51 protein-coding genes are annotated in these 56233 nt (G+C 72.1%); 23 read left to right on the top strand and 28 right to left on the bottom strand.

The window, feature by feature from the left end; genetic code table 11:
• The first annotated feature begins 235 nt into the window (after positions 1–235).
• The gene (locus ACZ4Z2_RS26940) at positions 236–1708 is read left to right on the top strand and encodes an FG-GAP repeat domain-containing protein (RefSeq protein ID WP_468079352.1); all 1473 of its coding nucleotides are present in this window, start codon (positions 236–238) and stop codon (positions 1706–1708) included.
• A 36-nt stretch (positions 1709–1744) separates the two neighbouring features.
• Positions 1745–1927: a hypothetical protein gene (locus ACZ4Z2_RS26935; protein WP_468079350.1), complete on the top strand. Its 183-nt coding sequence runs from the start codon at positions 1745–1747 to the stop codon at positions 1925–1927.
• A 153-nt stretch (positions 1928–2080) separates the two neighbouring features.
• Here the strand turns inward: ACZ4Z2_RS26935 and sodN are convergent, their stop codons facing one another.
• Positions 2081–2476 (bottom strand): superoxide dismutase, Ni, encoded by a 396-nt coding sequence (sodN, locus tag ACZ4Z2_RS26930; RefSeq protein ID WP_020136639.1) that lies wholly within the window; start codon positions 2474–2476, stop codon positions 2081–2083.
• A 146-nt stretch (positions 2477–2622) separates the two neighbouring features.
• Here sodN and sodX point away from each other — a divergent pair, with 146 nt between their 5' ends.
• Entirely contained in the window at positions 2623–3057 is a 435-nt protein-coding gene (gene sodX, locus ACZ4Z2_RS26925; RefSeq protein ID WP_468079349.1) for a nickel-type superoxide dismutase maturation protease, read from the top strand.
• Here sodX and ACZ4Z2_RS26920 read toward each other — a convergent pair.
• Positions 2961–3590: a CGNR zinc finger domain-containing protein gene (locus ACZ4Z2_RS26920; protein WP_468079347.1), complete on the bottom strand. Its 630-nt coding sequence runs from the start codon at positions 3588–3590 to the stop codon at positions 2961–2963. The genes sodX and ACZ4Z2_RS26920 overlap by 97 nt on opposite strands.
• Before the next feature lie 99 nt (positions 3591–3689).
• On the opposite strand from ACZ4Z2_RS26920, the gene ACZ4Z2_RS26915 reads away from it, so the two are divergent.
• Complete coding sequence (locus ACZ4Z2_RS26915) at positions 3690–4472, top strand: class I SAM-dependent methyltransferase (protein WP_468079345.1); 783 nt, start codon at positions 3690–3692, stop codon at positions 4470–4472.
• 88 nt (positions 4473–4560) lie between these two features.
• Here ACZ4Z2_RS26915 and ACZ4Z2_RS26910 read toward each other — a convergent pair whose 3' ends face one another.
• Genes ACZ4Z2_RS26910 through ACZ4Z2_RS26900 form a run of 3 tightly spaced genes read right to left on the bottom strand, consistent with a single transcriptional unit; the run spans position 4561 to position 7259 of the window.
• Positions 4561–5322, bottom strand: a complete 762-nt coding sequence (locus tag ACZ4Z2_RS26910) for an amino acid ABC transporter ATP-binding protein (protein WP_468079343.1) — start codon at positions 5320–5322, stop codon at positions 4561–4563.
• Positions 5319–6260 carry an amino acid ABC transporter permease gene (locus ACZ4Z2_RS26905; RefSeq protein WP_468079341.1) on the bottom strand — a complete coding sequence of 314 codons (942 nt, stop codon included), beginning with the start codon at positions 6258–6260 and terminating at the stop codon, positions 5319–5321. Before ACZ4Z2_RS26905 ends, ACZ4Z2_RS26910 begins: the two co-directional genes overlap by 4 nt.
• A 30-nt stretch (positions 6261–6290) precedes the next feature.
• A complete protein-coding gene (locus tag ACZ4Z2_RS26900) occupies positions 6291–7259 on the bottom strand; it encodes an ABC transporter substrate-binding protein (RefSeq protein WP_468079340.1) in 969 nt (322 codons plus the stop codon).
• A 608-nt stretch (positions 7260–7867) separates the two neighbouring features.
• Between ACZ4Z2_RS26900 and ACZ4Z2_RS26895 the strand changes: the two genes are divergently transcribed.
• The 4 genes from ACZ4Z2_RS26895 to ACZ4Z2_RS26880 all read left to right on the top strand — a co-directional run bounded on the left by ACZ4Z2_RS26895 (position 7868) and on the right by ACZ4Z2_RS26880 (position 11375).
• Entirely contained in the window at positions 7868–9118 is a 1251-nt protein-coding gene (locus tag ACZ4Z2_RS26895) for an NAD(P)-dependent malic enzyme (protein ID WP_468079338.1), read from the top strand.
• A gap of 372 nt (positions 9119–9490) precedes the next feature.
• Entirely contained in the window at positions 9491–10456 is a 966-nt protein-coding gene (locus ACZ4Z2_RS26890; protein ID WP_468079336.1) for a zinc-binding dehydrogenase, read from the top strand.
• A gap of 110 nt (positions 10457–10566) precedes the next feature.
• Positions 10567–10776 carry an RNA polymerase sigma factor sigma-70 region 4 domain-containing protein gene (locus ACZ4Z2_RS26885; protein WP_055513588.1) on the top strand — a complete coding sequence of 70 codons (210 nt, stop codon included), beginning with the start codon at positions 10567–10569 and terminating at the stop codon, positions 10774–10776.
• Positions 10776–11375: a Clp protease N-terminal domain-containing protein gene (locus ACZ4Z2_RS26880; RefSeq protein ID WP_468079334.1), complete on the top strand. Its 600-nt coding sequence runs from the start codon at positions 10776–10778 to the stop codon at positions 11373–11375. The genes ACZ4Z2_RS26885 and ACZ4Z2_RS26880 overlap by 1 nt, the downstream gene beginning before the upstream one ends.
• A 55-nt stretch (positions 11376–11430) precedes the next feature.
• On the opposite strand, the gene ACZ4Z2_RS26875 is transcribed toward ACZ4Z2_RS26880, so the two are convergent.
• Both ACZ4Z2_RS26875 and ACZ4Z2_RS26870 read right to left on the bottom strand, forming a co-directional pair.
• Positions 11431–12555, bottom strand: a complete 1125-nt coding sequence (locus ACZ4Z2_RS26875; protein ID WP_468079332.1) for a PadR family transcriptional regulator — start codon at positions 12553–12555, stop codon at positions 11431–11433.
• A gap of 1 nt (position 12556) precedes the next feature.
• Positions 12557–13654, bottom strand: coding sequence for a DUF4097 family beta strand repeat-containing protein (locus ACZ4Z2_RS26870; protein ID WP_468079331.1), 1098 nt, complete (start codon positions 13652–13654; stop codon positions 12557–12559).
• Positions 13655–13844: 190 nt separating this feature from the next.
• Here ACZ4Z2_RS26870 and ACZ4Z2_RS26865 point away from each other — a divergent pair, with 190 nt between their 5' ends.
• Positions 13845–14696, top strand: a complete 852-nt coding sequence (locus tag ACZ4Z2_RS26865; protein ID WP_468079329.1) for a hypothetical protein — start codon at positions 13845–13847, stop codon at positions 14694–14696.
• Positions 14697–14794: 98 nt separating this feature from the next.
• On the opposite strand, the gene ACZ4Z2_RS26860 is transcribed toward ACZ4Z2_RS26865, so the two are convergent.
• From ACZ4Z2_RS26860 to ACZ4Z2_RS26835, 6 genes are all read right to left on the bottom strand, one after another.
• Complete coding sequence (locus ACZ4Z2_RS26860; protein WP_003992906.1) at positions 14795–14974, bottom strand: DUF6104 family protein; 180 nt, start codon at positions 14972–14974, stop codon at positions 14795–14797.
• An 87-nt stretch (positions 14975–15061) separates the two neighbouring features.
• Positions 15062–18865, bottom strand: coding sequence for a multifunctional oxoglutarate decarboxylase/oxoglutarate dehydrogenase thiamine pyrophosphate-binding subunit/dihydrolipoyllysine-residue succinyltransferase subunit (locus ACZ4Z2_RS26855; protein ID WP_468079327.1), 3804 nt, complete (start codon positions 18863–18865; stop codon positions 15062–15064).
• A 661-nt stretch (positions 18866–19526) separates the two neighbouring features.
• Positions 19527–20669: a HAMP domain-containing sensor histidine kinase gene (locus ACZ4Z2_RS26850; RefSeq protein ID WP_468079326.1), complete on the bottom strand. Its 1143-nt coding sequence runs from the start codon at positions 20667–20669 to the stop codon at positions 19527–19529.
• 56 nt (positions 20670–20725) lie between these two features.
• Positions 20726–21463 carry a response regulator transcription factor gene (locus ACZ4Z2_RS26845; protein WP_468079324.1) on the bottom strand — a complete coding sequence of 246 codons (738 nt, stop codon included), beginning with the start codon at positions 21461–21463 and terminating at the stop codon, positions 20726–20728.
• A gap of 131 nt (positions 21464–21594) precedes the next feature.
• Positions 21595–22269, bottom strand: coding sequence for a spermine/spermidine synthase domain-containing protein (locus tag ACZ4Z2_RS26840; protein WP_468079323.1), 675 nt, complete (start codon positions 22267–22269; stop codon positions 21595–21597).
• Between the two features lie 102 nt (positions 22270–22371).
• Entirely contained in the window at positions 22372–24111 is a 1740-nt protein-coding gene (locus tag ACZ4Z2_RS26835) for a glycoside hydrolase family 3 protein (RefSeq protein WP_468079322.1), read from the bottom strand.
• 219 nt (positions 24112–24330) lie between these two features.
• On the opposite strand from ACZ4Z2_RS26835, the gene ACZ4Z2_RS26830 reads away from it, so the two are divergent.
• On the top strand, positions 24331–25056 hold the full coding sequence (locus tag ACZ4Z2_RS26830) for a TetR/AcrR family transcriptional regulator (protein ID WP_468079320.1): 726 nt from the start codon (positions 24331–24333) through the stop codon (positions 25054–25056).
• Positions 25057–25486: 430 nt separating this feature from the next.
• The gene (locus tag ACZ4Z2_RS26825) at positions 25487–26242 is read left to right on the top strand and encodes a rhomboid-like protein (RefSeq protein WP_468079319.1); all 756 of its coding nucleotides are present in this window, start codon (positions 25487–25489) and stop codon (positions 26240–26242) included.
• Here the strand turns inward: ACZ4Z2_RS26825 and ACZ4Z2_RS26820 are convergent.
• A complete protein-coding gene (locus ACZ4Z2_RS26820) occupies positions 26239–26898 on the bottom strand; it encodes a GNAT family N-acetyltransferase (RefSeq protein ID WP_468079318.1) in 660 nt (219 codons plus the stop codon). The two genes, ACZ4Z2_RS26825 and ACZ4Z2_RS26820, sit on opposite strands and share 4 nt — an antisense overlap.
• A gap of 222 nt (positions 26899–27120) precedes the next feature.
• Between ACZ4Z2_RS26820 and lon the strand changes: the two genes are divergently transcribed.
• Both lon and ACZ4Z2_RS26810 read left to right on the top strand, forming a co-directional pair.
• Positions 27121–29523, top strand: a complete 2403-nt coding sequence (gene lon / locus ACZ4Z2_RS26815; protein WP_468079317.1) for an endopeptidase La — start codon at positions 27121–27123, stop codon at positions 29521–29523.
• Positions 29524–29853: 330 nt separating this feature from the next.
• Entirely contained in the window at positions 29854–30348 is a 495-nt protein-coding gene (locus ACZ4Z2_RS26810; protein WP_468079316.1) for a MarR family winged helix-turn-helix transcriptional regulator, read from the top strand.
• Between the two features lie 6 nt (positions 30349–30354).
• On the opposite strand, the gene ACZ4Z2_RS26805 is transcribed toward ACZ4Z2_RS26810, so the two are convergent.
• Positions 30355–31140 (bottom strand): protein phosphatase 2C domain-containing protein, encoded by a 786-nt coding sequence (locus ACZ4Z2_RS26805; RefSeq protein WP_468079314.1) that lies wholly within the window; start codon positions 31138–31140, stop codon positions 30355–30357.
• Between the two features lie 370 nt (positions 31141–31510).
• On the opposite strand from ACZ4Z2_RS26805, the gene ACZ4Z2_RS26800 reads away from it, so the two are divergent.
• The 6 genes from ACZ4Z2_RS26800 (at position 31511) to ACZ4Z2_RS26775 (ending at position 38728) form a co-directional block, all read left to right on the top strand.
• Positions 31511–34495, top strand: coding sequence for a sensor histidine kinase (locus ACZ4Z2_RS26800; protein ID WP_468079313.1), 2985 nt, complete (start codon positions 31511–31513; stop codon positions 34493–34495).
• Complete coding sequence (locus tag ACZ4Z2_RS26795) at positions 34492–35004, top strand: roadblock/LC7 domain-containing protein (protein ID WP_468079312.1); 513 nt, start codon at positions 34492–34494, stop codon at positions 35002–35004. Before ACZ4Z2_RS26800 ends, ACZ4Z2_RS26795 begins: the two co-directional genes overlap by 4 nt.
• Positions 35001–35501 (top strand): DUF742 domain-containing protein, encoded by a 501-nt coding sequence (locus ACZ4Z2_RS26790; RefSeq protein ID WP_468079310.1) that lies wholly within the window; start codon positions 35001–35003, stop codon positions 35499–35501. The genes ACZ4Z2_RS26795 and ACZ4Z2_RS26790 overlap by 4 nt, the downstream gene beginning before the upstream one ends.
• Positions 35482–36240, top strand: coding sequence for a GTP-binding protein (locus ACZ4Z2_RS26785; RefSeq protein ID WP_468079308.1), 759 nt, complete (start codon positions 35482–35484; stop codon positions 36238–36240). The genes ACZ4Z2_RS26790 and ACZ4Z2_RS26785 overlap by 20 nt, the downstream gene beginning before the upstream one ends.
• 48 nt (positions 36241–36288) lie before the next feature.
• A complete protein-coding gene (locus ACZ4Z2_RS26780; protein ID WP_468079306.1) occupies positions 36289–37527 on the top strand; it encodes a styrene monooxygenase/indole monooxygenase family protein in 1239 nt (412 codons plus the stop codon).
• Positions 37528–37651: 124 nt separating this feature from the next.
• Positions 37652–38728 carry a hypothetical protein gene (locus ACZ4Z2_RS26775; protein WP_468079304.1) on the top strand — a complete coding sequence of 359 codons (1077 nt, stop codon included), beginning with the start codon at positions 37652–37654 and terminating at the stop codon, positions 38726–38728.
• A 34-nt stretch (positions 38729–38762) separates the two neighbouring features.
• On the opposite strand, the gene ACZ4Z2_RS26770 is transcribed toward ACZ4Z2_RS26775, so the two are convergent.
• The 4 genes from ACZ4Z2_RS26770 to ACZ4Z2_RS26755 form a co-directional block, all read right to left on the bottom strand.
• Complete coding sequence (locus tag ACZ4Z2_RS26770; RefSeq protein ID WP_468079302.1) at positions 38763–40040, bottom strand: C40 family peptidase; 1278 nt, start codon at positions 40038–40040, stop codon at positions 38763–38765.
• 102 nt (positions 40041–40142) lie between these two features.
• A complete protein-coding gene (locus ACZ4Z2_RS26765; protein ID WP_468079301.1) occupies positions 40143–40448 on the bottom strand; it encodes a hypothetical protein in 306 nt (101 codons plus the stop codon).
• A gap of 24 nt (positions 40449–40472) precedes the next feature.
• Entirely contained in the window at positions 40473–41198 is a 726-nt protein-coding gene (locus ACZ4Z2_RS26760) for a TetR/AcrR family transcriptional regulator (protein ID WP_468079300.1), read from the bottom strand.
• A 261-nt stretch (positions 41199–41459) separates the two neighbouring features.
• Complete coding sequence (locus ACZ4Z2_RS26755) at positions 41460–42398, bottom strand: AurF N-oxygenase family protein (RefSeq protein WP_468079299.1); 939 nt, start codon at positions 42396–42398, stop codon at positions 41460–41462.
• Between the two features lie 265 nt (positions 42399–42663).
• Here ACZ4Z2_RS26755 and ACZ4Z2_RS26750 point away from each other — a divergent pair, with 265 nt between their 5' ends.
• On the top strand, positions 42664–43428 hold the full coding sequence (locus ACZ4Z2_RS26750; protein WP_468079298.1) for a hypothetical protein: 765 nt from the start codon (positions 42664–42666) through the stop codon (positions 43426–43428).
• Positions 43429–43506: 78 nt separating this feature from the next.
• Here the strand turns inward: ACZ4Z2_RS26750 and ACZ4Z2_RS26745 are convergent, their stop codons facing one another.
• The 7 genes from ACZ4Z2_RS26745 to ACZ4Z2_RS26715 form a co-directional block, all read right to left on the bottom strand.
• Positions 43507–44046, bottom strand: a complete 540-nt coding sequence (locus tag ACZ4Z2_RS26745) for a DUF3291 domain-containing protein (protein ID WP_468079297.1) — start codon at positions 44044–44046, stop codon at positions 43507–43509.
• Positions 44047–44118: 72 nt separating this feature from the next.
• A complete protein-coding gene (locus ACZ4Z2_RS26740) occupies positions 44119–45585 on the bottom strand; it encodes a penicillin-binding transpeptidase domain-containing protein (RefSeq protein WP_468079296.1) in 1467 nt (488 codons plus the stop codon).
• Complete coding sequence (locus ACZ4Z2_RS26735; protein ID WP_468079294.1) at positions 45582–46967, bottom strand: FtsW/RodA/SpoVE family cell cycle protein; 1386 nt, start codon at positions 46965–46967, stop codon at positions 45582–45584. Before ACZ4Z2_RS26735 ends, ACZ4Z2_RS26740 begins: the two co-directional genes overlap by 4 nt.
• A gap of 48 nt (positions 46968–47015) precedes the next feature.
• Entirely contained in the window at positions 47016–47372 is a 357-nt protein-coding gene (locus ACZ4Z2_RS26730) for an SH3 domain-containing protein (protein ID WP_468079293.1), read from the bottom strand.
• 312 nt (positions 47373–47684) lie between these two features.
• Positions 47685–48917: an ATP-binding protein gene (locus ACZ4Z2_RS26725; RefSeq protein ID WP_468079369.1), complete on the bottom strand. Its 1233-nt coding sequence runs from the start codon at positions 48915–48917 to the stop codon at positions 47685–47687.
• Between the two features lie 434 nt (positions 48918–49351).
• The gene (locus ACZ4Z2_RS26720) at positions 49352–50125 is read right to left on the bottom strand and encodes a hypothetical protein (protein WP_468079291.1); all 774 of its coding nucleotides are present in this window, start codon (positions 50123–50125) and stop codon (positions 49352–49354) included.
• A gap of 203 nt (positions 50126–50328) precedes the next feature.
• Positions 50329–50850 carry a protein-tyrosine phosphatase family protein gene (locus ACZ4Z2_RS26715; protein WP_468079289.1) on the bottom strand — a complete coding sequence of 174 codons (522 nt, stop codon included), beginning with the start codon at positions 50848–50850 and terminating at the stop codon, positions 50329–50331.
• A gap of 104 nt (positions 50851–50954) precedes the next feature.
• On the opposite strand from ACZ4Z2_RS26715, the gene ACZ4Z2_RS26710 reads away from it, so the two are divergent.
• A complete protein-coding gene (locus ACZ4Z2_RS26710; protein ID WP_468079287.1) occupies positions 50955–51758 on the top strand; it encodes a nuclease-related domain-containing protein in 804 nt (267 codons plus the stop codon).
• A 128-nt stretch (positions 51759–51886) separates the two neighbouring features.
• On the opposite strand, the gene ligD is transcribed toward ACZ4Z2_RS26710, so the two are convergent.
• The gene (ligD, locus tag ACZ4Z2_RS26705; RefSeq protein ID WP_468079286.1) at positions 51887–52768 is read right to left on the bottom strand and encodes a non-homologous end-joining DNA ligase; all 882 of its coding nucleotides are present in this window, start codon (positions 52766–52768) and stop codon (positions 51887–51889) included.
• Positions 52769–52901: 133 nt separating this feature from the next.
• On the opposite strand from ligD, the gene ku reads away from it, so the two are divergent.
• On the top strand, positions 52902–53951 hold the full coding sequence (ku, locus tag ACZ4Z2_RS26700; protein WP_468079285.1) for a non-homologous end joining protein Ku: 1050 nt from the start codon (positions 52902–52904) through the stop codon (positions 53949–53951).
• 161 nt (positions 53952–54112) lie between these two features.
• On the opposite strand, the gene ACZ4Z2_RS26695 is transcribed toward ku, so the two are convergent.
• Entirely contained in the window at positions 54113–55237 is a 1125-nt protein-coding gene (locus ACZ4Z2_RS26695) for a lysylphosphatidylglycerol synthase transmembrane domain-containing protein (protein ID WP_468079284.1), read from the bottom strand.
• A gap of 537 nt (positions 55238–55774) precedes the next feature.
• Between ACZ4Z2_RS26695 and ACZ4Z2_RS26690 the strand changes: the two genes are divergently transcribed.
• Positions 55775–56137: a (2Fe-2S) ferredoxin domain-containing protein gene (locus tag ACZ4Z2_RS26690; RefSeq protein WP_468079282.1), complete on the top strand. Its 363-nt coding sequence runs from the start codon at positions 55775–55777 to the stop codon at positions 56135–56137.
• Positions 56138–56233 lie beyond the last annotated feature (96 nt).

The raw sequence follows: 56233 nt of genomic DNA, 5'->3' as shown, positions 1-56233 counted from the left end.
GCTGGGCCAGGGGCGGTCGGGGGCGGTAGTCGGTCGACCCGGGCTGGGCCGCTGGTTGAGCGGGCTCGGGCGCGAGGTGGGTTGGACGACCGGTTGCAGGACAGGGCCCGCTCCGCCCCCGCGGCAACCTTCTCGCCCCCTCGGCAGTCCAGTCTGTGTCCGGGTGGGTGGTGTCGAGGTGAACGTGTGAGGTCCCGTGGAGCGGCTGACGCATATACCGCGGAGGGCGGGGCCCGTGGCGGACGCGACCGGCGGTGATCGATCCGCCCGGTCGGCCCGGTCGGCCCGGCGCACCCGGGGACTGGCCGCTGCCGCGCTGGCCGCCGTGCTGCTGGCAACCGGCTGCGACTCCGCCCAGCGCCCGGCCGGGGGCACCGGCGGCAGGGAGCGGAGCCCGGAGGCCGACGCGAGCCGTACGGACGGGCGGTCCTCGTCCGGTGTCAGGGCCGAACGGCCGCCCGCCGGGAAACCCTCACGGAACCCCAGGCCCGAGGACCTCAACGGCGACGGCTACGACGACTTCGCCGCGGTCGTCACCGGCGGCAGCCTAATCGTGGTCTACGGCTCGGCGAAGGGGCTGGATCCGCGCCGGCGCACCGTGGCCCCGGGGCCGCCCTCCTCGGGGACCGCGCCCGATGAGACGCGGCTGCTGCGCACCGACCTGGACCACGACGGCTACACCGATCTCGTGCGCGCCCCACACACCGGCCAACCCACCGTGCTGTGGGGCGGTCCGCGCGGCGTGACCGACCCACGGCCGCTCACCGGGGCACCGACCAGCCCGGCCGCCACCGGTGACTTCGACGGGGACGGCCACGCCGACCTGTTCATGCCCGGCGGCGCCAACGGTCCCGAGGGCACCGTGTGGTTCGGCCCCGTCCGGCGCGGAGGCGCCCCCGCCCGCGTCCAGAAGTTCCGCAACGGCCGCCCGCCCGACTCGATTCCGGCGCGCTCCCTGGCCGGCGACTTCGACGGCGACCGGGCCACCGATCTCGTGCTCGGGTTTGACTGGACCGATCCGGAGAATGAAGGCGACGGCGAGGCGGGCGTCATCGGTCTGCAGTATCTGCGGGGCGGCCCGGGAGGGCTGAGGCTCGCCGAGCGCCGCGAGGGACCCGAACTCGGCCTGGAGGGGCAGGCGGGGGACGTGGACGGTGACGGCATCGACGACCTGTACTCGGCGGGCTTCTTCGCGTACCGGAAGCGGCTGAGCGCCGGATACACGCTGAGCACCCCCTCCGGACCCGAGACCGGGAAGCGGGGCGGCATGACCAGGGTCTCCCCGCCGGGCCTGAGGGACGCCCCGCAGTACGGCGGCATGGGCGGCACCGCCCTCGGCGACGTCACCGGCGACGGCCGGGCTGATCTGGTCACCTCGGCGACCGGCGCCAACGACAGCAACGGCGTCGTGTGGCTGGTCCCCGACCTCCGGGCGGCCACCGCGGACGCGGTGCGGGCGGTGACCCTGGACACCCCCGGGGTACCCGGCAGCGACACCCCCGCCGAGGGCCGGGGCCCGACGCGTAACCGCATCACCGTCGTCGGCCCCCTCCTCGACACCGACGGCGACCACCACCTGGACGTGGTCGTCGGCGCCCCCGGATTCCTGGACGCCAAGAAGCACGACCTGGACGCGTTCTGGGTACTGCGCGGCACCGACCAGGGGATGACCTACCAGCGGCACTTCACAGCCACGGACATCCTCTGACGCCCACCGACCCGAGGAGCGGGCGAGAGCGGACCGATGGACGATCCCGGGCGGCTCGAGGAGTCGCTGCCCGTCGACCCGGCGACCGGCCACCCCATCGGCGGCGAGGAGGCGTTGCCGGGCGACCCGTTGGGCCTGGGGATCGCCGTGCCCGGCACCGTCACGGTCAGCGAGACCCTGGCGCGGAGAACGGTGACGGACACCCGGAGCAGGGTCTGAACGGCGCCCCGGCCGACCGGAGTCGGGCCGCGGTCCGCCGAACGCGACCGCACCCGGGCCGCCGTGGACGCCGTGAGCGGCGGCCTGCGGTCCGGGTGCGGACGGAACGACCGGCGACCTGGCAGGTCGCGGGGTCCAAGGCGTGATCGAGGATCAGGCCTTCTTGGTCTCCCAGAAGATCTTGTCGATCTGGGCGATGTAGTCGAGCGCCTTCTGGCCCGTCGCCGGGTCGGTCGAGGCCTTGGCGGCCGAGAGGGCCTTCAGGGTGTCGTTGACCAGCTGGTGCAGCTCCGGGTACTTCTCGAAGTGCGGGGGCTTGAAGTAGTCGCTCCACAGGACCGACACGTGGTGCTTGGCGAGCTCGGCGCGCTGCTCCTTGATGACGGTCGCGCGAGCCTGGAAGTGCGGGTCGTCGTTGGCGGCCATCTTCTCCTGCACGGCCTTCACCGACTCCGCCTCGATGCGGGCCTGGGCCGGGTCGTACACGCCGCAGGGCAGGTCGCAGTGCGCGCTGACCTTGACCTTGGGGGCAAACAGGCGGGAAAGCATGGAGCATTCCTTCCTCGTGATCGTCTTCTCAGGTGGGACATTACTCCCTGCGAGAGAGGTTTTCGCGAGTGCCCCCATGGGCTTAGGACAAAAGTCCGGGGTCAGACTGGGACTGGTGGAGGATCGAACCGGGGAGGTGCCGAGGGATGCCGGAGCCGGCGCGGGACAGCGAGCGGGCACGGGCGGTTCTGCCCTTGGGGGCGGCCGAGGTGACGGGACCGTCCATGGTTCCGACGCTGCGCCACGGGGACCTGCTGCTCGTCCACTACGGGGCGCGGCTGAGGATCGGTGACGTGGTCGTGCTGCGCCACCCCTTCCAGCAGGACCTCCTCGTCGTCAAGCGCGTCGCCGAGCGGCGGGACGGCGGCTGGTGGGTCCTCGGGGACAACGCGTACGCCGGCGGGGACAGCACGGACTACGGGACCGTCCCCGACGAACTCGTGCTCGGCAAGGTCCGGTTCCGCTACCGGCCCCGGCCGGAGGGTCAGCGCTCGCCGTTCGCCGTGGCCCGCTGGGCGTTCTCGGCGGCCCGCCCCGTGCTCTGCGACCGGTCCGCCTCCAGGCGCTTGCGGGCGCGGTAGGCCGCGACGTTGGCGCGGGTCGCGCAGCGGTCCGAGCAGTAGCGCCGGGAGCGGTTGGTGGAGGTGTCGAGGTAGGCGTTGCGGCACGGTGCCGCCTCGCACAGACCGAGCCGGTCCACGCCGTACTCGGTGAGGTGGAAGGCGAGCCCCATCGCGGCGATCGCGGCGTAGCCGGCCGTCGCGTTGGAGGGGTGGTCCGCCAGGTGCATGTGCCACAGCGGGCGGCCGTCGTCGTCCCGGAAGTCATGGCCGGAAATCTGCGGGCTCACCGGGAACTCCAGCAGCAGGGAGTTCAACAGGTCCACGGCGAGCGTCTCGTCGCCGCCGTCCGCCGCCTCGAAGACCGAGCGCAGCCGCGACCGCACCGACCGGAACCGGGTGACGTCGGCGTCCGTGGCCCGCCGGGCCGCCGACTGGTTGACCCCGAAGAGGTCGCGGACGGCCTCCACCGAGGTGAGCGTGTCCTTGCCCCGGAGCGGTTCCTCGCTGTTCACGAGGCGCACGGCGTAATCCGAGTAATAGGCCAGTTCCACTTGTAGTCCTTACGGGGGCACTCTATCGTCGTGGTGCGGGTCAGGTAACAGCTGATCGTGCTTTCAGGGTATTACGGTGTACCGCGAGAAGGGGCTTGCATGACGACGACCACCGGCACCGGCAGCGGAACCTCGTCCGGCACCGACTGGCAGGCATGGCAGCGCAGCTGGGACCGGCAGCAGGAGTGGTACATGCCCGACCGCGAGGAGCGGTTCCGGGTCATGCTCGACATGGTCGAGGCCCTCGTCGGCCCCGAGCCCCGCGTCCTCGACCTCGCCTGCGGTACGGGATCCATCACGTCCCGGCTGTTCGCGCGGTTCCCGAAGGCCGTCAGTACCGGCGTCGACCTCGACCCCGCGCTGCTCACCATCGCCGAGGGCACCTTCGAGGGCGACCGCCGCGTCACCTTCGTCACCGCCGACCTCACCGACCCCGACTGGCCCGCCCAGCTGCCGTACGACGCGTACGACGCCGTGCTGACGGCCACAGCCCTGCACTGGCTGCACAGCGAACCCCTCGCCGCCCTCTACGGTCAGGTCGCGGAACTCGTCCGCGACGGTGGTGTCTTCATGAACGCGGACCACATGATCGACGAGACCACGCCCCGGATCAACGCGGCGGAGCGCGCGCACCGCCACGCGGGTATGGAACAAGCCAAGGCGAACGGCGTCGTCGACTGGGCCGAATGGTGGCAGCTCGCCGCCCAGGACCCGGTCCTCGCCGCGCCGACGGCCCGCCGTTTCGAGATCTACGGCGAGCACGCCGACGGCGACATGCCGTCCCCGGCGTGGCACGCCCGTGTCCTGCGGGAGAAGGGCTTCGCCGAGGCCCGCCCCGTCTGGTGCTCGCCCTCCGACACCCTGCTCCTGGCCGTGAAGTAGGCCCCCGAGGCGGCCTCGCACGCGGAAGGGGCGGTACGGGAGATCCGTACCGCCCCTTCTCTCTCCAGCCGTTTCCGGCCAGGGCGTACTACAGCACCTTGGACAGGAACGACTTGGTGCGCTCCTCCTGCGGGTTGGTGAGCACCTCACGCGGGTTGCCGGCCTCGACCACCACACCGCCGTCCATGAAGACCAGGCTGTCGCCGACCTCGCGGGCGAAGCCCATCTCGTGGGTGACGACGACCATGGTCATTCCCGACTCGGCGAGGTCCCGCATGACGTCGAGGACGTCACCGACCAGCTCCGGGTCGAGCGCCGAGGTCGGCTCGTCGAAGAGCATCAGCTTCGGTTCCATGGCCAGCGCGCGGGCGATCGCCACGCGCTGCTGCTGGCCGCCGGAGAGCTGCGAGGGGTAGTTGCCGGCCTTGTCGCCGAGGCCGACCTTCTCCAGCAGTTCCCGGGCGCGCTCGCGGGCCAGGGCCCTGCTGACGCCCTTGACCTGGATCGGCGCCTCCATGACGTTCTCCGCCGCGGTCATGTGCGGGAACAGGTTGAACCGCTGGAACACCATGCCGATGTCCCGGCGCTTCAGCGCGACCTCGCTGTCCTTGAGCTCGTACAGCTTGTCGCCCTTCTGGCGGTAGCCGACCAGCTCGCCGTCGACGTACAGACGGCCGGCGTTGATCTTCTCGAGGTGGTTGATGCACCTCAGGAACGTCGACTTGCCGGAGCCGGACGGGCCGATGAGGCAGAACACCTCACCCGTCTGCACCTCCAGGTCGATGCCGTTGAGGACCTGCACGGGGCCGAAGGACTTGTGGATGCCCTCGGCCTTCACCATGGCGGTCATGCCGAGACTCCCTTCGGGCGGCGCGCGGGCATCACGGCCGCCTTGAAGCGCTGGACCGGCGTCGGCGGGAGGGACCGGCTGGACCCCTTCGCGTAGTGCCTCTCCAGGTAGTACTGCCCGACGCTGAAGATGCTCGTCAGGATCAGGTACCAGGCGGCGGCGAGGAACAGCATCTCCACGATGGAGCCCGCGTTCTGGCCGATGTCCTGGGCCGCCTTGAGCAGATCCACGTACTGCACCGTCGAGACGAGCGACGTGGTCTTCAGCATGTTGATGACCTCGTTGCCCGTGGGCGGCACGATCACCCTCATCGCCTGCGGGATGACGATCCGGCGCAGCGTCTTGGCGTGGCTCATGCCGAGCGCGTGCGACGCCTCCGTCTGGCCCTCGTCGACCGACAGCAGACCGGCGCGGCAGATCTCCGCCATGTACGCGGCCTCGTTGAGGCCGAGGCCCAGCAGCGCCGTCAGCAGCGGCGTCATGAACGACGACCAGTAGTCCTTGTAGATCGGACCGAGGTTGACGTACTCGAAGACCAGGCCCAGGTTGAACCAGACGAACAGCTGGACCAGGACCGGCGTGCCGCGGAAGAACCAGATGTAGAACCACGCGACCGACGAGGTCACCGGGTTCTTCGACAGCCGCATGACGGCGAGCAGGATGCCGCCGACGATGCCGATCACCATGGACAGCACGGTGAGCAGCAGGGTGTTCAGAACGCCTTCGATGATGCGGTCGTCGAAGAAGTAGTCGGGGACGGCGCCCCAGTTGATCTTCTTCGCCTGCGCGAAGGCGTAGACGATCGCGCCCAGGACAGCGAGCGCGATGGCCGCGGAGACATAGCGCCCCGGGTGCCGGACCGGAATGGCCTTGATGGCCTCCGGACCGGCGGGGGGCGTGTCCTCGGGACCGTCCGTCTTGTTGACGTCAACAGTCACGGGTGGTGCCTTTCAGTGCCGAGACGGAGATCAGGAGCCGCCGTTGATCTTGGCCTCGGTGACGGCGCCGTCCTCGACGCCCCACTTGCTGATGATCTTCTTGTACTCGCCGTTGTCGATGATCGCCTGGACCGCGGCCTGCAGGGCGTCCCGCAGCTCGGTGTTGTCCTTGGCGACGGCGATGCCGTACGGGCCGGCCTCGACCTGGTCGCCGACGATCTGGAAGTACTTGCCGCCGCCCGAGGTCTTCACGGAGTACGCGGCGACCGGGTAGTCGGCGGAGACGACGTCCGCGCCCTTGGAGCGCATCCGGGTCTCGGCCTCCGGGTTGGTGGCGAAGTCCTCGATCTTGAGGGCCTTGCCGCCGTCCTTCTTGCACTTCTCCGCCTGCTCCTTGGCGAGGTCGTGCGAGAAGGTGTTGCGCTGCACGGCGATCGTCTTGCCGCAGAGGTCGTCCCAGGTCTTGATGCCCTTGTCGTCGCCCTTGTTGGTGTACAGGGAGACGCCGGCGGTGAAGTAGTCGACGAAGTCCACGCCGGCGCCGACCTTCTTGCCGGTGTCGGCGTCGATGCCCTCCTGGCGGTCCTTGGTGTCCGTCATGGCCGACATGGCGATGTCGTACCGCTTGGACGCCAGGCCGCCGATGAGGGTGTCGAACGTGGCGTTCTCGAACTTGAACTCGACGCCGAGCTGCTTGCCCAGCGCGGCGGCGATGTCGGGGTCGATGCCGACGACCTTGCCCGCGTTGTCCTTGTATTCCACGGGCGCGTACGCGATGTCGGAGCCGACGCGGATGACACCCTTGTTGCGGATGTCCGAGGGGAGCTTTTCGGCCAGCGGGGCCGAACCGGCCTTGGTGCTGTCCGAACCGTTGCCGTTGCCGTCCTTGGTCTGGTCACCGCAGCCGGTGAGCAGCAGGGCGCCCACGACCGCGATCGCTCCGACCGCGGCTGTCCGGGAGCGCAGGCCGGTCGTACGACTGGTGGTGCTTGCGGTCATGGTGGGTTCCTCCGGCGGGATGGGTGGAGTTGCCGACAGGTCGATGGTTGACACGCTTCTTCGAGTGTCGCGACCTCGTGTGATTACGGCATCTTGCCATTCGGGCATGTGCAATCAGATGACCCGCTATGTCAAAATCGGATAACGGGTGACCCCTGAATGACCTACGAACCGCTGCGGACCGTGCGATCACGCCGGATCTTGTGCGGAATTTTTCTCTTCCGGCCGGAAGATCTTCGGTGCATCTCAGGATGCGGTCGGCCGTGAACCCCGCACACGTGGCCGTATGGGGCCCTCGGGGATTGGTCCGACTTGTCCCGTCATTCGTCGACGATTCGCGGCGCCCCCAGAAGGCCGCAAATGACCTTCGAGTTGTGACCTTCAAGGTATGAACGGGTCTGGACTCGTCGTCGGCACCGTCCGTCCGGTAAGAAGGTTCCTTACACCCCTCATCCGGGGCCCAGGGCGCGTGTGCGGCGCGCCCGTCGCGTCTGAGCCCATACGTGTCGCCGTACGTACCGGTTGACCTGGGCCTTACGCGGTGCCCGCCCACTCCCGAACCGGGAGCGGTCACCCTCAAACCTTGAAGACTTAAGGGGTAAACAAAAGTGGCAGCGGAGATTGTCAATCCTCGCACCGAGAGCAGCGACGGCAGTACGGGCCAGGAAGGCAACGGGGAGCCCCTCAATTCCCTGGGCGCCCCCGACTCCTTCGACCCCGCCTTCGCGCTGCACCGCGGCGGCAAGATGGCCGTGCAGAGCACGGTGCCGATCCGCGACAAGGACGACCTGTCCCTCGCTTACACGCCGGGCGTCGCGCGGGTGTGCACCGCCATCGCCGAGCGTCCCGAGCTGGTCGACGACTACACCTGGAAGTCCTCCGTCGTCGCCGTCGTCACGGACGGCACGGCGGTCCTCGGCCTCGGCGACATCGGCCCCGAGGCGTCCCTCCCCGTGATGGAGGGCAAGGCGATCCTGTTCAAGCAGTTCGGCGGAGTCGACGCGGTGCCGATCGCGCTCGCCTGCACGGACGTCGACGAGATCGTCGAGACCGTCGTCCGGCTGGCCCCGTCCTTCGGCGGCGTGAACCTGGAGGACATCTCCGCCCCCCGCTGCTTCGAGATCGAGAAGCGGCTCCAGGAGCGCCTGGACATCCCGGTCTTCCACGACGACCAGCACGGTACGGCGGTCGTGACGCTGGCGGCCCTGCGGAACGCGGCGCGGCTCAGCGGGCGGGAGATCGGCCAGCTCCGGGCCGTCATCTCGGGCGCCGGCGCGGCCGGTGTGGCCATCGCCAAGATGCTGGTCGAGGCGGGCATCGGCGACGTCGCCCTGGCCGACCGCAAGGGCATCATCTCCGCGGACCGCGAGGACCTCACCGACGTCAAGCGCGAGGTGGCCGGCTTCACCAACAAGGCCGGGATCAAGGGCTCCCTGGAGGACGCCCTCGCCGGCGCCGACGTCTTCATCGGCGTCTCCGGCGGCACGGTCGCGGAGGAGGCGGTGGCCTCGATGGCCGAGGGCGCGTTCGTCTTCGCCATGGCCAACCCCAACCCCGAGGTGCACCCGGATGTGGCCCACAAGTACGCGGCGGTCGTCGCGACCGGGCGCTCCGACTACCCCAACCAGATCAACAACGTCCTCGCCTTCCCCGGCATCTTCGCCGGGGCGCTCCAGGTGCGGGCGTCGCGGATCACGGAGGGGATGAAGATCGCGGCGGCGGAGGCGCTGGCGTCGGTCGTGGGCGACGACCTCGCCGCGGACTACGTCATCCCGTCCCCGTTCGACGAGCGGGTCGCTCCCGCGGTGACGGCGGCGGTGGCCGCGGCCGCGCGGGCGGAGGGGGTCGCTCGCCGCTGAGGCGAGTGCGAGTGAGTTCGGCGGCTCTGTCCCCGTGTTCGGGGGCGGGGCCGCTTTTCTGCCGGCGGGGCTTTGGGTGCCTGGTGGCTCGGGGTGCGTCTCTCGTGGGCGGGTGCGGGTGGTGTGTGGTTGCTCGCGCAGTTCCCCGCGCCCCTGAAAAGCGGCCGGGGCTGCGCCCCGTGCTTTTCAGCTGAAGGGCGGGCCGTAAGCCCGTTCCCTTCGGGGGTGCGGGGCGGTGACCCATGCGGCTCCGCCGTGTGGGCGCGGTCAGCCCTCATCCACCCGCGGATCACCGGCGGCTTCGGCGGGCGCGGCGCGTGTCACAGCGGTGCCCCGTTCCATCGGGTGCGGCGTACACCTATGGTCAGGGCCATGTTCGCTGCCTACGCCTCCCGTATCGACCGTGACAACCCGCTCAACGGACTGGAGTTGGGAGACCGCCCCGCCCCGGTGTCCAGGCCCGGCTGGACGACCGTCAAGGTGAAGGCCGCCTCGCTGAACCACCACGACCTGTGGTCCCTGCGCGGCGTCGGCCTCGCCGAGGACAAGCTGCCGATGACCCTCGGCTGTGACGCCGCCGGTATCGACGAGGACGGCAACGAGGTCGTCCTGCACTCGGTGATCGGCCAGAGCGGCCACGGCGTCGGTCCCGACGAGCCCCGCTCGATCCTCACCGAGCGCTACCAGGGCACCTTCGCCGAACTGGTCACCGTCCCCACCTGGAACGTCCTGCCCAAGCCCGCGGAACTCTCCTTCGAGGAGGCCGCCTGTCTGCCCACCGCCTGGCTGACCGCCTACCGCATGCTCTTCACCAACGCCGGCGTCCGTCCGGGTGACTCCGTGCTCGTCCAGGGCGCCGGTGGCGGTGTCGCCACGGCCGCGATCGTGCTCGGCAAGGCGGCCGGTCTCCGTGTCTACGCGACCAGCCGTGACGAGGCGAAGCGCAAGCGGGCCCTGGAACTCGGCGCGGTCGAGGCGCTGGAGTCGGGCGCCCGGCTGCCGCAGCGCGTGGACGCGGTCATCGAGACCGTCGGCGCCGCCACCTGGTCCCACTCGGTGAAGTCGCTCCGCCCCGGTGGCACGCTCGTCATCTCCGGTGCCACCAGCGGCGACCGCCCCTCCCACGCCGAACTCACCCGTATCTTCTTCCTCGAACTCAAGGTCGTCGGCTCCACCATGGGGACCAAGGACGAGCTGGAGGACCTCCTCTCCTTCTGTGCCGCGACGGGCGTCCGTCCGGTCATCGACGAGGTGCTCCCCCTCGACCGCGCCCGCGAGGGCTTCGAACGTCTGGAGTCCGGGGACCTCTTCGGCAAGATCGTGCTCACCAGCCCCTGAAGGCCCCCCTCCTGAACGAGCGACACCAAGGCCGGTCCGGTACCCCCGGGCCGGCCTTCGTCATGTCAACCAATGTTGACATGTGGTTCCTGTCAACGTAAGTTGACACCATGACCGAAGCAACGGATCTCGCCGAGCGTGCCGGCGACCGCGACCCCCGGATCGGGCTGCGTGCCGTCGCCGCGCTGCGCCGGCTGCTGGAGCAACTGGAGTCGGTACAGGTGCGCAGTGCGCGCAACCAGGGCTGGTCGTGGCAGGAGATCGCCACGGAACTCGGTGTGAGCAGGCAGGCCGTGCACAAGAAGTACGGGAGGCATTGATGTTCGAACGGTTCACGAAAGACGCCCGTGCCGTGGTCCTCGCCGCAGTCGACCACGCGGGACGCGCCGACGCCGACAAGGTGACCGAGGAGCACCTTCTGCTCGCCCTGCTGGACCGCCGCGCCAGCCGTGCCTCGTTCGCCCTCGCGTCCCTGGGCATGGCCGACAACCGTGGCACCGTCGAGCAGGCCCTGGCCGACGCCCGCCGCCGGGGCGGCCTCACCCGCGCCGACGCGGACGCCCTGTCCGAGCTCGGTATCGACCTCTCACAGATCGTCTCCCGCGTCGAGGAGGCCCACGGACCCGGCGCGTTGGCTCCGGGGCGCGACCGGGGGAGGGGGCGGGGCCGGTGGAGGGGACGGGGTGACACCGGTGGTGGTTCGAACCACCGCCCCTTCGCGCGCGAGGCCAAGGACGTCCTCACCCGCTCCCTGCGCCTGGCCCAGGCCCACAGTGACCGGCACATCGGCGACGAGCACCTGCTTCTCGCCCTCACCACCCGCCCCGGAGTCCCCGCCGAGGTCCTCGCCGACCACGGTGTGACCTACGAGTCCCTGGAGCGCGTGCTGTACGGGACGGGTGAGGCCAGGGCGAGCTGACCCGCCGCTTCTCGGCCCTTCCTCAGCCCTCCATGTGTCCTCTGCCTGCTCCCGCTCAGCCCTTCGCCGCCCGCAGTGCCGCTCCGATGTGGGCCGCCGCCGTCGACAGGTGGCGTCGGGCGTCGCGGAGTTGGTCCTCGGTCACCCCGTGGTCGCGGGCGGCGTCGCGGATGTCGTCGCGGAAGCGGTCCAGGAGCCGGTCGAGGTCGCGGGCCGGGTCGCCCGTCGGGGCCTCGTGCACCCAGGCGGGTTCATAGGTGCCCGGAAAGTCCTCGGGAGTGGCCGAGTAGTCCGGTTCCCAGGCGCCGGTGCCCGTGCCGGTGCCGGGCCGCGCCCCGCCCGCGGCGCCCGCGCCCGTCGCACCCGTCGTGCCCGGACCGGACTCCGCGCCCGGGCGTCCGAAGCCGAGGTCCTTGCCGAACTCCTTCCCGAAGTCCTTCCCGAACTCGCCGAACTCCTTGGCCAGTTCCGTCAGTCCCTCGCGCACCCCGGTCGGCCAGTCGCCGCGGGAGAAGTGGTCCTGGACGTGCTCCTGGACCCGTTTGGCGATGCGCTGAAGCTCCTCCTGGGCCTGGGTGCGGGCCCGCTCCTGTGCCTCCTTGGCCTGGCGGCGGGCCCGCTGGGCCTCCTCGCGGGCGCGGCGGCTCTCGTCCTTGGCGCGCCGGGCCTGCTCCTTCCACTCCTGCTTGACGCGGCGCATCTCCTCCTTCGCCACGCGCCACGCCTCCTTGTCGGCCGGCTCCCCGAACTCGCCGAGCGGCCCCTGCTCCCCGGTGCCGGCCCCCGGGCTCCTGCGGGCCGCGGAGGCCGCCGCCCGCATCTCGCGGCGCAGGTCGCCCGCCGCGCCCCGCACATCGGCCCGGATCTCGGCGGCCAGCTCCGCCACCGACTCGCGGATCTCCAGCTCCAGGTCGGCCAGTTCTCCGCTGCGGTCGGCCAGTTCGGCGCGGCCCGCGTCCGTGATCGCGTACACCTTCCGGCCGCCCTCGGTGGTGTGGGTGACCAGGCCCTCCGCCTCCAGCTTGGCGAGGCGGGGGTAGACGGTGCCGGCGGAGGGCGCGTACAGGCCCTGGAAGCGCTCCTCCAGGAGCCGGATCACCTCGTAGCCATGGCGTGGCGCCTCGTCCAGCAGCTTCAGCAGATACAACCGCAGGCGTCCGTGGGCGAAGACGGGGGGCATGTCAGAGCACCTTCTTGTCGGTCGTGCTGGGGCTCGTGCCGTCCGCCTGGCCGCCGGACGAGGAGCCGGGCGAGCCGGGCGAGGAGCCGGTGAGGCCGTCGGACGGCTCGGCGGTGTCGGCGGTCGCATTGTCGGTCATGGCATCGGACCGCTTGTCCGGCGGGGTGTCCGGCGTGGCCTCGCCGGGCGACGCGCCGACGGCCGGCGTCATGTCGTCACCGGCGCCGGTGGCACCGGACGGGCCGCCCGTCCCGTCGGTGTCCTCGCCGTCGTCCCAGGGCTCGTCCTCGGCCGGGGGCCGGCGCAGGAGGGCGATGGAACCGGAGATCGTCGTGGCCCTGAGCCGGCCGTTCCCCCTGCCGAGGCGGCCGGTGATCTTGTGGGCGCCCCAGGGACCGCTGACGCGGAGGTCATCGAAGGCGTTGGAGATGGTGCCGCTGGCGGTGTTGGCCTCGATCTCGGCGTCGGCGGGGTGGGGGAGACGGATGGCGATCTCGCCCGAGACGCTGGTGAGGCCGACATCGCTCGGGCCGCCGCCCGCAGGGTCGAGGTCGAGGATGATCGAGCCGCTCACCGAGTCGGCCTTGAGGGTGGGGCAGGACCCCTCGATGACCGTCAGGTCACCGGAGACGGAGCTCAGCCGGAGATCCCCGGTGAGGGCCTGCGCCTCCACGTTCCCCGAGACCGTCGTCGCCCGGACCGGGCCCGACAGGCCGACCAGGGTGGTGTCGCCCGAGATGCCCTTCACCTCCGTACGCCCCTCCACCCCCGAGATGACGGCCGTGGCGCCGACCGCGCCCACCTCCACGCGTGTGCCCGCCGGAACGGCGAGGGAGACCAGCGCGGTGCGGCGCCAGCCCTTGCGGTCGAGCCACTTCAGGAAGCCCTTCCACGGCACGTCGTCGTACGCCACGGTCAGCGTGCCGTCCTTCTGCGTCACCGTCAGGGGCGGGCCCTCCAGGTCCGACACCTCCAGACGGGCGGAACTCTCGTCGGTGCCCACGACGTTCACCGTTCCGTTGACGACGCGTACCTGGAGCGCCGTCACCGGTTCGTCGAAGGTGAGCTTCCGTGGCTCGGCGACGGACCACTCGGACATGTGCTGACCCCCAATGACGAGCCGACCGTGTGACCGACCGGCCTGACCTCATGGCAGACCGACCAGTGGTGTTTGACGCGCCATATCGCGTCTCGCGTAAATCACGATATATCGCGCTCGCGGGAAGTCAAGACACCCGTTCTGGTGATCCCGCAGGATGAACGCGGACAAATCGCCCTAGCGTGGGGGCATGTCGACGGAAAGCACGCCGGGATCCCCGCGCCCCCGACCCGCGCCCGCAGTCGGCGCCCTGCTGCTCTGCCGTGCGGACCGGGAATCCGTCGCACCCGTCGCCCAGTTGCTCGGGGAGCGGATGCTGCTCACGTCGGCCGGTCCGGAGTGGAGCGCCCTCGTGCCCGAGGGCAAGCCCTGGCTGCAGGGAGGAGAGCCCGTCGACCGCGTCCTGACCGGCTGGGCCACCGCGCTCGCCGTCGGCGCTCCCTGGCCCGTCCTGGCCCTCTGGTGGGACGCGGACCGCAGCGGCTACACCCTGGCCGCCGGTTTCCGCCGCACCGTCGGCTACGTCTGGCTCACGAACGGCACCCCGGTCGGCGAGGACGAGGCGATGCGGACGTTCGCCGCGCGGCTGGGCCTGGACCCCGTCCTCGACGCGCAACCCCTGTACGACCTCACCGAAGCGGACCCGTCGGCGGACGCCCGGACCCGCATGCTGGGCCTTCTCGCCGTTCTGGCCCGTGCCGGTCTGGTCCTTCCGGCCGGTCTCACACCGGGCGAACCCGCCGACCGTCTCCGGGAGGTCGCCCGCGTCCAGCCCGATGCCCAGCGCATCGAATGGGCCGGCTGGCGCGGAGCCGTCCGCATGGAACTCGACGCGCTCGAACGCGGCCGTCTGGGCCCCTGGCTGCCCTGGGCGGGCACATCACGGGCCCGCGCCCTCGCCACCGCGCAGCTCCTCGCGGGCCTGCCCCTGACGGCCTGGGGCCTGCGCCGCCGCAGCGGCGGCTGGACCATGGCGGGCGCCCTCCTGGTCGCCCACGGCGCCCTCGGCCTGATGTACGACCTTGCCCGCCCCCGCGACTGATCCCGCCCGCGCTGACCCCGGCCCCGCGACTGACCCCCGCCCCGCGACTGACCCCCGCCCCGCGACTGCCCCCGCCCCCGCGACTGACCGGCCGCGGCCTACTCGTCGTCCTCGTCGTCGAGCCGTGCCAGCCAGGTCGCCAGCCGCTCGACCGGCACCTCGAAGTCCGGGTTCAGATCGACGAAGGTCCGCAGCTGCTCGGCGAGCCACTCGAAGGTGACCTCCTCCTCGCCGCGCCGCTTCTCCAGTTCCTCGATGCCACGGTCCGTGAAGTACATGGGTCAAGGATAAGTGCGGGAAAACGGCCGGGCCGCACCCCTCGGAAGGGATGCGGCCCGGCCGCGTACGGATGCCGTCGAGGGTGCTTACGCCTCGAACACCTCACGCACCAGCTGCTCCTGCTCCGCCTGGTGCCGCTTGGCCGAACCCACGGCGGGGGACGAGCTGTGCGGGCGGGAGATGCGGCGCAGCCGCTCGCCGTGCGGGACGTCGGCGCCGACCGCCAGGTCCAGGTGGTCGATCAGGTTGAGGGCGATGAAGGGCCACGCGCCCTGGTTCGCCGGCTCCTCCTGGGCCCACAGGTACTTCTCGGCGTTCGGGTACTTCTTGATCTCCGCCTGGACCTCGGCACCCGGCAGCGGGTAGAGGCGCTCGAGGCGGATGATCGCCGTCTCGGCGGCCGCCGGGTCCGTGGCGCCGCGCTTCTGCCGCTCGGCCTCCAGGTCGTAGTAGACCTTGCCGGCGCAGAACACGACCTTCTTGACGGCGGCCGGGTCGACCGAGTCGTCGCCGATGACCGGGCGGAACTCGCCCGTCGTGAACTCCTCCGCCTTCGACGCGGCGGCCTTCAGGCGCAGCATCGACTTCGGGGTGAAGACCACCAGCGGCTTGTGGTGCGGGTTGTGCACCTGCCACCGCAGGAGGTGGAAGTAGTTCGACGGCAGGGTCGGCATGGCGACCGTCATGTTGTTCTGCGCGCAGAGCTGCAGGAACCGCTCCGGGCGGGCCGAGGAGTGGTCCGGGCCCTGGCCCTCGTAGCCGTGCGGGAGGAGCAGGACGACGCCGGAGGTCTGCGCCCACTTCTGCTCGGCCGAGGAGATGAACTCGTCCACGACCGTCTGGGCGCCGTTGACGAAGTCGCCGAACTGCGCCTCCCACATCACGAGCGCGTCGGGGCGGGCCAGCGAGTAGCCGTACTCGAAGCCCATCGCCGCGTACTCGGACAGGAGCGAGTTGTAGACGTTCAGGCGCGCCTGGTCCTCGGAGAGGTACATCAGCGGCGTGAACTCCTCGCCCGTCTCACGGTCGATGATCACCGCGTGACGCTGGCCGAAGGTGCCGCGCTGCGAGTCCTGGCCGGCGAGGCGGACCGGGGTGCCCTCAAGCAGGAGGGAGCCGATCGCGAGGGTCTCGCCCATGCCCCAGTCGATCGTGCCGTCCTCGACCATCGACGCCCGGCGCTGGAGCTGCGGAAGCAGACGCGGGTGGGCGGTGATGTGGTCCGGGACGTTGACCTGGGACTCGGCGATGCGCTTGACGACCTCGGCCGTGACCGAGGTGTTCACCGAGACGGGGAAGCCGTCCTGCGGGTCGTGGGACGGGGCGGACGCCGGCTGCGACGTGGCCTCGCGGACCTCGGTGAAGACCTTCTCCAGCTGGCCCTGGTAGTCCTGCAGGGCCTGCTCGGCCTCTTCCAGGGTGATGTCGCCGCGACCGATGAGGGACTCGGTGTAGAGCTTGCGCACCGAGCGCTTCTTGTCGATCAGGTCGTACATCAGCGGCTGGGTGAAGGCCGGGTTGTCCGACTCGTTGTGTCCGCGGCGGCGGTAGCAGATGAGGTCGATCACCACGTCCTTGTTGAACGCCTGGCGGAACTCGAAGGCGAGCCGCGCGACGCGGACCACGGCCTCCGGGTCGTCGCCGTTCACGTGGAAGATCGGGGCCTCGATCATCCTGGCCACGTCCGTCGCGTACATCGACGAGCGGGAGGACTCGGGGGCCGCGGTGAAGCCGACCTGGTTGTTGATGACGATGTGGACCGTGCCGCCGGTGCGGTAGCCGCGCAGCTGCGACATGTTCAGGGTCTCGGCCACCACGCCCTGGCCCGCGAAGGCCGCGTCGCCGTGGAGGGCCACCGGCAGGACGGTGAAGTCAGTGCCGCCCTTGTTGATGATGTCCTGCTTGGCGCGGGCGACGCCTTCCAGGACCGGGTCCACCGCCTCCAGGTGCGAGGGGTTCGCGACCAGGGAGACCTTGATCTGCTCGCCGTCGAGGCCGGTGAAGGTGCCCTCGGCGCCCAGGTGGTACTTCACGTCGCCGGAGCCGTGCATCGACTTCGGGTCGAGGTTGCCCTCGAACTCGCGGAAGATCTGCGCGTACGACTTGCCGACGATGTTGGCGAGGACGTTCAGGCGGCCGCGGTGGGCCATACCGATGACGACCTCGTCCAGGCGGGACTCGGCCGCGCTGTCGATGACCGCGTCGAGCAGCGGGATGACGGACTCGCCGCCCTCCAGGGAGAAGCGCTTCTGGCCGACGTACTTCGTCTGCAGGAAGGTCTCGAACGCCTCCGCCGCGTTCAGCCGGCGCAGGATGCGCAGCTGCTCCTCGCGCTCCGGCTTGGTGTGCGGGCGCTCGATGCGGTCCTGGATCCACTTGCGCTGCTTCGGGTCCTGGATGTGCATGAACTCGATGCCGGTCGTACGGCAGTACGAGTCGCGCAGGACGCCGAGGATGTCGCGGAGCTTCATCAGGGACTTGCCGGCGAAGCCGCCGACCGCGAACTCGCGCTCCAGGTCCCACAGGGTGAGCCCGTGCTCGGTGATGTCGAGGTCGGGGTGCTTGCGCTGGCGGTACTCCAGCGGGTCGGTGTCGGCCATGACGTGGCCGCGGACCCGGTAGGAGTGGATCAGCTCGAAGACGCGGGCGGCCTTGGTGACGTCGTCGTCGTGGCTGGCGTCGATGTCCTTGAGCCAGCGGACCGGCTCGTAGGGGATGCGCAGGGCCTCGAAGATGTCGTCGTAGAAGCCGTTCTCGCCGAGCAGCAGGTTCGCGACCTGGCGGAGGAACTCGCCGGAGGCGGCGCCCTGGATCACCCGGTGGTCGTAGGTCGACGTGAGCGTCATGACCTTCGAGATGCCGAGCTTGTTCAGGGTGTCCTGGCTGGTGCCCTGGAACTCGGCCGGGTAGTCCATGGAGCCGACGCCCATGATCACGGACTGGCCGGGCATCAGACGCGGCACGGAGTGGACGGTGCCGAGGCCGCCGGGGTTGGTCAGGGAGACCGTGACGCCGGTGAAGTCGTCCATCGTCAGCTTGCCGTCGCGGGCGCGGCGGACGATGTCCTCGTAGGCCTGCCAGAACTCGAAGAAGTTCAGCGTCTCGGCCTTCTTGATCGCCGCGACGACGAGCTGGCGGTCGCCGTTCGGCTTGACCAGGTCGATGGCGAGACCGAGGTTGACGTGCGGCGGCTTGATGAGGGTCGGCTTGCCGTCCTTCTCACCGAAGGACCAGTTCATCGACGGCATCGCCTTGATGGCCTGCACCATCGCGTAGCCGATCAGGTGCGTGAAGGAGATCTTCCCGCCCCGGGCGCGCTTCAGGTGGTTGTTGATGACGATGCGGTTGTCGAACAGCAGCTTCACCGGGACCGCGCGCACGGACGTGGCCGTGGGCAGCTCCAGGGAGGCGTTCATGTTCTTCGCGACGGCGGCGGCGGGGCCGCGCAGCGTGATCAGCTCCGGGCCCTCGGCGGGAGCGGCCGGTGCGGCCTGCTTCGCGGGGGCGGCGGCCGCCTTCGCCGGCGTGGCGGCCGCGGGCTTCGCGGCGGCCGGGGCCGGGGCAGCGGCGGCGGGCTTCGGAGCGGCCGGAGTGGGCGCGGCCGGAGCCGCGGGAGCGGCCTGGGCCGGGGCGGTGGGCGCCGCGGGCGTGGTGGTCGCCGGGGCCCCCTTCGCCGCAGTACCCGCCGGAGCCGAGGCGGCGGCGGCCCCCGGCTTGTAGTCGGCGAAGAAGTCCCACCAGGCTCGGTCTACCGAATTCGGGTCCTGGAGGTACTGCTGATAGATCTCGTCGACGAGCCACTCGTTCGGACCGAAGGCCGCGGCGGGGTTCTTACCCGCTTGGTCTGCGTCGGTCGAGATGCTCGAGTTACTGGGGGACTGTGGCGACACGGCGGCAACCGCCCTCTTCCGCTTCACAAGGTGATGGACAGCGGGAATAAAGGCTACGCCTCCGTGGCCGGGAAGGTCAGGTCGAGCCCCTTCATCGTCGCGTAAGTCACATCGGAGCGCGTGTTTCGGGGCTGGAAATGGCGGGAAACAAGCGGGGTTCCGGTCCGGAAAGGGTGAGGTGAGCGCCGATCGGGCATGCGTCGGCCGGGGCCTGCGGCGATGAACGCGCGGCCCGCTCCGTGAACGCACCTGATCACACGTGTCCGCCGGCGCGGATCGAACGTGGATCTTGTGGCTCCGGTTCGAACTTTACGTCAACTTGGCAGAGATGTAAGCCCTGGGAGGATGAGCGAAATCTGGCAAGGGGGAGGGGATTCGGCCACGGTCTGGTGGGTACCGACTTCGGGGCCGCCGCCCCGGGCCCCGCGACGCTGGGGCCGACGGTGCGTGTGTGTCCTGCGGGTGCGCTGTGGCTTGTCGCGCAGCTCCCCGCGCCCCTGGAACTCGTCGCACAGTTCCCCGCACAGTTCCCCGCGCCCCTGACCTGGAAGGCACCGAGCGCGCCCCATGTCCGCGAGGGCCGCGGAGGACTCGCGAGCGACCACGGCTGCGCCGGAGGGGGCCGACCACCGCAACCCGTGAACTCCGCCGCGGCGGAGCCCTACGGCTGGGGTGAGCGGGTGGGGGGTGCTCCCGGCAGGGCCACCTGGATGCGGCAGCCCTTGGGAGACTCGGCGACCCCGATGCGGCCGCCGTGGAGGTCGACGGCCCAGCGGGCGATGGCGAGGCCGAGGCCGGTGCCGCCGTCGCTGCCGGGGCCGTGGGGGCGGCTCACCGCACCCCGGTTGAAGCGTTCGAAGACCCGGTGCCACTCCGACTCGGGGATGCCGGGACCCTCGTCCAGCACTTCGAGGTCCAGCGACTCCGGCGTGGGCCCCCGGCGGGCCCGCACGGTGACACGACCGTGCGGAGGGCTGTGCTTGACCGCGTTGTCGATGAGGTTGGCGACCACCTGGTGGATGCGCTCGGGGTCCGCGTGCGCGGTCAGCTCCGGGGGATGGACGTCGAGGTGGAGGTGGACGTCCTTGCGGGTGTGGCTGCCGGAGCCGGAGGCCATGCCCCCGCGCGCGCTGGCGACCATCTGGGTCTCCTTGAGGACCCCGGACAGGTACGGCCACACCTCGAAACGGCGTTTGCGGAGCGGGACGACGCCATGGTCGAGGCGGGAGAGGTCGAGCAGCGTCTCGACCAGCCGGCCCAGCCGCTCCGTCTGCTTCAGCGCCGTACGCATCGTCTCGGGGTCGGCGGTCGCGATGCCGTCCACGATGTTCTCCAGGACGGCCCGCAGCCCCGCGATGGGGGTGCGGAGCTCGTGCGAGACGTTCGCCACAAGCTCCTTGCGCTGCCGGTCCTGGGCCTCCAGCTCGTCGGCCATCAGATTGATCGTGTGGGCCAGGTCGCCCAGCTCGTCCCGGCGGTTCTCGCTGACCCGCCGGGTGTAGTCGCCGCGCGAGATCGAACGGGCGACCGCGTTCATCTCGTCCAGTGGGGCGGTGAGCGAATGCGCCACGAACTGCGTGATCAACAGTGTGGCGATCATCGAGAACACCGTGATGAAGCGCAGCTCCGTCTTGGTGTGCACGGCGATCATCGACAGACCGGTGGTGATCAGGACGGAGACGACGACGAGCGTGCCCAGTTTCGTCTTGATCGAGAACGGCCGCAGACCTCCCAGCGGTCCCGCGACCCTCCGTGACTGTGCGTCACCGATGTTCCCCGACCGTGGGTCACCGACTCCGCTCATATCGCCACCAGCCCCCTGTGCCTACGCAGGTCCGACGCGCGCGGTACGGGCGCGGCTCAGGGAGTCGGGGTCTCCAGCGCGTACCCGACACCGTGCACCGTGCGGATCCGCTCCGCGCCGATCTTCCGCCGCAGCGCCTTGATGTGGCTGTCCACGGTCCGCGTCCCGGACGCGTCCGCCCAGTCCCAGACCTCGGCGAGCAGCTGTTCGCGCGAGAGTACGGCACGCGGCGTGTTCGCGAGACATACGAGCAGGTCGAACTCGGTGGGGGTGAGGTGGACGTCCTCGCTGCGCACCCTGACACGGCGCTGCGCGTGGTCGATCTCCAGCTCGCCGAGGCGCAGGATGCCCGAGCGCGGGGTGGTGGCGGCCAGCGCGGCCCGCTCCACGCGACGCAGCAGCACATGGACGCGCGCGGCCAGTTCCCGCATGGAGAACGGCTTGGTCATGTAGTCGTCGGCACCGACCCCGAGTCCGACCAGCATGTCCGTCTCGTCGTCCCGCGCGGTGAGCATCAGCACGGGGACGGGCCGCTGGGCCTGGACGCGCCGGCACACCTCCAGGCCGTCGAAGCCGGGCAGCATGATGTCGAGGATCAGCAGGTCGGGCTGCCACGCCTCCGCCGTGTCCACGGCCGCGGGCCCGTCGGACGCGGTCTGCACGACGAAACCCTCGGCGCGCAGGCGGGCCGCGATGGCGTCGACGATCGTCGGGTCGTCCTCGACCACGAGCACCCGGCGCTGTGCGCCCGGGGTCGCCGTCGTGCCGCTGTGGGAGGTGTGTGTCTGCTCCATCGCCCGCCCCTGAGTTGCTTTCCGGAATCCGTGGGGTGATCCCTTGACTACGCATGGCTGCGCATGACTGCGATTGACGCTTGAATGATCGGCGCCAGGCAAGCAGGGTACGGGCAGTCACCACGCCAGGGCTATCCAGGTCGGACCGCGAGGTGCACCACGTCCGGAACTCCTCGGGCAACCGGGATCTCTTCGGTACGCACCTGATGGAACCCGGCATTCCCCAAGGTTTCCTCGAATTCCGGGGAGGGCTGTGCCGACCACACGGCCAGCACCCCGCCGGGGTTCAACACCCTTGCGCAGCTTGCCAATCCGGCCGGTGAGTACAGGTTTTCGTTGCTGTCGGAGACGGTCCAGCCGGGCCCGTTGTCGATGTCCAGGCAGAGCGCGTCGAACGTGGCGCAAGTCTCATTGACGTACTCGACCAGATCGGCTTGGACGATCTCCGTGCGCGGGTCCGCGAGGGCGGACGCGGACAGTTCGGCGAGGGGGCCCGCGCGGTGCCAGTCGATGACGGCCGGTTCGCGTTCCACGACGGTGATCGCGCCCCAACTCGGGTTCGCTGCGGCGTGTGCGAGCGAGAAGCCCACGCCCAGGCCGCCGATGAGCACGCTCGGCTGAAAACGTCCGGCCAGCGCGTCGAGGGCGGCGTCGACCAGCAGTCGCTCCGAGCGCCCGTCGGAGGTGTCCATCAGGAAGCACCCGTTGGCGATGATCTGCAACAGCTCCCCGTGCCGCCGCAGGACGACCTCGCCGTAGGGGCCCTCGTGCCGGTCGATGACTTCGGGTACGTCGATGGTGGTCATCCGTCCATCTTTACGCGTCCCCCGCGCGACGGCGGCTGAATTACGACCGCTGCGCCGGGCCTTGGTGTGTTCGGAGCGTCGACCCGGCGCGACGGGGCGTGTTCAGATCCCCAGACCGTGCCCGAACGGGAAGAGGGGGTCCTCGGCGGCGTCCGGCGCGTCCGGCCGGGGCGTCTCCACCGAGGCCGTGCAGCGCGGGAGTTCGAACGGCAGCCGTCCCTCCGCCCGCGCCCGGCCGAAGGCCACGTCGAGCAACGCCGTGTCGGAGGCCCCGTAGTCGGCGACGAGCGCGCCCGCCTTCGCCGCGATCCCCGGCAGGGCGGCGGGCTGTTCGACGGTGACGCAGACCAGCGTGGGCACGCCCTCCAGCAGCGCGAGGACCTCCCGCTGCCGTTCCTCGTACGGCGTTCGCAGGCGCAGTACGGCCACGTCCGCGTGGGCCGGATCGGCGACGACATTGCCGTACCGGGACGCCGTTTGGGCGCCCACGCCGTCGACGTACAGGTTCGGGCGGTCGGTGAGGGGCAGCAGGGAGTGGTTGGTGAGGACCGTGAGTGAGCGGCGCTGGGCCGTGGCGCCGAGGGCGGTGAACTCGGCCGCGCCGACGGTCTCCTCGGCCCGGTCCGGGTCGACGTGGCACCGCTCGAACAGCCCGAGCAGGAACTTTTCCCGCAGCAGCCGGCGTACGGAGGCGTCGAGGCGCTCCTCGGAGATCCGGCCGGAACGCACCAGCTCCACGACGACCTCGGGGCAACGCTCGCCGACGAACTGGTCGACGCCCACGTCCAGGGCCGTCGCCGCGCGCCCGGCGACGGAGAGGCGCCCGGCGCTCCCGCCGGGGTTTTCGTGCGGCGCGCCCGGGGCGGTCGAGCCGGTGAGCAGTCCGCGCTCGGCGCAGACGACGCCGTCGAAGCGGAGGCGTTCGCGCAGCAGGTGAGTCGGGGTGCCCTGGCCGGAGTCGGACCCGGAGCCGAACGCGGAGCCCGCCGCCTCCTCGTCCGAGGTCCCCACCGGTCGGCCGGGGTGCGGCATCAGCCGCGAGCACCCGGCGTCGACGGCCGCCTCGACCGGGGCGAGGGAGCGGTCCCTGCCAGGGAACGCCGTGATCATGGCGGCGACGGAACGCGGGCCGAGCCGGGGCCCCTGAAGCCCGCGCACATAGGCCCGGACGAGTTCGCTCGACAGGTCGGCGGACGAGCCGAAGGTGCCGGGCCGGTCGGCTGGTCGGAGGGCGGGGTCGAGGTCGTGATGGGCGGGGACCGAGTGGACCGTGTGGACCGTGTGGACCGTGTGGACCGTGTGGACCGCGGGGAGTACCGGGTGCGTGGCGACCCGGAAGCCCAGCGACAGATACTCCCGGCGGACGGTGTCGCCGAACCGTTCCATCAGCTCCGTGTCACCGATGGCGGCCAGGCCCGGCGGCGCGGGCCAGGCGGAGAACGGGGCGGCGGCGAAGGGCGCGCCCGGCTGGTCGGTGAACGTGTGGCGCGGGTCGGTGGACAGGGTGACCGGGATGCCGAGCCGGGTGTCCGACGCGAGCGCCTGGAGCCGGTTGACCCACTCCGCCGTCTCCCGGACGCCGTAGCCGCCCGCGAGGTGGAAGTGGGTCAGGTGACCGTCCGTCACCAGCGCGGTGGTGTCGTACGGCTGGGACTCGCCTCCCTCGCAGAGCCTGCCGTCCTCGTGCGTCGTCAGCGTCGTCAGCGTCGTCAGCGTCGTCAGTGTCGTCACCGTCGCCTGGAAGAGCTGGCCGGCCTTTTCCTCGAGCGTCATCCGGGCCAGCAGGTCCGCCACCCGTTCGTCGACGGAACGATTCGGGTCGCGGTAGTCGGGGGTGGGCATCCGCCATTCCTTGTACGTGGGGTACGGGAGGAGCGTGGGGGGCGACGGGGCCGGTGCCGGCCCGTTTCAGGGAAGCAGCAATACCGAGTGGGTACTAGGTTTTGGCCCCGTGGCCAGAATCACCTGGCGCACGGCTTGCTGAACGGGGGTCGGTGACTCGTGTAACCGGCGGTTCGCGTTGCCGCGTCGTTGGGCTGGGGGAGGGCTAGTGTGGCGCGCATGGCGCGGAACCGGAGCTCCGGGGGGTCTGCCGAGGAACCCGGCAGACGGCCGCCGCCCGCCGTCCGTGCGCCCCGCGGCTCGTACGCCGTCGGAGACGAACGGCGGCAGCGCATTCTCGACACGGCCGTCGACCACTTCGCCCGGTGGGGCTTCCACGCCTCCTCCCTCGCCCGCATCGCCAAGGACGCCGGCATCACCCAGGGCGGTCTGCTGCACCACTTCCCCTCCAAGGACGACCTCCTCATCCACGTGCTGGAACGCGCCGACGAGACCGACCGGGAGCGGTTCTTCACGCGCGAGTTCGAGTCGGCCGCGGAGATGTTCTCGGCGCTCGTGCGGCTCGTCGAGCACAACAGCGGGCGGCCGGCGCGTACGCGGATGTTCGACGTCCTGGCGGCGGAGGCGGGTGACCCCGGGCATCCCGCCCACGCGTACTTCACCCGCCGGTACGCGGAGCGGGTGGAGGTTGTGTCGGACGTACTGCGGCGGGCGGCGCGGGACGGCGAACTGCGGCCCGACACGGACGCGGACGCCGTCGCGCGGGAGGTGGCCGCGGTGATGGACGGACTTCAGCTCCAATGGGTGCTGGCCCCCGAGGAGTTCGACTTGGCGGGACGGTTCCGGGTGTACGCGGAGCGGGTGTCGCGGGGGCTGTCGGGGGAGGGGGAAGTGGGTCCCGATCCGCCCTGGAGAGGAGAGCGAAAGGCTGTCGACTCGCTGTGAATCCCGGTGAAGGTGGCGCAGGTCACAGACATCGGGGTGCCGGGGTGCCGATGGTGGAGCGAAACGGAGGGAGCGCTTCATCTTGGATGGCGTGGAGACCGAGGCAGGGCCGAACCGGACCGACGTGACCGCGTCGGCCGCCGGGCCGCTCCTGGACGGAATCCCACGACAGCCGGGCACGACGACTCGGCCGCGGGGCAGGGGGAGGGCCGAGCCTTCGGGTTCGGGCGGGGGCCGGCCGGCTGACGCCGCGGGACTCGACGAGCAACTACCAGCTGGCGCTTCCGGAGTGGACGAGCAACAACCAACCGACGCTTCCAGACTCGACGACCAACAACCGGCTGCCCCTTTCCGGCTCGGCGAGGAACGGCCGACGACCCGGCCTTTCGGGGTCGGTGAGGTGCGGTCGACCGGGTGTTCCCCGACCGGTGTGGAACGGGCGGCGCGGCCTTTCGGGGTCGACCAGGGGCAATCAACGGTCACGCCTTGTCGGGTCGGTCGGGAGCGCAGAACCCGCCTCCCGCGTCCCTGGCGTCTGCTCCCCACCCCCTCCGGTACGCCCTTCACCTTCTGGTACCTGGCCCTGCTGATGGTGACCTCCGCCGTCGCCGAGTACGCGGACCCGGATCTCGTCCACGCCCTCCACCAGGGGTTCAGCACGGACGTGGCGCATCTCGTGGGCGCCCCCGTACCGGTGCTGGTCGCGAGCGCGCTGTGGATCGCCGGCGGGGTGGCGTCGCCGTACGCGCTGGGCTTCGTGCTCGTGCTGACCGCGCTGGAACGCCGGATCGGCGGTCGGTGGACGGCCGCGGTCTTCCTCTCGGGCCATGTCCTCGCCACCCTCGCCACGGAGGTCCCGGTCGCCCTGACCGTCCTGACCGGCGGGCTGCCCGGCAGCTCACTGCACCGCCTCGACTACGGGATCAGCTTCGGCGTGGCGGCGAGTGTGGGCGCGCTGGCGGGCCTGCTGCCGTGGTGGTCGCGCTGGCCGCTGCTGCTCGCCTTCGGCTGGATGCTCGTGGAGGACCTGATCGCCTTCACGGACCCGATGACCAACTGGGGGCACCTGATCGCCCTCGCGATCGGGGTCGCCACCTGGCCGGTGGTACGACGGTGGCGGCGGCCGTCCCCGGCCCGCGACGCCCGAAGGCCACACCCCGTGCCCCCGGTGAAGGCTGCCGCCTAGGCGGCCGGTCGGCCGTCGAACCGTGCCGTCGTCAGTGGGGCGACCGTCGTCCAGCCCAGGGACTCGTACAGGGCCCGGCCCTCCGGTGTGCCGCCCAGTACGCCGAGCTCCGCGCCCTGTTCGAGCGCGGCCCGCGTCAGGGTGCGCATGACGAGCGTGCCGAGTCCCCGGCGGCGGTGGGACGCGGACGTCTCGATCTGGTCCACGACAGCCGTCCGCCCGGTCGGGGCGATCTGTCCGCGCGCGGCCCAGGAGCCGTCCGGTGCGGCGACCATCACGCGGATCACACCGCCCCGGGCCCAGGTGCGCAGGCGGTAGCCCTCCGGGACGGTGGCGGCCGGTGGCTCCTGCGCGCTCAGGGGTACGGCCATCAGCCAGCCCGGCTCCGGGTCCACCCACCAGCTCTCGCCCAGCCAGGGGGCGACCCTCGACGCCTCGGCGAAGACCTTGAGCCACACCCCGGACCCGGTGACCGAGTCGGCCACCTTCCGGACCGTCCCCTCCTCGACGTCGTCGTGCGTCGCCGCGAGGACATGGCGGGTGACGTGAGCGGCCGTGCCGTTGTCGATCGTGTAGCCCCAGGGCTCCACCACCGGAGGCGCCGCCCCGCGTGAGACGACCCAGCCGTCGACCCAGGCCCGCACGATTCCGTCCACTGTCGCCCCCGCGTGTATCTGGATGGGTGGAGTTAGGTGATGCCAATGCTCGCTGTAATGGGTGATAGCGCCAACAGGGTATTACCCTCGGCTCCCGTCTGTCTCCGGGTCACCGCGGTGTCCTCTGATCGCCCACAGCGAACACCCCGTCCCTCGGGGAACATCCGAAGGCTCATGTGCATTGAGTCGGCATAGCTCAACTTGAATGCCGAGGGAGAGATCATGGCTTCGATGTCCGCACCGCTCACCCTGCCCGTACTGCCGCTCGACGACGAGGTCGTGCTGCCCGGCATGGTGGTTCCGCTGGACCTCAATGACACGGACGTACGGGCCGCGGTGGAGGCCGCGCAGGCGGCGGCGCGGACCGAACGCGGCAAGCCGCGGGTGCTGTTGGTGCCGCGGATCGACGGCGCGTACGCGAGCACGGGCGTGCTCGGCACCGTCGAGCAGGTGGGGCGGCTGGCCGACGGCGACCCGGGCGCGCTGATCCGGGGCCGCGGCCGCGTGAGGATCGGCGCCGGGACCACCGGGCCCGGGGCCGCGCTCTGGGTCGAGGGGACCAGCGTCGAGGAGAGCGTGCCGGAGCCGCTGCCCGGCCATGTCGCCGAACTCGTCAAGGAGTACAAGGCCCTCGCCACCAGTTGGCTGCGCAAGCGCGGCGCCTGGCAGGTCGTGGACCGGGTGCAGGCGATCGACGACGTCTCCGCGCTGGCCGACAACTCCGGGTACTCCCCGTTCCTGACCACCGATCAGAAGGTGCAGCTGCTGGAGACGGCCGACCCGGTCGCCCGGCTGAAGCTCGCCACCCAGCAGCTCCGCGACCACCTCGCCGAGCAGGACGTCGCCGAGACCATCGCCAAGGACGTCCAGGAGGGCGTCGACAAGCAGCAGAGGGAGTTCCTGCTGCGGCGTCAGCTCGAAGCGGTCCGCAAGGAACTGCGCGAGCTGAACGGCGAGAAGGAGGGCGAGGAGTCCGACGACTACCGCGCCCGGGTCGAGGCCGCCGACCTGCCCGAGAAGGTCCGGGAGGCCGCGCTCAAGGAGGTCGACAAGCTGGAGCGGTCCAGCGACCAGTCCCCCGAGGGCGGCTGGATCCGCACCTGGCTCGACACCGTGCTCGAACTGCCCTGGAACGAGCGGACCGAGGACGCCTACGACATCCAGGGCGCGAAGGGCGTCCTGGACGCCGAGCACGCGGGCCTGGAGGACGTGAAGGAGCGGATCACCGAGTACCTCGCCGTGCGCAAGCGGCGCTCCGACCGCGGGCTCGGTGTCGTCGGCGGCCGGCGCGGCGGCGCCGTGCTCGCCCTCGTCGGGCCGCCCGGCGTCGGCAAGACCAGCCTCGGCGAGTCCGTGGCGCACGCCATGGGCCGCAAGTTCGTCCGGGTCGCCCTCGGCGGCGTACGGGACGAGGCGGAGATCCGCGGTCACCGGCGCACGTACGTGGGCGCGCTGCCCGGCCGGATCGTCCGCGCCATCAAGGAGGCGGGCTCGATGAACCCGGTCGTCCTGCTCGACGAGATCGACAAGGTCGGCTCCGACTTCCGGGGCGACCCGGCCGCCGCGCTGCTCGAAGTCCTCGACCCCGCGCAGAACCACACCTTCCGGGACCACTACCTGGAGGTGGAGCTGGACCTCAGCGACGTCGTCTTCCTCGCCACGGCCAACGTCCTGGAAGCCATCCCCGAGGCGCTGCTCGACCGTATGGAACTGGTCCGGCTGGACGGCTACACGGAGGACGAGAAGGTCGTCATCGCCCGGGACCACCTGGTGCCGCGGCAGCTGGAGCGGGCCGGGCTCGACGCCGAGGAGGTGACCCTCGACGAGAGCGCGCTGCGCAAGCTCGCCGGCGAGTACACCCGCGAGGCCGGCGTGCGGAACCTGGAGCGGTCGGTCGCCCGGCTGCTGCGCAAGGTGGCCGCCCAGCACGAACTGGGCGAGCGGGAGCTGCCGTTCACCGTCACCGACGCCGACCTGCGCGCACTGATCGGGCGCCCGCACCACGTGCCCGAGTCGGCCCAGGACCCGGCGGAGCGGCGTACGGCCGTCCCCGGTGTGGCGACGGGGCTCGCGGTCACCGGCGCGGGCGGCGACGTCCTCTACGTCGAGGCGTCGCTGGCCGACCCGGAGACGGGCGCGGCGGGTCTGACGCTCACCGGGCAGCTGGGCGACGTGATGAAGGAGTCCGCGCAGATCGCGCTCTCCTTCCTGCGCTCGCACGGCGCCGAACTGGAACTGCCCGTCGCCGATCTGAAGGACCGGGGCGTGCACATCCACTTCCCGGCGGGCGCGGTGCCCAAGGACGGGCCGAGCGCCGGTGTCACCATGACGACGGCCCTGGCCTCGCTGCTGTCCGGCCGGCTGGTCCGCACGGATGTGGCGATGACCGGTGAGGTCTCGCTCACCGGGCGGGTCCTGCCCATCGGCGGCGTCAAGCAGAAGCTGCTCGCCGCGCACCGGGCCGGGGTCACCACGGTGATCATCCCCAAGCGCAACGAGCCCGACCTGGACGACGTCCCCGCCGAGGTCCTCGACAAGCTGGAGGTCCACGCCGTCACCGACGTCCGCCAGGTGCTGGAACTGGCCCTCGCCCCGGCGGAGGTGGCGGTCCCGGCGGCGGCCTGACGAAGACACGGCGACACGGCGACACGGCGGTACGACCACCCGACGGTATGACCGCACGACGGGACGGCCGCCCGGCGCACGGGCGGCCCCGTGAAGCTCCGGTGGTGACGTGACGGACATCCGCCGGACGAGGGAAGGCCCGGGTCCCGTGAGGGAGGCCCGGGCCTCTCCCTTGGGCGCCCGCCCGGGCGGCACCCGGCGCGCGCGTCTTCCCGCGGTCCGCGTCATCCCGCACCTGCGGAATACTTACGGCGCCGCCCGCGGCGACGGTCCCCGGCGGAAACCTTCGGCAACTTCTCGGCGACGAGGAACGGGATCAGGAGCGCTGACGTGCAGGACGAGGGCGGAATCGGCGGCGAGGGCGACAGCGTGCCCGGAACGCCGACCGGCGGTATGGACCAGGCGTTCCTCGCGCTGGAGCGGGAACTGACGGTCCTGCTGCGGCGCGCCCGCGCCAAGTCGGGCGAGATGGCCCGGGCCGTCCACCCGGACCTGGAGTCCGCCGCGTACGGCCTGCTCGCCCGGCTCGACGAGACGGGACGGCTGCGCGCCACGGAACTCGCCGCGTACATCGGTGTCGGCAAGGCCACGATGTCCCGTCAGCTGCGTGCCCTCGAACACCTCGGCCTCATCGCCCGCGAACCCGACCCCGCCGACGGCCGCGCCTGGCTCGTCCACCTCACGGACGAGGGGCGGGCCCGGTTCCGTGCGGTGCGGGACGCCCGGCGGGTCGCCTACGTGCGTCAGCTGGCCGACTGGGACCGCGACGAGGTGGCCCAGCTCGCCCGGCTGCTCCACCAGCTGAACCGGGGCGTCGAGGGCTGATCCCGCTCACAGCTCCGCGAACACCACGCTCGCGTCGTCATGGGTCTTCGCCCGGCCCAGGAACAGCCGTTCGGTGTCGGCGGCCTCCAGCTCCCTCACGCGCTCCACCAGGGCGGCCGCGCCCTCCTTCCGCAGATAGGTGAAGCAGTCCTCCCAGCCGCCCTCGCGGAACGTCTGCACCCAGCGGGTCGCCCCGTCCGTCAACGCGGCCAGGCAACGCACCCGTTCGCGTGGGACCACCCCCGTCACCGCCCGTACGGCCACCGCGGGATCGGCCGCCGCCGTCCAGAAGCCGCCCTCCTTGTTGCGGACCGTGGAGTCGGCGATCGCGGCGGTGGCCAGGGAGGCGCGCGGCAGTTCGGACAGACGGTCGTCCAGCACCGTCGTCACCAGGCCGTCCGGCCCTTCGAACAGCAACGCCGAGTCGGAGAGGACCAGGTACTCCACCGTCTCGTGCGACCACCGCGCCAGAACCACTGTGGCCTGAGGGGTTCTTGGGTGAGAAAGGTCACAGGTTTGGCCGTGTGCCCGGGCGGTACGAGAGATGGCCTGTGCGAGGACGGCGGTCAGGGGTGAATCCCGTTCCGAAAGGGACAGTTCGGTCAGGGTGCCGCCCAGGCGGGAGGTGAACCACGCGACCGAATGTCGACAGCCGTAGTCGGTGGGCGGAGGTGTCACGCCGTCGAGGACGACCACGGCGCCGCCCTGTCCCCCGGCGGGAAGCGCGACCGACGCGAAGTCCTCGTTGGGGCGGGCGGGATCGCCGGGCTCCGAGACGAGTTCCGTACGCATTCGGCCAGTCTGCACGAGCCCTCCACAAGATCCGTGAAAGGCCGACAATGGTCGCCGTAGGGACCGGACCCTCCAGGCCGGGCGCCGGGTTTGGCATGGAATGATCGTGAGTGGTGAAGCGCGGCGGCGAATACTGCCAAAGCGCGTCGCCGACGTCCAACCGGCCGACCGCCCGGGCCATCGGCACGAGCCGGTGGAACTTGCCCGCCAACTCCCCGGGCATGTTCACTCCTTCGGGTGGCGGGACTGATGATGCGGGACCACCACCCACCGGCACTGGGAGGGTCGGGAGCCGTACCGGGGGGACGCTCACAAGTTGACGGAACGTCACCCGGGCCCATGGGTACACGAGTCAGGAATGCGAGCACCGGTGCAGAAGACGCGGCCTCGGCGCACAGGCAAGAAGGCAGCTTCGAAGGCCCCCGCGGCCTCCCCGAACCAGCAGGGGACGGCGCAGCAGGCCCCCACCGTCGGCACCGGGCGCAAGGCGCACGTACGCAACCGGCTCATCATCGCCGTGGCCGTCGTGGCCGCCGCCATCGCGGCCGCCGGGGCGCCCTCGATCCTCGCGGCCTCGGAGCAACTGCACGACACCCAGAGCCTGGTCACGCTCGCCGAGCAGACCCAGGAGACGCTCACCCTCGCCCACGCGCTCGCCGACGAGCGTGACGAGGTCACCGCGTACATCGCCGCCGGGCGGCCCAAGTCGGCCGCGCCCGACGAGCAGCGCGCCGACCGCGTCGACCGCCAGGTCGCGGAGCTGAGTGCCGATACCGACACCTCCGCCGCGCTGCGCCAGGACATCCGGTCCATCGCCGCCGTACGGAAAGCGGCGCTCTCCGGCAAGAGCACCGCTCTCGAAGCGCACCAGGCGTACACCGCCGTCGTCACCGAACTCCACGCGCTCGCCGAGGAACTCGCCCAGCAGCTGCCGCCCCGCGCGGGCGGCGGGGCGTACGCCCTCGCCGAACTCGACACCGCCGTCCAGCAGGCCGCCGCCGCCCGCGGCCTCCTCGTCGCCGCGCTCAGCGTCCCGAGCACGACGCAGACCGTCATCGACCCGGCCACCGGGCTGCCCACCACCACGACCGGCTCCTCCGCCGCCGACGAGAAGCAGCGCGACGCCCTCTCGGCCGCCGCGCAGCAGGCCCGCGTCCGCTCCGACGCCGCCCTCGCCCACTTCCGCGAGACCGCGCCCGCCACCGCACGCTCCTCGTACGACGCCACGGTCACCGGCCCCGAGGCCGACACCGCCGAGAAGTACCTGGCACGCCTCACCGACCAGCCCGCCCTCTCCGACGACGAGAAGACCACCGGCGCAGCCAAGGTCGACGCCGCGCTCTCCGCCCGCGTCGACCTGATGCGCGGCGCCGAGTCCTCCCTCTACGACCGGCGCACCAAGGACCTCGCGCAGCTGCGCGACGACGACGTGACCGCGCTGGAGATCCGGGTCGCCCTCCTCGGCGCCCTGATGCTCGTCGCCGTCGGTGTCGCCACCGGCATGGCCCGCTCGCTCACCCGCCCGCTCGCGGTGCTGCGCATCGGCTCCGCCCGCGTCGCCGGTGACCCGCTGGCCGAGGAACCCGTCAAGTTCACCGGCCGCAACGACGAGTTCGCCCAGGTCGTACGCTCCGTCAACGCGCTCCACGCGCACGCCCTCGCCCTGCACGAGCGGCTCGCGCCCCTGGAGGGCGACCGCAAGCACCTCATCGGCCAGCGCCAGACCATGGCCGACGAACGCGACCGGCTGCGCGCCGAACTCGCCGAGGCCGGCGCCCACCTGGGCCGGATCCAGCACAGCATCCACGGCACGTTCGTCAACCTGGCGCTGCGCACCCTCGGCCTCGTCGAGCGGCAGCTCGCCGTCATCGAGTCCCTGGAGGAGCGCGAGCAGGACCCCGACCGGCTCGCCACGCTCTTCAAGCTCGACCACTTCGCGACCGTCATGCGCCGCCACAGCGAGAACCTCCTCGTCCTCGCCGGCCACGAGCACATCCAGCACCACGCCGGAGCCGTCCCGCTGGTCGACGTCGTGCGCGCCGCGGTCAGCGAGATCGAGCGCTACGAGCGGGTCCGCATCGCCGCGCTGCCGCCGAGCGCCCAGATCGCCGGGTTCGCCGCCGACGACCTCAGCCACCTCCTCGCCGAACTCCTGGAGAACGGCACCACGTTCTCGCCGCCGGAGATGAGCGTCGAGGTCTCCGGCTGGCTGATGGAGAACGGCGAGGTCACCGTCTCCGTCCAGGACGGCGGCATCGGCATCCCCGCCGAGCGGCTCGCGAAGCTCAACGCCCGCCTCACCGACTTCGACCCCGAGGCCCCTTACGACCAGGAGGACGGCGAGGGCCTCGGCCTCGGCCTCTACGTCGTGGCCCGCCTCGCCCACCGGCTCGGCACCCGCGTCCGGCTCCAGGAACAGACGCCGGGTGGCACCGCGGCGGTCGTCGTCCTGCCGAAGTCGCTCCTGGCCACCGCCCCGGCCGCGCCCGCCGCGGGGCCGTCACCCGCCGCGGGGCCCGTGCTGTCCATGCCGGGCGTCGCCGCCGAGACCAACGACGGCGCCCTGCCCGCCCGTACCGTCGCCGTGCGCGAACCGGAGGGCGACGGCGACCCGCTGATCGAGGCCGCGGAACGGGCGCTGCTCGCCCGGGAGGCCGCCGACACCGCCGGGCACGCGGCGGGAGCGGCCGACGCGGCGGACACCGAGGACACCGCACCCGTGACGGACGCACCCGCCACCGGCGCACCCGGTACGGACGAACCCGTCCCGGACGCACCGGGCACGGGCACGGGCACCGGCGAGGACGCCGACGCCCGCACGGACACGGACGCGGACACCCACACGGACACGGCCGACCGCGCGGGGAACGCGGACCCGGCCGGGGACGTGGAGGACGACGGCGTACGGCGGGACGCGCCGGGAGCACCGGCGGAGTCCGTCTCCGAGACCACCATGGAGCTGTTCGCTCCCGTGGTCCCGGAGCCGGCCGCCGGCGAGGACGCCGGCGACCCGTACGGCATCGGCCCCGACACTCATGAGCGCGCCGCCGACGAGGGGGACGCGGCACGCACGTCGGAGAAGGCCCCGCGCCTCACCGACAAGGGCCTGCCCAAGCGCACGCCCCGGATCACCGCTCCCGTGCCCACGACCCCCAGGCCGCGCGCGGGGGGCGTGAACGCCGAAGAACTCAGGCGTCGGCTCGGCGGGTTCCACCAGGGGGCCAAGGAGGGACGCCGTGACGTCGAGGCGGAGATCGCCGAGCAGTCGGGCGAGACACGGGCACCCGAGCCACAGGAGTACCGGACAGAGGCAGTTGACACCACGGGGGGCACTTCCGAGGAGGCAAGCAGTTGACCGCGCCCAGTACCTTCGGCTTGAGCAGTGAAGCCCGCAACCTGCACTGGCTGCTGACCAACCTCGTCGAGGAGGTGCCGGGACTGCTGTCGGTCGCGGTGGTCTCCTCCGACGGTCTGCTCCTGCTCTCCTCCGACCCCGGCCGCAACGCCGAGGCCCGCGAGGCCCGGGGCGAACGGCCCCAGGGCCCCCGCGGCTCCGCCGCCGACCTCGCCACCATCGTCTCCGGCATCGGCAGCCTCACCGTCGGCGCCGCCAAGCTGATGGAGTTCGGCGGGGTCAAGCAGACGATGGTCGCGATGGACGAGGGCAGCCTCTTCGTGATGTCGATCAGCGACGGCTCGCTGCTCGGCGTTCACGGCTCCCCCGACTGCGACATGAGCGTGGTGGCGTACCACATGGCCCTCTTCGTCGGCCGCGCCGGACACGTCCTCACGCCCGAGCTGCGCGGCGAACTGCGCAGGTCCCTGGAGGCCGAGGAGATCGAGGCGGCCGGGAGCAGGCGATGAGCGGCGCGAAGAGGACGAGGTCGCGCGCCCCCAAACCGGGCTCGGCGAGGAAGCCGGGCCCGCAGCGAACCCCCCACAAGAGGCTCCCGGTGCGCGGAGGGGACCGCAAACCCGCCCGCGTACGCCCCTACTCGCTGACCGGCGGCCGCACCCGCTTCGGTCATGTGCTCCTCGTCGAGACCTTCGTCGCCGTCCTCGAAGCCCCGGCAGCGGGGCCGGAGCCAGCCCTGGGCACCGTCCAGCCGGCCGGTGCCGGGGGAGGTCCACTCACCGCCAAGGTGATGCCCGAGGTCCGGGCCATCGTCGAACTCTGCCGCCGTATGCGGACGGTGGCGGAGATCGCCGCGCTGCTCAAGATGCCGCTCGGTGTGGTCCGCGTCCTCCTCAGCGATCTCGCGGACCAGGGAAAGATCCGTGTGTACGGAACAGGTCACGGCCCGGGACAGCCGGACCGCGCTCTGCTGGAAAGGGTGCTGAGTGGACTCCGCCGTCTCTGACGCCGCCTCGCCTGGCGTCACCCCCGACGCCTCGCCCGGCGTCACCCCGGGCGTCACCGTCGACGCCCCCCGCCCCGGCGGCTTCGCCCGGGCCGCCTCCCGCGGTCTCGACCGCCTGTCAGGGTCGCCCGCGCCCCGGTGTGAACCGGAGCCCGAGGAGGACCTCAAACCCTGGCAGGCCGACCTCTCCCGCGCCCCCATCGCCACCAAGATCGTGGTGGCGGGCGGCTTCGGCGTGGGCAAGACCACCCTCGTCGGCGCGGTCTCCGAAATCACCCCGCTGCGCACCGAGGCCCTGATGACCGAGGCCAGCGCCGCCACGGACGACCTCTCCGCGACCCCGGACAAGATCACCACCACCGTGGCCATGGACTACGGCCGCATCACCCTCGACGACGACCTCGTCCTCTACCTGTTCGGCACGCCCGGCCAGGAGCGGTTCTGGTTCATGTGGGACGACCTGGTGCGCGGCGCGATCGGTGCCATCGTCCTGGCCGACACCCGCCGCCTCACCGACTGCTTCCCCGCGCTCGACTACTTCGAGAGCTGCGGCCTGCCGTACATCGTCGCCGTCAACGAGTTCGACGACAGCGACCGGTACGAGCCGGAGGATGTACGGGACGCGCTGACCGTGCCCGCCCATGTACCTGTCATGATCATGGACGCGCGGGACCGGGCCTCGGTACTGCAGACCCTGCTCGCGCTCTGCGGCCACGCGATATCCGTCAGCCCCGAGTAGCCCCGGCGAGGGCACGGGGCACAGAGGCGTAGGAGGAGACCAGTCCCGATGCGGAAGATACTCGTCGTCGGAGCCGGCCAGTCCGGGCTCCAGCTCGCCCTCGGCCTCCAGTCGCACGGGTACGAGGTCACGCTGATGTCCAACCGTACGGCGGACGAGATCCGGCACGGGCGGGTCATGTCGACGCAGTGCATGTTCCCCACCGCGTTGCGGCACGAGCGGGACCTCGGGCTGAACTTCTGGGAGTCCCAGACCCCGAAGATGGCGGGTATCGGCGTCTCCGTCTCCGGCCCCGGCGCCGAGCGCCTCGTCGACTGGGTCGGGCGGCTCGACGGGTACGCCCAGTCCGTCGACCAGCGGGTGAAGATGGCCGGCTGGCTGGACACCTTCGCCCAGCGGGGCGGTCAACTGGTCATCCACGGCGCGGCCGTCTCCGACCTCGACTACTTCGCCCGCCTCTACGACCTGGTCCTGGTCGCCGCGGGCAAGGGCGAGCTGGTCTCCATGTTCGCCCGGGACCCCGCCCGTTCGCCGTTCACCCGGCCCCAGCGCTCCCTCGCGGCGGCGTACGTGCACGGTCTGGAGCCCCACCCCGAGCACCCCGACTACGAGGCCGCCCACTGCAACCTGGTCCCCGGCGTCGGTGAACTCTTCGTCACCTCCACGCTGACCACGTCCGGACGGGCCGACCTGCTCTTCTGGGAGGGGGTGCCCGGCGGTCCCGCCGACGTCTTCGACGGCGTCACCGACCCGGCCGAGCACCTCGCCCTGACCCTGGACCTCATGGAGCGGTTCGTCCCCTGGGAGCACGCGCGGACCGGCCGGGTCGAACTCACCGACGCGGGCGGGGTGCTGTCCGGCCGCTACACCCCCGTCGTGCGGCAGCCGGTCGCCCGGCTGCCCGGGGGCGGGCTGGCCTTCGGAGTGGCCGACGTGGTCGTGGCCAACGACCCGCTCACCGGGCAGGGCGCCAACACGGCGTCCAAGTGCGCGGCGGCGTATCTGCGGGCCATCCTGGACCACGGGGACGCCGAGTTCGACGAGGCGTGGATGCGGCGCACGTTCGAGCGGTTCTGGGCGGAGACGGCGGGCCCGGCGACGAAGTGGACGAACACGATGCTCGGCGGGCCGCCGGACCACGTGCTGACCCTGATCGGAGCGGCCGGCGCCCTTCCCCGCGTGGCCGACCGCTTCGCAGGCGGCTTCGACGACCCGGCCGACTTCGAGAACTACTTCTTCGAGGCGGAGAAGACGGAGGCCTACCTGTCGGAGGTCGCGGGCGGCTAGGCGGTGTTGTGAAGGTCCCGCACCGCACCCCCGGCGCCCGGCGCCGGGCCGCTGAGCTGCGGCGGGAGTCATCCCGTGGGACATTGGTGATGAACGCCCGAGATCTCTTGCCCAGGAGACGGCCGTGGCTCTATTCGATTTCACGACGGTGAGCGGAGCCGAGCCGGTGCGCGGGCAGTGCTCCCTCGCCATCGACAAGAACGGCAAGCCCTGGATCGCTTGTGCGCTCACGGGCGGAAAAGTGATGGTCGCGCGCAAGGACGGTGGCGCGTGGGTCAGGGAGCAGCCGAACCTGCCGCTCGCCTCGTCGGGCGAGGACGTGGTCCACCTCCGTACGGACTCCACCGGTCAACCGCACCTGGGCTACATCGAAGGGGACCCGCGACGCCTGGTCCACGCGGTGCGCAAGCCGGACGCGACGTGGACGTACGAACACGTGCCCACGCATGTGGCCCCCCACGAACCGGTCGTCTTCGGCGCGTCGTTCGCCTTGCATCCGGGGGGACCGGCGAACCCCGACCTGCGGGACACCCCGCACTTCGCGTTCGAGAACCAGGCCGTCGAGACGCTGTCCTATGTGCGGAGGATCGGTGGCGCCTGGAAGCTGAGCCACGCCGCCGAGGCTCAGCACTCCGGCGATGCGGGGAACTCCCGGACCGGTCAGAGCACGTCGTTGTGGATCGACGAGTCGGGCAGCCTCCAGATCGCGTACGTCGAGACGTTCGAGGTCACGCCCACCACGGCCGTTCACGTGAAACGGGTGCTCAACGTGGTGGAGGGCACGTTCGGGAGCGAACGGGACGTCGAGAAGGGGCAGTTCTTCGCCGGCCGCACCTCGGTCATCAGCCAGGCTCCCCAGACGTGGGTGGCGTACTGCGACGTGAAGAACCTGGACCTGAAGGCGGGGACCTTCACCAGCGACGGGGCCGGGGACGTCGAGGTGGTCGCGTCGGTCACGGAGCGCACCGCTCCCGTGCTGGCGCAGAACCCGGCCATCGGCGGTGAACTCTCCCGCAAACTCCGCATCGCCTACGCCGACGACGGCAAGATCAAGCTGGCGAGCCGCAGCGTCTTCGGCTGGACCGTGGACGTCGTCGACCCGGCCGGCGGCACCATGCCGGGACTCGCCTACGACAGCCAGGGCAAGGCACATCTGGCCTACGCCGCCGGGCAGACACTGAGGTACGCCGTGGAGCGGTGAGACCGGTTCCGAGGACCGCCGCGGGACGGTTAGCTCACCGCGTGTCGTACCCCTTGTCCGAGCCCTTCCTGGCTGTTCCGGGGAGTTCGGGAAGGTCGAAGCGTTTGAGGGGTTTGGCCTTGGGGTCGGGGCGTACGGCGCCGAGGAGGGGGTTGGCGGCGATGGGGGAGACCTTGATGGTGGTGCCCGGCCGGGGGGCCTGGACGACCAGGCCCTTGCCCAGGTAGAGGGCGACATGGGTGGCCCTCGGGAAGTACAGGACCAGGTCACCGGGGCGCAGCTCGGCGAGCGGGATGCGGGGGAGTTGGGCCCACTGGGCCTGACTGGTGCGGGGGATGCGGTGCCCGGCGTGCGACCAGGCGCGGGAGGTGAGCCCCGAGCAGTCGTACGCCTTCGGGCCCTCGGCGCCCCACTTGTACGGCTTGCCGATCTGGGCGACCGCGTAGCGCAGCGCCTTCGCCCCGGTGCGGGTCGGCGGCCGTACGGAACTCAGGGCACCGGAGGCGACCAGCCTGCGCTGGGACTCGGCCGTCGTGTCCCGCTCCAGCCGCTCGATCCCGGCGAGCTGCTCGGCGGTGAGGGAGGCGAGGAGCCGCTCGACCTCGCCGAGACGGCTGCGTACCGCGTCGCGTTCCTTCTGGCGGCGCTCGGTGAGGGTGAGCCGGCGGTCGAGGGCGGCGCGGGCCCTGCGGGCGAGCGCGTCCGTGCTCTTCTCGCTGCCGGCCATCCGCTCCACGGTCTGCGCGCGCTCCTGCGCGACCTGGCCGATCACATGACCCTGCTCCAGCGCGCGGTGCGGGTCGCGGGCGAGGAGCAGCCGGACGTACGGGGAGAGGTCGGTGGTGCTGTTCTGGTACTGCTGGCGGGCCAGCCGGCCCGCGGCGCCCCGGCTGTCGTGCAGGGAGAGCCGGGCCGCGGCGAGCCGCCGGTCGAGACGCGCGACCTCCGCCCGCTGCTTCCGCAGCTCCTCCTCGGTGGCGTTGTACGCCTCCGTGGCCTCCTCGGCCTCGCGGTACAGCCGCCGCAGGTCGGCGAGGAGCCGGGCCACCGAGCGTTCGCCGGGGTCGGTCGTGTCGCCGTCGCCGGTCCCGGCGCTGTCGCCGTCCGTGGTGGTCCCGGCGTCGTCACCGCCGGTGTCGCCTTCGGCCGGGGTCCCCACGGTCCCACCGTCGGTCGCGACCTCGGCCGAGTCGCCCGGGGGCGGTGGCAGCGGGGCCGCCGCGGCCTGGGCGGATGCCGTCGTGAGGAGTGTGCCGGCCGCGACCGCCGTCGCCGTCGCCGTACGGACCAGGCGCAGGACCTTTCCTGACACGTCATCACCTCCGGTGCGCGGATGGGCCGTCCACCTCGCACCGGCAGGATGGGAGGAGCGGGGGGCGGGCGCGCGCCGGGTGGGCCGTCCGGCCCGCGGAGGTCACTCGTCGGGGGACGGCGGCCGCTCGGGCGGCGTGGCGGATTGCCGTTTCGGGCCGGACCACGGCCACTTCAGGCCGCGGCCCGGATCCGCGTCCGGGGCGTACTCGTACTTCCACAGCTGCTGCATGAACCCGCCCCGACCCGCGTCCACCCTCCGGTAGACGAGCACCGTGCCGGGTCCGCCCGCCGGGTCGGGCACCGGGATCCGGTACGTCTTCGGCGGGTGCCCGGTGATGCCGAGCAGCACCGGCAGGACGCGGCCGTCCAGCGGGCCGCCGACGAAAAGGGTGTCCTGTGTCTTCACCGGACCAGTGTCACAGGACCGGCGTCACAGCAGGTGGGCGGCGTCGCCGACCACGGGCAGGACACGGCGGGCGAGGGCGCCGACGGCACCGTCCGCGGCCTCCATCGCGAGGGCGTCCCGCACGGCGCCCGCGGTCTGCGCGTCGCGTCCGGCGGTGACGGTGACACAGGCGACGAACTGCTCCACGAGCCAGTCCCGCAGCTCGGCCACGTCCGGCCGTTTGCCCTCGTCGAGCCAGAGGAGGGAGGCGGCCTCCACGGCGGTGATCCACATCCGGACCGTCATCCGCAGCCGCAGGTCCGGCTCCGACACCTCCAGGTGCCGCAGGATGTGCCGCGCCGCCGCCCGCCGTACGCCGTCCACGATGGCCGTCGCCCGTGACGTCTCCACGACACTGCCGCCCTGGAGCAGGGCGCTGAAACCGGTGTCGTGCTCGTCGACGAAGGTCAGATACCGGTCGAGGGCACGGGACAGCCGGGCGGTGAGGGGCCCCTCGGCGGGCTCGTCGAAGCACTGCTCCAGCTCCTCGGCGGCCGAGCGGAGGGCCGCCTCGTAGAGCTGCTGCTTGCCGCCGGGGAAGTAGCGGTAGACGAGGGGGCGGGAGACGCCGGCCGCCTCCGCGACGTCGTCGAGGGAGACGTCCTCCGGGGCGTTGTGCGCGAAGAGCTCCAGCGCCGCGTCGATGAGCTGGCTGCGCCGCTCCTCGACGCTCAGACGGCGGTACGCGCGGGTGGGGGCCTCGGACGTCATACGGGCAGCGTAGTCGCGCGGCGGGGGGCCGGGTGTCTGGGTAGCTCGGGGGGTGCGGGTTCGTCCGGCGGGTGCGGGTGGGTGGTGGTTTCTCGCGCAGTTCCCCGCGCCCCTGGAGGGACGGGCCCGCGGCCCGCCCTCCCCATGAAGAGCACGGGGCGCAGCCCCGGTCGCTTTTCAGGGGCGCGGGGAACTGCGCGAACAACCCCCACCCACCCGCAGCCGCCCTACGACAGTCGCCCCGAGCCACGGGGCGCCCGGCTACCCCAGCAGCCCCGAGGACCGCCACATCCGCCGCCCCACGCCCCGCAGCACACCGATGTCGTCCAGGAAGTCAGTCAGCCGCCGCGCCCCCGTCTGCATGATGTCGCGACGGTGCGCGCTCGCGCGGACCTGCGCCTGCGCCTCCCGCTGGTCCAGGCCGACATTCGTGTAGACCTCGGGGTTGATGAAGGCCACGGAGAAGACCCGGGCGAACTCACCTGAGGTGATCCGGGTGAAGCTCCGCGACAGCCGGGGCGCCGTCACCATCTGGCGGCGCAGCTCCTCGCGGGCGTACCGCACGTGCCGGGCCTCCTCGACCACGTGGATCCGGGTCACTCCGCGGACGAGCGGCTGGACCCGCTCGTCGGGGAACGTCAGCCGCTGCATCCAGTCGAGGATCTCCTCGCCGAGCAGGGTCGCCGTGAAGGAACCGGGGGTCGTGGAGATCGTCTTGAAGACACGGCCCAGGTTCTGGTGCAGCCGGCTCACCGGGTAGTACGGAGTGTCCCCCTTGCTGATCAGCCGGGCGAACATCTTCGAGTGCCGGCACTCGTCCTCGATCTCGGTCAGCGCGTAGCGCACATGCGCGCTCGTCGCGGCCTTGTCGTAGATGTGCCGCACGAGCAGCTGCATGAGGATGATCTCGAACCAGATGCCGAGCGAGGCCAGCGCGGCCGCCTCGTGCTGCGACAGGGCGATCCGCTGCTCCTCCGACATCCGCTTCCACAGCGGCGTTCCGTACAGCGACACCAGCTCCGGCGGCCAGAACCACTTCCCCGGTTCGAAGGGCGCGTCCCAGTCCAGCTCCTTGTCCGGGTCGAAGGAGTGCTTCGCCGAGGAGGCGAGCAGCCGTTCGGCCACCTGCTCCCGGTCCTTGAGCAGGCCGAGGGCGTCACGGAGCACCTCCGCCTCGGACACCGGGGTCACCGTCGTCATGGCTGTTCCCACCTCGTCGTACGGGCATTTTCGGTCAGTTACCGGCGGTCATCGCTTATGAGACTACTTGTCAGCAAGGCCGTCAATCCCCTGTGCGCGACTTGTTGACGAGTCGTCTACCGATGGGCGGTGCGAGGCACGGGGGCGGGGCGGCCGGGCGCGTACGGCGACGCCGCGGCGAACGCGGCCGGAACGGTCGGTGAAGAAGCGCCCGGGGACGGGTCCGAGGCCCCCGCGCGGGCCCGTGGCTCGGTAGCGTGCCGGGATGTCCACGCCTTCGCCGCCCCCGCAGTCGCACGACCCGTACGGCGCGGTGCCCGCCCCCGCGTCCCCGGGCAGCCCTGACGGCCCGTCCGCCCTAGCGGGCTGGCCCCCGCCGCCGCCCCCGCCGGGGCGCGGGAGCCGGATCGGGCTCGTCCTCGGGGTCGTGGGCGGGGCCGTGGCCCTGCTGGTCGCGGGTGTGACCGGGTTCGTGGTCCTCCGGGGGGACTCCGACGCCGCCTATCCGGAGGCCGAGTACCGGCTGACGCTGCCGCCGAAGCTGATCGACGGCGAGTACGAGCTGGACCGGGACTACTCCGACGCGTCCGACGGCGCCTTCGTGCGGGAGGCCGAGCGCACCCTGAGCGTCCGGGACGCCCGGGCGGCCGTCGCCACGTACACACCGGTGAACCGGGGCGGCCGGCTGACGATCAGCGGACTGTACGGCCGGTTCAAGGACCCCGACGAGGCACGCGACGAGTTGCTGGGGTGGGCGGGGCGGGCCGAGGGCACCGAGGTGGCAGTGGCGCCGCGGGACTTCCGTCCCGCCGGCTCCGAGGTCACCGTGACCTGCCAGCTCCTCGCCCGGAAGGACGCGGGGACGCGGACGGTCTATCCGCAGTGCGGCTGGAACGACGGCAACACCGGCGCCATGGTCCTCGTGGTCGACCCCGCGCTGATCGGCCTGGACCCGGACGAGGTGGACCTGAAGGAGAGCGCCGAGCTGACCCTCCGGGTCAGGGCGGACCTGCGCAGGCCGCTCCGCTGACGACCGCGTCCCCGCCGGGGTCGTCGGCGTCAGTGTCGGCGAGCGCCCGCCGGGGCAACCGCGTCCGCCCGCCGGGCGTCAGCCGACGGTGGTGACGCCCGGCGCCGGCTCGGTGGCCGGACCCCCTCCCGCCCCCGCCGGCTCCACCGGTCCTCCCGGCTCCGCCAATCCCGCCGGGAACGTCGTCCGCAGGGTGAAGGCGTACGGTGTCGGGCCGTGCGCCCTGAGGTGCAGGAGTCGTTCCTCCGCCTCCGCGACGGAGGGGCGGTGACCGGCCGGTACCCACCACAGGGCCGTGACCGCCTCCGCCGGCCGCTCGAACCACTCCCTGCGGCGGGACAGCATCTCCCGGTGCCGCCCCTGGTACATGAACGTGGTCAGGGCGTCGACGTGCTGCCACACCGACAGATTGACGATCAGCCACTCGTCCCCGAGGACCGGGACGTCCGTGGCGTTGCCCGAGTCGCTCTGGAGGCGCCAGACGAACCCGGGGGCGGCGTCGGCCGCCGCGTTCACCGGGTCCAGCGCGTCGACGAAGTCCTTCAGTCGGGGCGAATCAAGCGGGGCCAGCAGACGGGCGATGTTCACCTGGGCGAGTTCGTGCGCGACGGCAGTCATGGGCCGAACGATAGGTCGGGCGCCTCGGGGGAGACACCGGATATATCAGTCGGCGGACGGACCCGGCCGTCCTCACCTGACCGCCGCCCTCAGCACCGCCTTCATCACGTCCCTCGCGATCGGGGCCGCGTCCCCGCCCCCGCTGATCTCGCCCCGCACCGCGTCCGCGTCCTCGACCACCACCGCCACGGCCACCTCGGGCTCCAGCGCCTCATGGGACTGGGCCCAGCCGATGAACCAGGCGTACGGGGTGCCGGAGTTGCCGATGCCGTGCTGGGCGGTGCCGGTCTTGCCGCCGACGGCGGCGCCCCGGACGCGGGCCTTGCCGCCGGTGCCGTCCGTGACGACGCCGAGCATCAGCTCGCGGAGCCGTTTCGCGGTCGTCCGGGTCATGGCCTGGCGGAGGGGCCGGGCGCCGGCGGTGGAGACGATGCGGCCGTCAGCCGTGGTGGTCCGCTCCACGAGGTACGGCGATCTGACGGTTCCCCCGTTGGCGACGGCCGCCGTCACCATCGCCATCTGCAGGGGCGTGGCCCGGGTGTCGAACTGGCCGATGGACGACAGGGCGAGCTGGGCCCGGTCCATGTGAGTGTCGAAGCTGCTCGGCGCGACGGAGAAGGGGATGCGCACCCGGGAGTCGTTGAACCCGAAGGCCCGCGCCGTGTCCCTCATGGCGCCGAGGCCGACGTCCACGCCGAGCTTGGCGAACACCGTGTTGCAGGACCACTCGAAGGCATAGCGCAGTGAGGCGTTCTTGCAACCCTCGACCTCGTTCGCGAGGGAGGTCGTGGTGCCGGGCAGGGTGTACGGGGCGGGGGAGCGGGTGGGGGCGTCCAGGTCCTCGATCACCCCGGCGTCCAGGGCGGCGGCGGCCGTCACCACCTTGAAGGTGGAACCCGGCGGATAGGTCTGCCGCACCGCCCGGTTGAGCATGGGCTTGCTCTCGTCCCCGTTGAGCCGCTCCCAGGCCCGCGCCACCGAGGGGTCGTTCCCGGACAGCAGCCCGGGATCGTACGAGGGGCGGGAGACCAACGCCAGGACGCGCCCGGTGGCCGGTTCCAGCGCCACCACCGCGCCCCTGCGGGCGCCCAGCCCCCGGTAGGCCGCCCGTTGCGCCCCCGCGTCGACGGTGGTGACGACCTCGCCGCCGGCGTTCTGGTCGCGGGTGATGTCGTTCCACAGCGGCAGGAAGGACAGCATCGGGTCGCTGCCGTCGAGGAGGGGGTTCTCGGTGTGCTCCAGCAGCGTCGTCCCGTACACCTGCGAGGCGAAGCCCGTGACCGGCGCGTACAACGGGCCGTCGCGGTACGTCCGTTCGTAGCGGAGCTGCTCCCCGGTGTCCTTCGAGCCGGTGACGGGCCGGCCGCCGACCAGGATGTTCCCGCGTGGCTGGCTCCAACGGGCGATCTCGGGGCGGCGGTTGGCGGGATTGTCGTCGTAGGCCCGGGACTGGAAGACCTGGACGCGGGCGGCGTTGACGAGGAGGGCGACGAGCAGCAGGGCGCACAGCGCGGCCGCACGGCGGATGTACTTGGTCACGCGCCCCTTCCCTCCGGGCCGTCGTACTGCCGGCGGGCCGAGTCGCTCAGCCGCATCAGCAGGGCCACGATGATCCAGTTGGTGACGACGGAGGAGCCCCCCTGGGCCAGGAAGGGCATCGCCATACCGGTCAGGGGGATCAGCCCGGTCACGCCGCCCGCGATCACGAAGACCTGGAGCGCGATGATCGAGGCCAGACCGATGGCGAGCAGCCGGCCGAAGGGGTCGCGCACGGCGAGCCCCGCGCGGTAGCCGCGCTCCACCAGCAGGGCGTACAGCAGGAAGATCGCCGAGAGCCCGACCAGGCCCAGCTCCTCGCCCGCCGTGGCCAGGATGAAGTCCGACTTCGCGGCGAAGCCGATGAGGATCGAGTCGCCGAGGCCCAGCCCGGTGCCGAGCAGCCCCCCGGCCGCGAACGCGAAGAGCGACTGGGCGAGTTGGTTGGGCCCCTGGCCCGCCTCGATGGACGCGAACGGGTGCAGCCAGTCCTCCACCCGGACGTGCACATGGGGTTCCAGCCAGCCGACGGCCACCGCGCCCACTCCCGCCAGCAGCAGCCCCACCGCGATCCAGCCGGTGCGGCCGGTGGCGACGTACAGCAGGATGACGAAGAGGCCGAAGAACAGCAGCGAGGTGCCCAGGTCCCGTTCCAGGACCAGCACCCCGACACTCAGCAGCCAGATGGTGACGATCGGCCCGAGCACCCGCCCCGTCGGCAGCTGGAGCCGCTTGAACCGCCAGATCTGGCGCCCCGCGTACGCCAGCGCGTTGCGGTTGGCCGCGAGATAGCTGGCGAAGAACAGCGCCAGCAGCACCTTCGCGAACTCGCCGGGCTGGAGGGAGAATCCGGCGATCCGCACCCAGATCCGGGCGCCGTTCACCGGCGGGAAGAGGATCGGCAGCGCCAGCAGCGCCAGCGCGGCCACCACCGAGACGTACGCGTACCGCTGGAGCACCCGGTGGTCCGGCAGCAGGACCACGACCACGATGCACAACCCGATGCCGAGCGCCGACCAGTTCAGCTGGGCCGGCGCCGCCAGATCGGCCGGGGTCTCCAGGTCCAGCCGGTGGATCAGCACCAGCCCCAGCCCGTTCAGCAGCACCGCGATCGGCAGCAGCAGCGGATCGGCGTACGGCGCCCGCAGCCGCACTGCCACGTGGGCCAGCAGCGCGAGCACGCCGAGCCCGGCGCCGTAGTCGGCGGCGCCGGGCGGGACGGTGCCGGTCTTCGCCAGGCCGACGGCACAGTAGCCGTACACGGAGAGCAGGACGGCCACGACGACGAGACTGAACTCGACGCCTCTGCGCCGGGGGAGGCGAACGGCGGGCGGGGACGGGTCCGCCGGACCCGCCGCCAGGGTCGTTCCGGCCTTGGTGGTCATGTCCGGAACTTACCCAAATGGAAGGATCTGTGTGCCGTGTCGTTCACCTCAGCACCAGCGTGGCGTCTTCCAGGCGTCGATGTAGCGGGCCGAACCCCAGGCCCAGGTGCCGTCGGTGAGCAGGTACCAGATGCGGTTGCCGTTGACGGTCTGGCCCGTGGTCCGGCAGAAGATCTTGACGATCTCGCCGTAGGGCGCGACCCGGATGACGGCGCCACCGCGGTTCGGCGCACTGCGCAGGATCAGCCCGGATCGGGCCGTGACCTGCCCCTTGACGGTCTTCTGTGCGGGGAGGCCGAGGCCCCGTTCGTCGCCGGCGACGGCGGGGGTGGTGGCCGCGAGCGCCACGAGCGCGCCTCCGGCGGCGGCTATGCCGAAGCGCATGAGCAGGATCCGCAGGGACATGTGATGCTCCTCCAGAAAGGGGGCGAAGCTGACTAATCGCCACGTTAGGAGGAGGGGGAACGGGGCGCCTTCTGCGTTGGGCCATCGGGGAAGGCCGACACCGGCGGGCGTGCGGTCGGCACCCGGCGCGCGGGTGGTCGGCACCCGGCGCGCGGGTGGCTCCCGCGTGTACGCGATCAGCACCCGGGCCAGGTCAACAGCCGGGCCAGGTCAGCAGCCGGGCCAGGTCAGCACCCGGGCCAGGTCAACAGCCGGGCCAGGTCAGCAGCCGGGCCAGGTCAGCACCCGGGCGAGGTCAACAGCCGGGCCAGGTCAGCAGCCGGGCCCGGGCAGTCGCACCGCGGCGAGTGCGCCCCCGTCGGAGGCGTTCGAGAACTCCAGCCGCGCTCCCAACGCTTCCGCCTGCCCCACGGCGATCGTCAGCCCCAGACCGTGCCCCTTGGCGGAGCCCTCGGTGCGGAACCGCTGCGGGCCGTCGGCGACGAGGTACTCCGGGAACCCGCCCCCGTGGTCCCGCACGGTCACCACGGGTCCCTCCACGGTGAGCACGACGGGAGGCGCCCCGTGCCGGTGGGCGTTGGCCACCAGGTTCCCCAACACCCGCTCCAGCCGCCGCCGGTCGGTCTCGACGCAGATGTCCTCGACGACCCGCACCTCCGTGCCGGAGCCGGCGTGCGCGGCCACCCGCCCCGCCAGGACGCCCAGCCGCACCTCTTCCAGGTCCAGCCGCTCGCTCCCCGTCTCCAGCCGGGAGATCTCCAGCAGGTCCTCGGTCAGCGTGCGCAGCGCGGCGACCCGGTCCCGTACCAGCTCCGTCGGCCGCCCCGGCGGCAGCAGTTCGGCCGCCGCGTGCAGCCCGGTCAGCGGCGTCCGCAGCTCGTGCGCCACGTCCGCCGTGAACCGCTGCTCGCTGAGCAGCTTCCGCTGGAGCGTGGACGCCATCGTGTCGAGCGCCGCGGCAACCGCCGCCACCTCGTCCCGGGCGCGCGCCGGATCCGTCGTCCGGGGGTCGCCGACCCGGGCGTCCAGGTCGCCCGCGCTGATGCGCCGCGCCACCTGGGAGGTGGTGCGAAGCCGTCGGGTGACCCGGGTGATGCCGAGCGCGCCGAGCGTCAGCGTCACCCCGATCGCCAGCGCCGACGAGCCCAGGATGGCCCGGTCGAGCCCCTCGATCGTGGCCGCGCTCTGCGCGTAGTCGAGCCGTACGGCGAGCGCGCGGCCGTCGGCGGGGGTGGCCGCCCACATCGTGGGGTGGCCGTCGACGACGCCGACCATCGTGCCGCGCCGCCCGCTCTCCGCCAGCGCGCGCAGCGACTTCGGCAGCCCCGGCGGATCGACCCCGGCGTCCGGCGGGAGCCGGTTCCCGGCCTCGTACGCCCGGGTCGCGCTCTCCAGCCGGTCCAGGGCCCGGGAGCGGGCGTCGCTGACCGTCTGGTGGGTGACGGAGACATGCACGAGGGCACCGAGCAGCGCGGCCAGACCGCAGCACATGACGGTGATGAAGGCCAGCGCCTTCCAGGTCAGCGAGGCGGCCCGCCGCCGCAGCCCGGGCCCCTTCCCGGCCCCACGCCCCGGAGACCGCCCGCCCCCCGTCACCCGTCCCCCACCCCGCGCGACCGTCTCCCCGGCAAGCCCCCCGGGCCCGCCGGGAGGGACCCCGGCCTCGGCGGCGCGCCGCACGGGTTCGTCGGGGCGGATCCCGGTCTCACCGGCGGGCCGCATGGGTGTTCCGGTCTCCTCGGGGTGCCGCTCTGGTTCGTCGGGGCGGGTGCCGGTCTCCTCGGGGTGCCGCACGGGATCGCCGGGGCGGGCCTCAGCCTCGGCGGCGTGCCGCCCTGGTTCGTCGGGGCGGGTGCCGGTCTCCTCGGGGTGTCGCACGGGCTCGTCGGGGCGGGCTTCAGCCTCGGCGGCGTGCCGCTCTGGTTCGTCGGGGCGGGCCCCGGTCTCACCGGCGCGCCGCATGGGTTCTCCGGTCGGCATCACGGGCTCCCCGGCGGAGGGACGGACGGCGAGGGCGACGGCGACGGTGCCGAGGCCCAAGGCGAAGCGGCGGCCGGCCCGTCCGACGTCCCCGGCGACCCCCCGACCCGCAGGATCTCGTCCCGGGTCAGCAGCATCGCCCGTTGCTCGGCGTCCCAGTTCCACTGTGTGCGGTACTCGTAGCCGTCGATCGCCGCCGGCGAGCGGATGATCACCGTACGGCCCGCCAGCTCGACCGCGATCACCGCGTCGTCGTTGGCCAGCACCTGCACCAGCCGGCCCTTGCGGAAGGTGTACATCCGCACGGCCGTCTGGTTGCCCGGCAGCAGCCGGAAGCCCACCACCATGTCGTCGTGCCCGTCGCCGGTGAGGTCCCGGTAGTAGGGCTCCAGGACGGGGCACCCGCCCCGCCCGGCGCCCGCGTCGCAGTCGGCCATGCGCCGGCTCGTCCCCCGGTACAGGGCGGCGGAGCCCTCGTAGACGTCCTCGTGCGCGGCGATCTCGGCGCGCACCACCGCCACCGGGTCCACCTTCCGGACGTCGTCGCCGGGGGCCGTGATCCCCTTGACCACCTCGGTCTCGGCCTCGCCGAAGTCGTAGGCGGGGGAGGAGGCGGGCGGCCGCCCGGGCCACAGCCGGGTCGGTCCGTTCGCGGTGGGCGTCGCGCCCGCGCTCACCAGGCCCCCGGAGTCGCCGCAGCCCGTCAGCGGCACGACGACGGCCGCGGCGAACGCGGCGCCGGCGGCCACGCGCGCGGAGCGGCTGCGGAACACGGGACTCCTGGATACGGAAGGGCGGCTTACGGTCCCGTACACCTTATGCGTGGCTCGCCCCGCCCCACTCGGCGAGTCCGCCCGGCCCCGCGAGCCCGCCCTGATCTGCGCCTTCCCCCTGTTCCGCGACTCGGCCCCCAGCCCCGCGAGCCCGCCCTGCTCCGCAGCTTCTCCCTGCTCCGCGACTCGGCCCCCGCTCCGCCCTACTCCGCGAGTTCCTCCAGCTCCTCCAGGAAGCGGACCGTCGGCAGACCCGTGTGCAGGTACTGCACGAACAGCTCGTTGTGCAGTGCCCACGGTGAGCGCCGGGTGCGGATCAGCCGGATCGCCTCCTCGGCGGAGTGCCCGTCGCGGATCAGCGCCTGGGCGACGACGAGACCGGACCGGTTGTAACCGTGGAAGCAGCGGACGAGGACCTTCCGGCCGTCCTCCAGCGCGTCGCACGCGGCCTGCGCCAGCCGCATCACGCCCGCCAGCTGCGTCCCGTCGAGCGGTCCGTCAGGGATCGGCCACACATGGTGCTCGACACCGTCCCCCGGCCCGTACCCGGGCAGCCGCAGCAAGGACAGTACGAGATCGAACTCATCGCCCACGACGGCGAATTCGACTTCTCCGGCGCCGGCCCGCCCCGCGAACTCGTGCCCGCCCATCCACAGGCCGGGCACGATCTCGCTCCACGGTTCGAGCGGAGCCGGAACGTCGGGTTGCTTTCTGCGCGGCGGCAACGGCGGCCTCCCCAAGCCCCTGACGACGGGTCGTCCCCCCAAAGGTATCCGGGTTCTTGCCGATGGAGCACCCCGCCTGTTCCCATGGTCGGGGGTGATGGTGCATGAACGGACTGCGCGTCATACCGACCCGGCGGCACGGACAGGAACGCCTGTACGTGTGCCGGACCGACGGGAGCAACGTCGCCTGGTACGACCGTGAGACGGGCCGGGTGAACCTCCTGAGCGAGGAGTCGAGAGCGGATGTGCTCGCCGCCCTCCACCCCTTCGTCACCGGCCCGGTCACCGTGGGCCCGCCGCCCGTGCCGACCGCCGCCGAACTGGCCCGGCTGAGCCTGCACCCCGACGACGACCTCGCCCCCAACCGCCCCGGCGAGGCCCTGCTCATCGCCCTCGACCGCGACCCCGGACCACCGCACCGGCTGCGCACCGACCCGCGCCGCCGGGCCCTCACCGCCGAACAGACGATCGGGGCGCTGCTGGACGGGCTGGAGGGCGCGGGCTGGCGCACCCTGCACTCGGTGCCGCTGCCCGGCGGGGACCGCATCCACCACCTGGTGATCGGCCCCGGCGGCCTGTACTGCGTCCGCTCCCTCTACGCCCGCAAGCAGCGCGTCACCGTCTCCGACCCCCTCGTCGCCCTCGGCCGCCATGAGCCACGCCCCCTGCTGCGCCGGCTCCGCGCCGACGCCGACCGGGCCTCGTACGCCCTCACCGCCGAGGTCCACCCCGTCCTCGCCCTCGTCGAACCCGCCGGCCTCCGGATCGGCGCGCCCCCGAGAGAGGCCCGCGTCCTGACCGACACCGACCTGCCCGACCTCGCCCGCACCGGCGGCGTGCTCAAACCGGCCGACATCGAAGCCCTGCACGCGACGGCCAGGGACCGGGCCACCTGGACGAGGGTCTGAGCGCCGAAGCCGCCGGAAGCCGCCGGAACCGCCGACCGGAGGACGCGGCCGGGGCGGGGGCCGTCCCAGGGAGGCGCGGGTCTCAGAGCAGGCGGGCCGGCGGCGGTCGCGTCCGGGCGCCCCGGCTCTCAGGGCAACGGGCGCGCGGCGGTCGCGTCGAGGAGGGGGGCCAGCAGGTCGCCGTAGTCCTGGAGGCGGGGGGTGATGTCCGGCGCCCGGAAGACCAGCTGCCCGGGGGAGGCGCACTCCTCGACCTCGGTCCAGGTGACCGGCGCCGACACCGTGGGCTCGGTGCGGGCGCGCAGGGTGTAGGGGGCGGCCGTGGTCTTGCGGGCGGCGTTCTGGCTCCAGTCCACGAACACCTTCCCGGGGCGCAGGCTGCGCGTCATCCGGTGGACCACCCGGCGGGGCATCGCCTTCTCCGCCTCCACGGCCAGCTCCTTGGCGTACTCCGTCACCCGCTCGGACGACGCCCCCCGCACCGCCGCCAGCAGATGCAGCCCCTTCGACCCGGACGTCTTCGCGTGGACCTCGATCCCGTCGGCCGCCAGTCGCTCCCGCAGCCAGCAGGCGACCTCGCAGCACTCCACGACCGTCGCGGGCGGCCCCGGATCCAGGTCGAACACGATCCGGTCGGCCTCGTCGGGTGAGTCGACGGTCCACTGGGGCGTGTGGAACTCGGTGACGAGGTTCGACGCCCACATCAGGCTCGCCAGGTCCTGCACCAGCACCATCCGGGACGGCCCCTCCATCCGCCTCACCTCGGCGGTCGTGACCCACTCGGGCGTGCCCGGCGGCACGTTCTTGGCGAAGAAGAGCTGACCGCCGGGTCCGTCCGGGTAGCGGAGGAAGGACACGGGCCGGTCCCGCAGATGGGGGAGGAGGGCGTCCGCGGTGGTGGCGTAGTAGTGGAGCAGTTCCCCCTTGGTGAAGCCGGTCGCCGGGTGGAGGACCTTCTCCAGATTCGACAGGGCGACCCGGTGGCCCTCCACCTCGGTGATCGGCGTCATGCAACGAGAATCGCATGAAACCAGGACAAAGCGCTTCGGTTCGGGGAGGGCAGTCGTCGGCGGGCGAGGGCGAGCGGCCGGGGATACGGTGTGGATGACTCGGCAGAACCCATCCGAAAGGTGTGTGCTGCTCGTGCGATCCATCTGGAACGGCGCCATCTCCTTCGGCCTGGTCAGCATCCCGATCAAGCTCGTGAACGCCACCGAGAGCCACTCCGTCTCCTTCCGCCAGATCCACACGGAGGACGGGGGCCGCATCCGCTACCGCAAGGTGTGCGAGCTGGAGGAGCGCGAGGTGACGCAGGGCGAGATCGGCAAGGCGTACGAGGACGCCGACGGGACCATGATCCCGATCACGGACGAGGACCTCGCGTCGCTGCCGATCCCGACCGCCAAGACCATCGAGATCGAGGGCTTCGTACCGGCTGAGAAGGTCGACCCGCTCCAGGTGGACGCCGCGTACTACCTGGCGCCGAACGGCGTGCCGGCCGCCAAGCCGTACACCCTGCTCCGGGAGGCGCTCAAGCGCAGCGGGAAGGTCGCCATCTGCAAGTTCGCGCTACGGGGGCGCGAGCGGCTCGGCATGCTCCGGGTGGTGGACGACGTCCTCGCCATGCACGGGCTGCTGTGGCCCGACGAGATCCGTACGACGGAGGGGGTCGCGCCCGACGCGGACGTCACCGTCCGCGACAAGGAACTCGATCTCGCCGACGCCCTGATGGAGACGTTGGGCGAGGTCGACCTCAGCGAGCTGCACGACGACTACCGCGAGGCCGTCGAGGAACTCATCGCCGCGAAGGCGTCCGGCGAGGAGCCGCCGGCCGCGCCCGCCCCGGAGACGGGCGGCAAGGTGCTCGACCTCATGGCGGCCCTGGAGAACAGCGTCCGCGCCGCCAAGGAGTCCCGTGGCGAGGACGTCGCCGCCGTGACCCCCATGCGCACCCCGAAGGAGCCGGCCGGCAAGAAGTCCACGGCCACCGCGAAGAAGTCCGCCCCGTCGGCCGCCTCCGCCAAGAAGTCCACGGCGAAGTCGTCGTCGTCCGAGGGCACCCGGAGCGCCAGGAAGACGACGGCGAAGAAGTCCACGGCGAAGAAGTCCACGACGGCGAAGAGCACCGCGAAGAAGACGCAGGCCAAGGAGACCCAGGCCAAGAAGACGACTCCCCGCAAGCGCCCGGCCTGAGACACGGGGCGCGCGGGTACCGCGCGGCGCGAGGCGAGCGCCCGGCACCGTGCGGCCCGCGACGGCGGCCGCCAGCTCTCTCGCCGGCCCCTCAGGCCCTCACCGCATGTCCCGCCGGGCTCTCAGGCCCTCACCGCATGTCCCGCCGGGCCCTCAGGCCCTCACAGCACCTTCGCCCGTACGAGCGCCGAGAGCACCAGCGTGCCGGGGAGCAGGGGGAGCCACACCGTCAGGACGCGGTAGCCGATGACCGTGGTCGTGGCGACTGTGGCGGGCGCGCCGAAGGCGACCAGGGTGAAGACGAGCGCCGCGTCCATGGGGCCGAGGCCGCCCGGCGCGGGCACCGCACCGGCGGCGGTGCTGGCGACGAGATAGGCGAAGACCATCTGGGGCCAGGACAGCGGCAGCCCGAGGGAGGTCCCGACGGAGGCGACGACGGCGCCCTGGCACAGCGGGAACGCGGCGGCCCCGCCCCACAGCGCGAGGGCCCGTACGGGCCGGCTGTGCACGAGCCGCGTGTCGGTCAGCGCGGTCCGCAGCCCTCCGATGAGCGGCTGCCGCAGCGGCCGTACGGTCGTGATCAAAGTGACCAGGGCCGCCACACTGACCCCGGTGATCGCGCCGACCAGGGCCAGCGTCTCCCCCTTGGGGAGCAGCTCGGTGAGTTTGAGGGTGCCGGGGAAGGCGACCAGGAACGCCAGGATCACCAGGGTCTTGGCGACCGGCTTGACCGCCGAGTAGAGGGCGAGTGAGGCCGTGGCCCGGGGCAGGGGTATGCCCTGGCCGCGCAGGAAGCGCAGGACCACCGCGTGCGCGCCGATGTTGCCCGGCAGCGCGTGGCCCGCGGCGCCCGCCGCGAACTGGGTCGCGATCAGCTGCCCCGGCGGCAGCCGCTCGGGCACCGCGCCCTGCCGTACGAACGCGGCGGCCACGGAGCACAGGGCGGTGAAGAGGACGCCGGCCAGCAGCCACCGCGGGTCGGCGGAGACCAGCCGCGTGGCGCCGTCGTACACCGTGCGCCAGTCGACCGCGGCCCACACGCCGAGCAGCAGCAGTGGCAGCAGGGTGAGCGTGAACCGCAACCGGCGGGCGGTGACGGCGGAACGGCTGGGGACGAGCCGGCGGAGCCCGCTGGGGAGGCGGCTACGGAGGCCCGTGGGGAGGGCGAGCGCGGCGCAGGGCGGCTCGGGGGAGGTCCCGGGGGAGGGGGCAGCGGCGGGATCAGGGATGGGGTCGGTGGCGGTGGGCCGCGGGGGCAGCGGCGCGTCGAGCGGAAGTGGATACAAAGGGCACGTCGTCCTTCCGTGTCGCCGCCGGGCGGACGGGGACCGGACCGGCGGAGGCAAGGCGTGACAAGAACGAGGGGGATGACAGGAGCGTTCCCTTCGGATGTGACGCTCAAGTGTGGGGGAACCGAATTCCCACGGCCGCCGGAGCCACCGTAAGGCGTCCGTACAGGCGTTTTGTATTCTCCCGTGCCGTTGTGCGAACGATGTTGTGATTCGTGTCACGCGAGGTCCGGGAGGTACCGCTTGGCGGGGCGCCCCCGGGGCGTGCGCCGAGTGGCGACGAACGACGGGAACGCCTTCGGGGGAGGGAAGTGACCCCGTGGTTCGTGGCCCAGGACGACACCGGCGGTCCCACCGACGCGCACGAACCGATGTACGCCCGCGTCGGGCCCCGCCCGCCGCGTACAGCCGGGCCACGGGGGCCGCGCCGTCCGGGGAGGCGTGGCCCCGCCGGCCCGACAACCCGTCGACGGCTCGGGGGGCATCGTGCACGGCCAGTAGACTCGCCGGAGTGAAGATCATCGGGGCAGTTCAGTGACCACTCCGCCGCTTCCCGCGCCCAGCCGGGTCGTCGTCTGCCGGGACTGCTGCTGCGGTACCACGAAGCTCCCCGGCGTCGACCACGAGGCCCAGACCGACCGCCTCCGGCAGACGGTCCCCACCCGCGTCTCCACCTGCCTGGACGTCTGCGACCAGGCCAACGTGGTGGTCGTCCAGCCCTCCGCCGAGGGCCGCGCCGCCGGCGCCCGCCCGGTCTGGCTCGGCCTCGTCAACGACCCCGACGCGACCGAGGACATCGTCGCCTGGGTACGAGCCGGCGGCCCGGGCATGGCCCCGATGCCACCCATCCTCGACCTGTACGTCTTCACCCCGCCCCACCGGCGCGGAGCCGTGTGACGGCGGTCGGACGCCCGCCACGGCCAGCACGGCCAGCACGGCCAGCAATGCCGGCACGGCACTCGGCCCCTCCGCACCCTGCACCGGGCACTCGCC

Source organism: Streptomyces sp. NPDC030183 (assembly GCF_055573455.1).
The sequence above is the reverse complement of the archived record's forward strand: the minus strand, read 5'-3'. Positions and strand labels throughout refer to the sequence as shown.

What these genes read in the sequence shown, in the direction of transcription:
- ACZ4Z2_RS26710 (WP_468079287.1), top strand. Translation starts at nt 50,955, where the DNA reads ATGAACGGACTGCGCGTCATACCGACCCGGCGGCACGGACAGGAACGC.
- ACZ4Z2_RS26790 (WP_468079310.1), top strand. Translation starts at nt 35,001, where the DNA reads ATGAGCGGCGCGAAGAGGACGAGGTCGCGCGCCCCCAAACCGGGCTCG.
- ACZ4Z2_RS26890 (WP_468079336.1), top strand. Translation starts at nt 9,491, where the DNA reads ATGTTCGCTGCCTACGCCTCCCGTATCGACCGTGACAACCCGCTCAAC.
- ACZ4Z2_RS26915 (WP_468079345.1), top strand. Translation starts at nt 3,690, where the DNA reads ATGACGACGACCACCGGCACCGGCAGCGGAACCTCGTCCGGCACCGAC.
- ACZ4Z2_RS26845 (WP_468079324.1), bottom strand. Translation starts at nt 21,463, where the DNA reads ATGGAGCAGACACACACCTCCCACAGCGGCACGACGGCGACCCCGGGC.
- ACZ4Z2_RS26850 (WP_468079326.1), bottom strand. Translation starts at nt 20,669, where the DNA reads ATGAGCGGAGTCGGTGACCCACGGTCGGGGAACATCGGTGACGCACAG.
- ACZ4Z2_RS26730 (WP_468079293.1), bottom strand. Translation starts at nt 47,372, where the DNA reads ATGTCCCTGCGGATCCTGCTCATGCGCTTCGGCATAGCCGCCGCCGGA.
- ACZ4Z2_RS26885 (WP_055513588.1), top strand. Translation starts at nt 10,567, where the DNA reads ATGACCGAAGCAACGGATCTCGCCGAGCGTGCCGGCGACCGCGACCCC.
- ACZ4Z2_RS26760 (WP_468079300.1), bottom strand. Translation starts at nt 41,198, where the DNA reads ATGACGTCCGAGGCCCCCACCCGCGCGTACCGCCGTCTGAGCGTCGAG.
- ACZ4Z2_RS26935 (WP_468079350.1), top strand. Translation starts at nt 1,745, where the DNA reads ATGGACGATCCCGGGCGGCTCGAGGAGTCGCTGCCCGTCGACCCGGCG.
- ACZ4Z2_RS26860 (WP_003992906.1), bottom strand. Translation starts at nt 14,974, where the DNA reads ATGTACTTCACGGACCGTGGCATCGAGGAACTGGAGAAGCGGCGCGGC.
- ACZ4Z2_RS26835 (WP_468079322.1), bottom strand. Translation starts at nt 24,111, where the DNA reads ATGCCCACCCCCGACTACCGCGACCCGAATCGTTCCGTCGACGAACGG.
- ACZ4Z2_RS26870 (WP_468079331.1), bottom strand. Translation starts at nt 13,654, where the DNA reads ATGTCCGAGTGGTCCGTCGCCGAGCCACGGAAGCTCACCTTCGACGAA.
- ACZ4Z2_RS26875 (WP_468079332.1), bottom strand. Translation starts at nt 12,555, where the DNA reads ATGCCCCCCGTCTTCGCCCACGGACGCCTGCGGTTGTATCTGCTGAAG.
- ACZ4Z2_RS26840 (WP_468079323.1), bottom strand. Translation starts at nt 22,269, where the DNA reads ATGACCACCATCGACGTACCCGAAGTCATCGACCGGCACGAGGGCCCC.
- ACZ4Z2_RS26750 (WP_468079298.1), top strand. Translation starts at nt 42,664, where the DNA reads ATGTCCACGCCTTCGCCGCCCCCGCAGTCGCACGACCCGTACGGCGCG.
- lon (WP_468079317.1), top strand. Translation starts at nt 27,121, where the DNA reads ATGGCTTCGATGTCCGCACCGCTCACCCTGCCCGTACTGCCGCTCGAC.
- ACZ4Z2_RS26910 (WP_468079343.1), bottom strand. Translation starts at nt 5,322, where the DNA reads ATGACCGCCATGGTGAAGGCCGAGGGCATCCACAAGTCCTTCGGCCCC.
- sodX (WP_468079349.1), top strand. Translation starts at nt 2,623, where the DNA reads ATGCCGGAGCCGGCGCGGGACAGCGAGCGGGCACGGGCGGTTCTGCCC.
- ACZ4Z2_RS26805 (WP_468079314.1), bottom strand. Translation starts at nt 31,140, where the DNA reads ATGCGTACGGAACTCGTCTCGGAGCCCGGCGATCCCGCCCGCCCCAAC.
- ACZ4Z2_RS26830 (WP_468079320.1), top strand. Translation starts at nt 24,331, where the DNA reads ATGGCGCGGAACCGGAGCTCCGGGGGGTCTGCCGAGGAACCCGGCAGA.
- ACZ4Z2_RS26865 (WP_468079329.1), top strand. Translation starts at nt 13,845, where the DNA reads ATGTCGACGGAAAGCACGCCGGGATCCCCGCGCCCCCGACCCGCGCCC.
- ACZ4Z2_RS26735 (WP_468079294.1), bottom strand. Translation starts at nt 46,967, where the DNA reads ATGACCACCAAGGCCGGAACGACCCTGGCGGCGGGTCCGGCGGACCCG.
- ACZ4Z2_RS26745 (WP_468079297.1), bottom strand. Translation starts at nt 44,046, where the DNA reads ATGACTGCCGTCGCGCACGAACTCGCCCAGGTGAACATCGCCCGTCTG.
- ACZ4Z2_RS26880 (WP_468079334.1), top strand. Translation starts at nt 10,776, where the DNA reads ATGTTCGAACGGTTCACGAAAGACGCCCGTGCCGTGGTCCTCGCCGCA.
- sodN (WP_020136639.1), bottom strand. Translation starts at nt 2,476, where the DNA reads ATGCTTTCCCGCCTGTTTGCCCCCAAGGTCAAGGTCAGCGCGCACTGC.
- ACZ4Z2_RS26900 (WP_468079340.1), bottom strand. Translation starts at nt 7,259, where the DNA reads ATGACCGCAAGCACCACCAGTCGTACGACCGGCCTGCGCTCCCGGACA.
- ligD (WP_468079286.1), bottom strand. Translation starts at nt 52,768, where the DNA reads ATGACGCCGATCACCGAGGTGGAGGGCCACCGGGTCGCCCTGTCGAAT.
- ACZ4Z2_RS26780 (WP_468079306.1), top strand. Translation starts at nt 36,289, where the DNA reads ATGCGGAAGATACTCGTCGTCGGAGCCGGCCAGTCCGGGCTCCAGCTC.
- ACZ4Z2_RS26755 (WP_468079299.1), bottom strand. Translation starts at nt 42,398, where the DNA reads ATGACGACGGTGACCCCGGTGTCCGAGGCGGAGGTGCTCCGTGACGCC.